Source organism: Streptomyces sp. NBC_00568 (genome assembly GCF_026341855.1).
Classification (GTDB): Bacteria; Actinomycetota; Actinomycetes; order Streptomycetales; family Streptomycetaceae; genus Streptomyces.
Genome location: NZ_JAPENW010000001.1, coordinates 114,472 through 171,275 on the forward strand (window position 1 = coordinate 114,472; position 56,804 = coordinate 171,275).

Consider the following 56,804-nt stretch of genomic DNA (forward strand, 5'->3'; position numbering starts at 1 on the left):
CCGGAAGAGGGCCGGTAGAGGACGAGCTCACCGAGGGCGCGTACGACGAAGAAGGCGAAGACGCCGCAGACGAGGTAGGCGAGGGCGAGCGCGGGGCCCGCGTCGTGGAGGCGGCCGCCGGCTCCGAGGAAGAGCCCGGTTCCGATCGCGCCGCCGATGGCGATCATGTTGACGTGGCGGGCCTTGAGGCCCTTGCTGTAACCGGCGTCGCCCGCGTCGGCGGGCGACTGGGCCGCACCGGTGCGGGAGGCGGCCCCGGCCGTGTCTACGGCGTCCTTGCTCACGGGTGGATCTACCTTCTGGTGCGCGCCCGGCGCACGGGGTGCGCGGGTGTCCGGATGTGCCTGGCCCGCGCCATCCCTGACGCGGCACGGACCAAGGCGCCGCCTTCCCGGGTGGATCACCTCGCATGCGGTGACACGCGTCACACGGCCGGACATCCGCCGTGGAGATCAGGGAGACCGGGGGCGGATCAGGGAGATCGGGGGGCGTACGTCATCCGGTCGGCCGGCGCCATCGCCGCGGTCACGGCGTGTACATCTCCTCGATGACGTCCGCGTGGCGCTCCCTGATCGCCCGGCGCCGCAGCTTGAGCGAGGGAGTCAGCTCACCGGTCTCCGGGCTCCACTCGCGGTCGAGCACGCGGTAGCGCTTGATCTGCTCCGGGCGGCTGAGACGGGCGTTGGCCCGGTCCACCGCTTCGGCGATCGCCTCCCGCAGGGCCGTCGGATCGAGGCGGGCCGCCTGCTCGGGGTCCGGGACGAGGAGCGCCACGAGGTACGGGTGTCCGTCCCCGTGCACGAACGCCTGGCCGACGAGGGGATGCTCCTTGAGCGTGTTCTCGACGAGGGCGGGCGAGATGTTCTTGCCCGCCGAGGTCACGATCATTTCCTTCTTGCGGTCGGTGAGCCAGAGGAAGCCGTCCTCGTCGAGCCGTCCGATGTCACCGGTGGCGAACCAGCCGTCGGCGTCCCGGACGTCCTCCAGCGAGCCGTCGGCCCGCAGATAGCCGTCGAAGACGGTCTCTCCCCGTACGAGGATCTCGCCGTCCCCGGCGATCCGGATCTCCAGTCCGTCCAGCGGCCTGCCGACCGAGCCGAGGCGGAAGGCGGCCGGGCTGTTGGCGGTGGCGACGCCGATGGTCTCCGTCAGCCCCCAGGCGTCCATGACCGCGAGGCCGAAGCCCGCCCAGAACCGCACGACGTCCTGCGGCATCGGTGCCGAGGCGCTCGCCGTCCACTCCAGGCGGTCGAATCCGGCGAGCGCGAGGATCGGGTCGAGCACCCGCTCCTTGGCCGTGGCGTACGCCTCCCGCAGTGCGGCGGACGGCTCCTCGCCGCGCTCGCGGCACGTCACGTGCGCGCGGGCCGTCTCCATCGCCGCCTCCACGGCCGTCCGCCGCTCCTTCGGCAGTCCGGCCAGCGCGGCCCGCACGGCGGACGCGAGCTTCTCCCACACGCGCGGGACACCGAAGAACTGCGCGGGGTGCAGCTCCCGGACGACGGCGGACACCTCCGAGGGGTCCGCGCACAGGTGGACGTGCGAGGCGCGGAACACGGGGAGGTAGATCCCGAGCATCCGCTCGGCGATGTGCGCGAAGGGCAGGTAGCAGATGTGCTCGACATGGGTGGGGAGTTCGACGAGGCGGTCGAGGGCCAGGACGTTCAGGACGACCTTGCGGTGGCTGATGCTCACACCCTTGGGCTCGCCGGTGGTGCCCGAGGTGTAGACGACGGTGAGCGGATCGGTGGGGCGGTTCTCGTGCCAGGCCTTCTCGAACGCCTCGGAGCGGGACGCGTCCGCGGCCGTCCGGACCGGTGCGGCCTCGGCGACGGTCCCCTGTCCGGACCCTGCGGACGCCGTGGGGCGCGGGCCGCGCAGCGAGTCGTACGTGCGGTGGGTGCCCGCCTCGGACGCCTCCGCGACCACCAGCCGCTCCAGAGGCACGCCGGCGTCCCCCAACAGGGGCTCCCAGCGCGGCAGTTCGCGCAGCCCCCCGACGATCGCGAGGCGGGCACGGCTGTGCCGGGCGATGTGCGCGACCTGTTCCGGGGCGGACGTGGAGTAGACGGTGACCGGCACGGCGCCCAGGTGGGTCAGCGCCAGGTCGCTCAGCCAGTGCTCGGGGCGGTTGCCCATCATCATGAGGACGTGGTCGCCCCGCTCGACGCCGAGACCGGCGTATCCGGCGGCGAGTCCGGCGACCTCACGGCGCACCTCGCCCCAGCTGAGGGTGGTCCAGCCGTCTTCCGTACGCCAGGACAGCGCCGGCAGATCGCCGTGGTCCTCGGCGTTGCGCAGCAGCAGGGCGGGGAGGGTGAGTTCGGCGGGCTCTCCCGGGAGTCTCAGGATCGTGGTCATGACCGCCTCCTGGCGCCGTCGGATCCGAGTGCCGCGCGGGCCGCGACCCGCGCGGCTCCTGGACGGACGCTTTCACAACACCGGTGAGACAGCAATACTGTTGCACCGCGCCGTCACCGGTGACCCAGGGCGCGCGGCACGATGCGAGAAGCGAGGACCTGCCCATGACGACGGACACCGAGGAGCCGACGCTCACGGTCGACGAGCTGGCCGCGCGCGCGGGCGTCACGGTCCGTACGGTCCGCTTCTACAGCGCCAGGGGCCTGCTGCCGCCGCCCGTGATCGGCCCCCGCCGCGTCGGCCACTACAGCCAGGAGCATCTGGCCCGGCTCGCGCTCATCGAGGAGTTGCAGCAACGGGGCATGACGCTGGCCGCGATCGAGCGTCATCTGACGCAGCTGCCGCCCGGTCTGAGCGCGCACGAGCTCGCCATCCACCGTGCCGTGGTGGCCTCCTGGGCGCCCGACGCGACGGAGGACGTGACCCGGGAGGAGCTGGAGCGGCGGGCCGGGCGGCCGCTCGGCGAAGCGGACCTGGAGCGGCTCGCCGCGATGGGTGTCATCGAGCGGACGGGGGACTCCGTCCGGCTGGACCCCGGGCTGCTGCGGCTCGGCGTGGAGCTCCTGGACGTACCGATCGCGCACGAGACGATCCTCGCCGCGCGGACCGTCCTGCTGGAGCACTCGAGGGCGGCGGCCCACGAACTGTCGGCCCTGTTGCGCGACGCGGTGGGGGAAGGGGAGTCCGTGGCCGCGGTGAAGTCCCTGTCGGCGCACATGCAGCCGCTGGTGGTGCAGGCGCTGCTCACCGCGTTCCAGCGCTCGCTGAAGGAGGAGCTGCGGGAGTGGCTGCGGGAGTCCTGAGTCCGGGCCCGCCGTCCTCGGCGGGGCGAGCACTCACAAGTAGGCTGATCCGCCTGCCACGTTGAGAGTCTGGCCGGTCAAAAAGCCGCTGCCCTCGTCGACCACGTAGAGCAGGGTGGAGACCAGGTCGCCCGGCCGCTGGGTCCGCGGGACTGCCTGCTGGGCGCGGACGTGCTCGAAGCCGCCGTCCGCGCCGACGGTCCGTTCGGCCGTGGCGGTACGCACCATGCTCGGCGCGATCGCGTTGACGGTGATGTCGTACGGTCCGAGCGCGGACGCCGACGCCCTGGTGAAGCCGATCAGTCCGGCCTTCGAGGAGACGTAGGCGGCCATCGTGGGCGGAGCCGTGAGGACGGCCGCCGACGCGATGTTCACGATCCGGCCCCAGCCGGCCTCCTTCAGATGCGGCAGGACGGCACGCGTCATCAGGAACGGCGCCTCCAGATTGACGCGCATGACCTTCCGCCACTCCTCGGGCGTGGTGTCCTCGAAGGCCGACTCCGGGTACACACCGGCGTTGTTGACGAGCACGTGCAGGGTGCCGAACCGGTCGATGACCTGCTCCAGCGCCGCCACGATCTGCGCCTCGTCGGTGACGTCCGCGATCAACTCCAGATAGTCCAGCACGCGTTTCGCCGTCTCGGGCTGCGGGACCAGGTCCATGCCCGCGACCCGGTAACCGCGCCCGGCGAGCGCGACGGCGAATTCCTGTCCGAGGCCCTGCGCCGCGCCGGTCACCAGAGCGGTACGTGTCTCCATGCGCCGAGTGTGAAGAGCCGCCGGGCACCCGGCAAGAGCGCGTTCCACTCGCCGGAACCGTCCTGGGGAAAGGCGCATTCCACTCGCCGGAACGGCCCTGTTGCCGCGGGCGTCCGCCGGGCCCACGCTGCGGGGCGACCCGCCCAGCGTCACCGTACGTACGGGAGCCGTGCCCGATGACCGAGACCGAGCATGCCGTGGACGACGCCGAGCGTGCCCGCGAACAGGGCGGCGGCAGGCGGCGGTTGGGGGCGTTCACCCGCCGGCTGGTCCGGGACGAGCTGGGTGTGCTCGTCGTCCTCGGGCTGCTGATCGCCGGAATCGGCATCCCGTACCCGGACTTCCTCACCGGCGACAATCTGCTCACCACCGCGCACAACTCCGTCTACATCTCGCTGATGGCGTGCGGGATGGTCTTCGCGCTCGCCATGCGGGAGGTCGACCTGTCGGTGGGCGGCACCTACGCCATGTGCCTGGTCGTCGGGGCGCTGCTGGTGCGCGACGGTACGCCGCCCTGGCTGGCGGTCCCCGTGATACTCGCCACCGGCATCGCCCTGGGTGTCTTCAACGCGCTGGTCACGACGCTGCTCGCGCTGCCCTCGTTCATCGTGACGCTCGGCACCCTGATGCTCTACCGAGGTGTCGGGCTCGCGCTCGCCGACGGCCGGCAGATCACCGATCTGCCGCTCGACGACTCGTTCTTCACGCTGGCGGGCGGTGACGCGGCGGGCGTTCCGTTCGCGCTGTGGGTGCTGCTCGCCGTGGTCGTCGTCCTGACGGTCGTGCTGACGCGGACGCGCTACGGGGCACGGGTGCGGGCGATCGGCTCCAATCCCGACGCGGCCGAGTTCAGCGGCATCCCGGTGGTCCGCACCCGTGTGCAGGCGCTCGCCCTGTCCGGACTGACCACGGCCTGCGCGGCGGCGCTCGCGCTCGCGTTCTACGGGGCCGGCGACCCGACGCTCGGCCAGGGCTACGAGTTGCAGGCCATCGCCGCGTGCATCATCGGCGGCACTCCGCTGGCGGGCGGGCGCGGTTCGGTGGTCGGCGCGGTCGCCGGGGCGATGATCCTCGCCGTGGTCGCCTCCGGGCTCGTCTTCTTCGAAGTACCCATCAACTGGACGTCGTTCGCGACCGGCGGCGTGATCCTCGTCGCGGTCGCGGCGGACAGCGCGCTGCGCAGGACCGGCCGCCGACGTCGCTGAAGTGCCCCCGGTCCGAAGACTCCCCCTTCGGACCTCAGAGCCCGTCCGGAGCCGCTTGGAGGCCGTGATGCATCCCCGATTGCGTATGTTGCTCGCCGTTCCCGCCGCGCTGGCCACGCTCGCCGCCACCGCGGGGTGTGTCGACGGCAGCGGCTCCGACGGCAAGAGCGGCGAACTCCACATGGGTATCGCCGTGGCCAACATCAGCCTCAATTTCGCCCACGAGATGGTCCTCGGCGCGGAGAGCGCCGCGAGCCACCGGGGGAACATCGACTTCAAGGCGGTCGGGCCTCCCAACACGGACGGGCCCGCCGAGGTGCAGCTCTTCCAGAACCTGACCGCCCGCGCCAAGGACGGCATCGTCCTGGAGAACCTCGACCCGCCGATCTTCACCCGGCCCGCCGCGCGCGCCGTCGACCAGGGCATCCCCGTCGTCGCCCTGGACACCTCGCCGACCGAGGGCAGCAAGGTCGGCTTCTACGTGGGCAACGACAACTACGCGCTGGGCGAGCTGATGGCGAAGGAGGCGCTCGAGCGGCTGGGCGGCGACCCGAAGGGACAGATCGTGATCGGCGTGCCCAACCCCGGGACGCCGGTCCTGGACAACCGGGCCGAAGGCATCGCCGACACCTTCGCGAAGGAGGCCCCGGACGTCGAGGTCCTGGGCCCTTTCCAGACGTACAGCGATCCCGGTCAGAACTACAGTTCCTGGTCGGCGCAGGTCAACGCGCACCCCGAGGCGCTCGCCTTCCTCGGCGTCGGCGACGCCGACAGCTACAACCTCGCGAAGATCAAGAAGGCGGAGCACGGCACGTGGCTCACCGCGGGCTTCGACGTCGACCCGAAGACCCTCGACGCGGTCAAGGACGGCTCGAACTTCGTCACCATCGACCCGCAGCACTTCCTCAAGGGCTATCTGTCCACGGCGATGCTGATCGATGCGGTCCGTGACCACGACGGCAAGCTTCCCGAGGGCTGGTTCCTGTCACCGGGCGGCGTGGTCGACACGTCCAACATCGACGAGATCATCACGCGTCAGAAGTCCGCGAAGGCCGCCTACGACTGGTACAAACCGACGATCGACAAACTGCTCGGTAACCAGAAGGCCCAGCTGAAGCCGCTGAAGGACGCGCGCTGACATGGGCGACGGCGAGCTGCTGGTGGCGTGCGACCTGGTCAAGTCCTACGGCGGGGTCAGGGCTCTGGACGGCGCGGGCATCACCCTGCGCGCCGGCGAGGTCCACGCGCTGGTCGGCGAGAACGGCGCCGGCAAATCGACGCTCGTGGGCATCCTGTCCGGCACGGTGGCGCCCGACGAGGGAACGGTACGAACGGCGGGGGCAGCCCGCTCCGGTGGAATCGCGGTGGTGTCCCAGGAGTTGAGCCTCTTTCCCGACCTCACGGTCCGCGAGAACCTCTACCCCCACCTTCCGCCCCGCCGCTTCGGCCTGCTCGACCGGGGAACCATGGACCGCGCGGCCCGGCCGGTTCTCGCCGAACTCGGCCTCGACGTCGACCCCGCCACGCCCCTCGCCGAACTCTCGCTGGCCGACCAGCAGTTGACCGAGATCGCGCGGGCCCTGCTGCGGCGGCCCCAGGTGCTGGTGCTCGACGAACCGACCTCCGCGCTGCCCGCTGCCGCGGTGGACCGCCTGGAACGGGTGCTGCGCGCTCTGACGGCACGGGGTATCGCCGTCCTGTACGTCACCCATTTCCTTGAGGAGGTGATGCGCTTCGCGCAGCGCGTCACGGTCCTGCGGGACGGACGCGTCGCGCTGGCCGGGGCGCGCCGCGCCGAGGTCGATGTCCCGGAGCTGGTGACGGCCATGCTCGGTGGCGCTCCGCCGGGGCCCGTACGCCGTTCGCGTGCCGTCGGCGGCGGGCCGCCGCCGGTGGTGCTGTCCGGGGTGAGCGTCCCGGGGCGGCTCACCGACGTGACCTTCACGGTGCGGGCGGGCGAGGTGGTGGGGGTGGCCGGCCTCCAGGGAGCGGGCCATCTCACCGCGCTGGAGGTGGTGTGCGGGCGTACGGCGATCTCGGCGGGGCGCGTCGATGTGGGCGGGCGGGGGCTGCCCCGGTCCCTGCGGGCGGCGGTGCGCGCGGGCGTGGCATTCGTGCCGAGCGACCGGAAGCGCTACGGGCTCATGTCCGAGCGCACGGTCTGGGAGAACGCCACCACGGTGAGCCGACTGGCTCTGGGGCGCGGCGTAATGCTTCCCTCGCGTGCCCGGCTGATCCGGAGCACGGAGGAGCTGACCGACCGGTTGCGGCTGCGCGGCGCCCCGGACGACATCGTGGCCCGGCTGTCCGGCGGCAACCAGCAGAAGGTCGTCTTCGCCAAGTGGCTCGCCACCGAGCCGCGGATCGTCGTCCTCGACGATCCGACCCGGGGCGTGGACATCGGCGTACGTGCCGAAATGCACCGGATCATCGGCGAGTTGGCCGCGTCGGGGGCGGTGGTGCTGACGGCGTCGACCGATCCGGCGGAACTGACCGAGCTGTGCGACCGGGTGCTGGTGTTCGTGCGGGGGCGGCTCGTGGGCGAGGTCCACGGGGAACGCCTCACGGAGCACACGCTGGCGGTGGCGATGCAGTCGGGGGTGACGCGGGCCGCGGAGGGGTGAGAGCCCTGAACGGTCGGTGTCCGGTCTGCCGGACGTGGAGTTGTGCGACTGCGGAGCGCGCCGCGCAAGGGCGGCACCCGAGGATGCGCTCTGCGCAGGTCCGTACAGCACTGAAGCAGCCGCAGAACAGCTACGTCCCGCTGCTCAAGGCAACGCAGACTTTCCGGATCCACTCGCCGACCATGGTGCCCGGCTTGCTCCAGACCGAGGGCTACGCAGCCGGGTTGCTGTCCTCGATCATGAGGTTCCGGGACATCCCCGACGACGTCGCGGACACCGGCCGCCCCGACCACGGGAACGACCACGAAGCAACCACCAGGGACATCACTTTGGGGCGCCTCCCCCGACCACGGCTTCCGACGCCGACCACAGCCCCCACCACAGCAGGTGAACGCCCTACCGAACCTCCCGATGTCCACAGCCAGAAGGAGGTTTCCGGGAGCCGTCGGCGGGTGGGGGCGCGCGGTCGGCGCACTTCGTAGCCTTCGGCTTCCCGTCGACGGAACGGCACGGACACCATGGGGTGGCCCTACCGGCGCCGCGGGACCAAGCACGGCTAGCGGGCTGTGAGCGGTTCGTACTGCCCGGTTGTCTCACTCCGTCCATATGGCAACGACGGAGGCACGAGAGTGGCACGCGAGGGGCCGCCGGCTCCTGGTAGGTGGGTCACCTTGCCGAGGTGTCAGGCGCTGTTGAGCAGCTCGTGCTTGGCGGTCCGGAAGTCCGCCAGGGCCTGCGGCACCTTGTCGAAGTAGTCGTTCCAGAAGCCGGGGCGTTGCCAGAGAGCAGGGGCCAGCCTCATATGGCCGTCCTGCAGGACGAGGGTCCAGCTGGGCGGCACCTGTGCGTCGATCGTCTCGAACATCTCCGGATCCCAGAGCGACCCGGGATCGTCGTCTTCATCGTCTTCGTCCAGGACGCGGATCATCCAGTAGTCGGGTCCAGTGATCATCTCCAGGACCGTGCAGACGCTGCCAACCCGGACGCCGGGATACTCCGGGACCGTCTCGCCGGTCTGCTGGTGAACGATCTTGATGCACCTCACTCGCATGGCGGCAGTCTCTCACTACGGAACTGGGCCGACGGTTTTCCCGGATGGGGCATCCACCGATCCCTGTGATCGGCCGCGTGGTGAGGAGCCATGAGTCTGACACGGAAGCTGGATCCGAAGCTCTAGATGGATCGGTCAGTAACGGTCATACAGGCCGCACTTCGGCTCTATGAGGGCGCTACAGGTCGGAGCTGGTTGCCTTGGTTGCTGTACTTCGCTGCTGTGCTTGAGCCGATCGCGAAAAGGGCCACAACAGCGACTGCATCGACGTAGGCGCTCACTGCTTCAGCGACCGGCGGCCACACCACCATGCCGTTTAAGCGGCTTGGGCGACGGGTGGATGGAGGGTGAAGAGCCTGCCGTCACGCAGGAGCGCCCATAGGACATCGACACGTCGGCGGGCGAGGGCGATGACGGCCTGGACGTGCATGCAGCCCTCGGCCCGCTTCTTCAAGTAGTAGTCACGGTTGGGGCCTCTCATGGACGGGATCTCGCTGCAGGTGCTGCTCACGGGCGGGGTGTACGACGCCGGGTACGCATGGGAGATGCCGGCGCGACTGATCCCGTAGGGTCGCGCCCGCTCCCTGAGAAAATCCTGTGCGGCCGTGAACTCTTCGCGGGGCAGCGGGGAACAACGGGTGACACGCTCGACCCCACCCGCTGACGGAGGACCCGTGACCGGACCACCGGCGCTCGACCCCGGCGACGAGCGCGACGGCCATGTCATCGCGCAGTCCCTGAAACATCCGGAGCTGTTCGCCCGGCTCTACGACCGGTACGCACCCGACATCCACCGGTACGCGGCCCGGCGCCTCGGCGACCACGCGGCGGACGACGTCACGGCCGACACGTTCCTGACCGCGTTCCGGGTACGTGCCCGCTACGACGCCTCGCGGGCCAGTGCCCGGCCCTGGCTGTACGGGATCGCCGCGCACCTCATCGGCAAGCAGCGCCGGAAGGAAGTACGCGGTCTGCGGGCGCTGGCCAGGACCGGCCAGGACCCCGTCGCGGCCGGCTGGGTCGAGGACACCGCGGACCTGGTCGCCGACCGCGCCCCGCTCGCGGACGCGCTCGCCGCGCTGTCCGCCGCCGACCGGCATGTGCTGCTGCTCGTGGCCTGGGCCGACCTGACCTACCAGGAGGTCGCCGAGGCGCTCGGCATACCCGTCGGGACCGTGCGGTCCCGACTCAACCGGGCCCGCCGCAAGGTACGGGCCGCGCTGGGTGCCGACCCGGCGTTTCTGGGCGAAGTGGCGGAGGCGGTCCGGCTGTGAACGTGGACGAGATGAAGGACGTACGCGAGTTCCGGGCCGGGGCGCCGAAGCCCGACCGGGCACGGCTCGCCGAGGGGCGGGACCGGCTGAGCAGCGCCGCGGGGCGTGGCCGGGGACGCAGGCTGCGGGCCGACTGGCGGCTCACAGCGGTCGGGGCCGCCGCCGCGCTCACCGCGGTGGCCGTGCTGGCCTCCGGCCTCGGAGGGGGCGGCCACAATGGTGCGGAGCGCACGGTGCCGGCTGCGACGCGGACGGTGCCGGGTTCGGTGAAGGAGGTGCTGGAGCGGGCCGCCTCCACGCTGGAGCGGGCCGATCCGCCGCCCACGCCGCACGCGGGCCAGTGGGTCTACGAGAAGAAGCTCTCGGCCCGTCCCGGAATGTGGCCCAAGAGCGCCGCCGCCCAGCCCGAGCCGGAGCCGGAACCCAAGGAGCGCTGGGTGCGGTACGCGGACCCGCGCTTCGAGAACGGCAAGGAGGGCGACGACCACTCCATGCGCGAACGGCTCCGCTTCCTCGACGAGCTGCCGGACGACCCGGCCGCCGTGCTGAAGAAGGTCCGCGCCTACTACCCGTCCGGGAAGGACGACCCCGAGCCGGGGGAACACGACATGGATGGGTTGCGTGTGCTGTTCGCGTCCCAGCCCGTCCCGCCGCAGGCGCTCGCCAAGCTGTACCGCGCGCTGGCCGCGGTCCCCGGCACCGAGGTCACCGACCATCTCGTACGGGACCTCGCGGGCCGGGACGCCATCGCGGTCGGGCACGACGTGAAGGGGCAGAAGATCCGCCGCGAGATCCTGATCGACCCGCACACATACCAGTACCTCGGTGACCGATGGATCGTCGTCAAGGACTACAAGGATTCGTTCCCGAGCGGCAGCGACACCCCTGAACGGCCCTGGAAGGCGGGCGACCTCATATTCCAGAACGCGCTCCTGGCCACGGGAATCGTCGACCACAAGGGCGACCGCCCCTGATATCCGGCGGGGGCGCCGAAGCTGTTCGCATGTACGACGAGATTGCGCGCGTGCTCGACGGCATCAAGGCTCCACCGTCGGCGGACGCTCCTCCCCTACCAGTCGTCGACAACGGATATCTCGCCACGACACCGCCCACGCCCTCAAAGGTCGCGACACCGACTTCGCCCAAGACCTGACGCTGGGAGGAATCCGGGAGAAGATCGTCCGGCCCTTGGTGACCGGCTCCGGCGAGGCGTTGACCGTGAGCTTGGAGTAGCGCTGCACGTGGAAGGTGCCGAGGTTCGTCCGCTTCGCCGGGTCGCCGTCCTTCTGCGCATGTGATTCCCAGGAAATGAGGCCTGCCACCCGGGCGGGTGTCCGGCGGGTGAACGAACTGTGTGGGATGGCCTCACGCCTTCGGTCGCCTGTTCCCATGCCCTTGGCGGCCCGAGTGCGGCCCGGGCGGATCCGTGGGGGAAGGGGAACGGTTCGGGGCGGGCCGCAGGGGGATTGAGGCTTGCGCGATGCCGGGGAGACAGGAGCGGAGCCCGGCCGAGTCCTTTCGTTCGGGCCCCGCTCCTGCCTCCGGGTGGACGTCGGGCCTCAGGCTGTCGTCGCCGTGTACTTGGAGGGGGTCCGGCGGGAAGTCGAACCCTCCAGACCGACCACCACGCCGGTGTAGAAGCGGTTCACCGCGTCGTCGACGCTGCGGATGAAGCCCGACTCCGCGTTCCCGCGCGTGCTTCCCATGCTCTTGAGGAGGGACAGCCGGAAGCCGGTGATCTGGGACGCGGGCTCCTTGGGCAGCATGTCGGCCGGCTCGGGGCGGAGGCGTTCGAGCGTTCCCCGGGGGCCGGCCGCTTCGCCTTCGACGAGGGTCTCGACGTGCAGGTCCGCCGGAGCCTCTGCCAGGCGCCGGACCAGTCGCTTCGCCCACGACAGGGGGTAGCCCTGCTCGGGTGCCGGGATCTCGATCGAGGTGCGAAGCTTGCCCGTACGGAGGTCCGCGCTGATCGCCAGGACGCCGGGCGTCCCCTCGATGCGCAGCTCCGAGTGCAGGCGCCCCTCGAGGCAGAGCTGATCCGCGAGACGGCCGCGGAGCGCCTTCGGATCGGCTCCGCGTCTGGTGCGCTGGACCGGCAGCACCTTCTGCCCCAGTTCGCCGCCCAGCCGCAGGCAGACCTGGCGGATGAGGCGTTCCCAGCTCTCGACGACCTCCAGCGCCCGCGAGTCGCCCTGGCACAGGGTCTCGTCGTCGATTCCGTTGCGTACCGGTACCCAGGCCGGACCCATGTTCTGGAAGCCGTGGCAGCCGGAGTTCTCGTGCCGCAAGTAGTGCAGCAGCTCCTGAAGGAGCCAGGCGTGCGCCGCGTTGCCGACACCTTCGTGTCTGATCAACAGCTGTGCCTGATGCGCCACTTCAGCCCACGACAGGTGCCACAGGGCCACCTTGTGCTTACGCCGCTTGTCGATCTTGACCTCGACGAGCGGGCTGCCCTCCAGCGCCACGTCGTTCGACAGGGTGATCACGGCCTCGTAGCCGCGGCGCGCGGCGATGTCCATGTACGCCTGGACCTGCTCGGCCTTGAGCGCGCTGCCGTTGGTCTTCGTCTCGATGAGGGCCGTCCACAGCTTGCCGGCCCGCTCGACCCGGATCACTCCGTCCGGGCGACGCGGGGTGTCGCCGTGCGGCAGGGTGACCTCGGTGAAGGTCTCCATGCGGCCGGCCGGTGCTCCGAAGGCGGCGGTGAGTCTCCGGCCGAACTCGGGGACCTGAGCCATCACGGACAGCAGTACCGAGGTCGCACGCGTCTCGCGCTCCCGGTCGCTCTTGAGCGCCGATGCCGGGAAGAGCCGCGCGTCCTTCCACGACTCGTTCTCGGCCAGCGTCTTCTTGGCGGCCTTGGGCAGGACAACCTTCTTCTTGGCCGTACGAGGCCTCGCCGCCGCCTTCCTCGGCTGCCCCTCGTCCTCAGGCTGGCGAGGGGAGGGGACCGCATCGAGAGTCTCCTGCGGCTGGGGTTCGCCCGCCGACGCCCCCGCCGGGGCCGATGGCGACGCCGTTGCCGGCTCTGCCGTCGTCGGGTCCGCCTGATCGTCGCCCTCGGTCTCGTCCAGCGCTTCCCCGGCCGCCGCGTCGTCGTCGATGTCGACCCCGAAGTCCGTTGCCAGACCGGCGAGACCCACGTCGTAACCCTGGCCGACTGCGCGGAACTTCCATTCCTCCGCACGCCGGTACAGCTCGCCGAAGATGATCGCGCTCACCGAGTCGGCGTCGTCGATGGCGAAGTTGAGGAGTTCCTCGCCTCCGCCGTCCGCCAACGCCAGTCTCACGCAGTCGAGTTCTCCGAAACGGGCGCCCTCGTAGCGGCTGGCGGCCAGGACGATCCGGTCGACTTCGGGGGAGACCGCAGTCAGGTCGAAGCTGATCCGGTCCTCGTTGCCGTCCGCCGTCGGTGTCTTGCCCAGAAGCTGCACGCTTCCGTCCGCGGCGACCGGGTTGTTGTAGAAGTAGAAGTCGGCGTCGCTGCGGACCTTGCCGTTCTCGTCCAGCAGGAGGACGGACACATCGGCGTCCCCTTCGCCGGTCGAGCTCCCCCAGCCCAGACTGACGATCACCGAATCGATGTTCTCGCTCAGAGCCGCGAGAGAGACATTCGACCCCTTGACCATGTCGCGCATAAAGCCCCCCAGAACGGTGCAACTTGCTGTGCTCGCACCTGCATCCGGCCGTCTGATGCCCCGGCGCTGCCCGGTGATCGGTGCGCGGGTGACTGTAGTGCCCATGAACCACATCTGCAGGAATCGCGCAGAATCCATGTGGGAATCGTGGACGGGTCCTTAAGGTGACCTCCAGCGGACGGACAGCCGAGGCACAAGCCGGGTTGGCCGGGGTCGGCGTCTCTCTGCGATCGACCTGATAGGGATGAGGCCAGAGGTCCAAGTCCCGCGGCCGGCCAGGGGAGTCAACTTGACGAGAGTGGTCTGTGGCTTGGCTCGGCGGTTGAGATCCAACCAACCTACGCACCTGTCCAGCCGCGTGTCAGACTGCCGTTCATGACTCATAACCGAAAGGGCCATGCCGCGTAGGCGCCCCTCAGGCCTCCGGGCCGACAGCAGGCGCTTTGCCGCGCATATCCGCTACTCGAAGATCAGTCAGCTTTCCGGTTCAGCTCAGGCACAGATCATTCGGTTGGAACGGACGCGACTCCAACCCGGCCTGGTCAAACAGGCTCTCTCTCGATGGACTGCCATCGCGCGGGCACCGAGCAACCAGCTACCTTCACCATTCAGCGACCGGTGCGGAGTCACCGACTGTTGCCCAGAGCCTGCGGACGAGCGAGATCTGCTGGAACTGGCAATCTGCGCCCTCCCCAAGAAGAGCTCCCGGGAGCTCCGCAGCATCGTGCACGCACTCGATCTCAAGATCCTAGAACGCCCCGACACCGGGTCCTACAGAAACCCACCGCATCGTTGGTGGCAGAGCGCCTTCTGACTGAGCCGTGCCCTCACGTGCCCGATCGCACGGGGAGCAAAGGGCGATCACGGTGTACCGACATGCCGACGGCCCCTGACCGAGTTACCTGGTCAGGGGCCGTTCATCTGCGGTGGGTGTGGGATTTGAACCCACGGTGACTCGCGCCATGACGGTTTTCAAGATTGTCCCCTGGGCTCACCGCGGCAGATCGAGGTGCGCGAGCAGGCGCAGCACACCGGCGAGGTGATCGAGATCGTGCCACAGGGCGATGACGTCCTCTGGGGCGCGCCGCACAAGCGACCCGATCTCAGCGACATCGTCGCTGACCTGTCCACAGTCAAGCTGCGCTGTCGGCATTTCGCTCATGTCGAACGCGGCTGCAAGGTCGAGGCTCCAGTAATAGTCCACGGGCAACTCGGAGAGGTCCACCTCATCACCGAACCGGCGTTCAGCCTGGTCCAGGAGTACGGAACAGGCTCGCCGAAGATCGGCCATCCTCAGTACGTGTTCGCTCTGCGTCATACACGCGATGATGCCGGAGCACGTCAGCGGCACTCCGTCGATCGCACACCGACCAACCTGCGTGCTGTACAGCAGTGAAGTACAGCAACCGGCACGACCGCAGTCCCACCGTCAGCGGCTCACGGTGACCGAGTAATCAGCCCAGCAGACCTCAACAACCGTCCCGCCCATAGTTCGCATCGAGAGGGTCAGGGACTTCGCAGACCAGCCAGCGGCAGCCCGTGGCTTGAGGCTGCGCCGACCTCACGTGGCCTCGGATGCCCACGCTTGCGTGATCAAGCCTCCTGCCTGCGGATTTGTCTGGCTGGGAGTTTGATCGTTGCTACTCTCCGGTAGATCGTTGCATCGATATGTCGATGCACCTCGAGTTGGGGGCAAGGTGCACAAGAAGCACAAGGTGGGACGGGCCGCGGCCGTGGCGGTGCTTGTGGCGGTGCCCGGCGGCCTGGTGTTGAAGAGCCAGGCCGCGGCGGCCGAGCGGAGATCGGAACAGAAGTCTCTCGAGCAGGCCGTCGAGGAGGTCTTCCAGCGGAGCGCGGATGCGCCTGATGCGTCCTGGCGGAAGTACGCCCCGCCTCGGGGCAAGGTCTGGAACCAGGCCGACGCCAGAGCCGACGTGACGGAGGTGGAGAAGAAGGGCGCGCAATTCACGGTAGACGTCACTGAGATCACCACTCCTTACCTGTCCGACAAGTACGGCGGTGGGCTGGCGGCGACCCCGCCTTATATGGGCGACCACCGGTTCGTCTTCGAGCGGGACGGGGACGACTGGCGTCTCGTCAAAGACCTGACAGAACAGCTGTTGAAGTAGCGCACCTGCCTGCGTGTCTGTCGGGATGTTCAGCCGCCGCTAGCGGTCCAATACCAAGCTGGCCTAACGCCGTCAGCGTCCCGTCCCTGTGTCACACCGCTGCCGGCCTTCAGAGGGCGGCTTCGCGAGGGGGTGGAGCGTGGGAGCGGCATTTGTTCTCTGGGGCGTAGCGGTGTGGCTTCAGCTCGTGGGCACGGTGGTCGGCGTGCGCGCGCTGGTACTCGGACGAGTTCCCGGCCGACGGCTACAACGCTACGTCGCACAGCCGAGGGTCTGGGGGGCCGGTGTGCTGTTGCTCGTCGCTTGCGTGTTCTCGTCCGTAACTGTCGCGGTCATCGGAGCGGGGCTCATCGCCCTCGGACACGTCAGGACACCGACGTTCGACTACTGATCATCGAGCGGCGATGGACGGCCCCGGGTGTGCCACTCCCGTGCAAGAACGGACGGGGACTCACGGGGAATCGAGGTTCGCCAGGGTACGTACCGCCCCACGCTGCCCAAGGCAGGGATTCCCAGGTCACGCCTGCGATCCCCCAACCTCGCTCCTAAAGCGGGTGTCGCAGGTTCGAATCCTGCCGGGGGCACACTGCTAAGGGCCAGTTCAGAGGCTTGATCCTCTGCAACTGGCCCTTTGCTGTGATCACGGCCGCGCCACACCCGTGCCACAAGGGTCGGCTAGGCCGCGTCTCTCTGATCAGGTCAGGCCCGGGGCGCCCAGCATCGCAGGCTGATCCGAAGGACACCGTCCCAGGCGGACCGAATGCGCGGGCAAGAGCGCCAAGCCGGCCGTTGACAGCCGAGTTTCGTAGGCAAACCGTTGTCGGCGCGTCGTTGCCCGGTGGGCCCGTCACCCGCATCCTGACGGTTCAGCACGATCACGACGAAGAGAATGAGGGTTCCCGCACATGCAGCAGATCCCCGACCTCGGAAAGAACCCGCTCGGCAAGCCGGATCCGTGGGCCAGGGTCCGAGGGCTCGCCTGGTGGCAGTTGGTCCTCTCGATCATGCCGATCCTCCTGCTGTCGGTCGGCGGGGCGATAGGCGGGGCCATCGGGGCGGCGGGCCTCTTCGCGAACCTCGCCCTCGCCCGCAAGCCGTTCGGGACGCCGGTCAAGCTCCTGGCGATGCTGGGCGTGGTACTCGCCTCTTATCTGGGGTACCTCCTCGTCGTGGGTCTCGCCTACAACCTGCTCAAGGGCTGACCCCCTCCGGCCGGGAATCCTGATCTCGGCGGCCTGGGCGACAGGCCCGGGGTAACTCGCCCCGTCCCGTGTCCTTCGGATCAGGGCCCGGGGCGTCCGGCCACACCCAGCAAGTACCGGGGCCCGGAGTCCGCAGGTCAGACGCCAATTTGCTCGTCGACTCGTTCGTTCTCTGGTGCGGCCAACTCGACACCTCGTACGCGCCGTAGCCGGCGAGCCAGGGAAAACAGTGACGCACCTGCGATGCCACACGGCTTGAGGAGACGTCGGCCGCGCCGGAAGGGCACCGTAAACGGGCGTACCCGCGCTTGACGGCAGCCGAGTCGGCATCCTTGGCTGCTCACCACAGGGAGATGCACGGCGACATTGCCGGATTCCATACGAGGTCTATGAGGGGCAGCAGACAGAAGCGCGCCACCGTCAGGGACCAGCCGAGCCGTCGCAGCCATACGTAGCCACGCGAGAGCAGGACCAGGCTGAGCACGACGGAAGCCGTCAACCCGATGCTGAGCCACAGCATTGACGGGACGTCCGCCAAGAACACATAGGCATCATCGCGCCAGGTCCAAAGGCTCCTGGCCACGAGCAAGGTCAGAATCGCCTCCAGGCCGACGAACCAGAACCCACGGGTGGTGAGCCGGAAGATTTCACGCAGCCTTGCTATCGATGACACCATTACCACTCCGGCTTGATTCGGTGGATCCAGGAATTCGACTTCGGTTCGAGCTTTCCCTGGGTGGAGACTCGTCCGCGTACGCGGTGACGGCTGAGAGCGGCATGAACTCGTCGCCGACGGAAAAGGGTGGACCGCATCTCGAAACTGGTGGTTTCGTCCGCGGTGCCGGCGCTCACGTCCGTCACGATGACGTTTGCGGTCTCACTGGTGGCGCGCAGCGCCACCGTGCTGTCATCGGTGGATGGACGCACTTCGCGCCTTCGGTTGGTGCCGTGTATTCCGGCTCCCCTTTGTGTGCCCCGGGGCGATTCCCCGGGTAGAGCGCAAGTTCTATCAGTGATCTTGTAGGAGCTGATGGTCGACTTCCCTGCACTCAGGGCGATTGGTGCTAGTTCAGGCGGAAATGAGAACAGTCCATGCGGGGAATGCGTGGCCAGAAAGTGATCACGGCAGGCCTGCTGGAGTGCGCCTGAAAAGCCTGTCGGCGGGCATGTCGCTGACAGCGGGGCTGCGACGTACTTTGCTGAGGCACCAAGTGCGCCGGCGCAGACGAAGCCCATAGTGTGCCGCCCATGGTGACTGCGACCGTCCGCGAGTGGGACGACGAGGAAGGGTGGGGCGTGCTCGACTCCCCCGAGACCCCCGGCGGCTGCTTCGGCCACTACTCCGACATCCAAATGGCCGGCTTCCACACGCTGTCGCCAGGACAACAGGTGGACCTCACATGGGAAGCCCCTGGCTTCAAGCAGGACGGGTACGACTACCGCGCGGTGGACATCGTGCCTCTGCCCGCCTGACATCCACGCTTGACATCAACGGCGGCGCACGACCACGGTCTCCATCGGTCCTCTACGCCACCACACCCTTTACCGCAGCATGTAATAGCACCCCATCGATCGAACTCCTAAAGGGGTGTCGCAGATTCGAATCCTGCCCCCATGGCACTGGGCAGCTTGGCCATCGGACTGATCATCGTGTGCTGGGCCGCCTGGTACAGGGTTCGACGGGCCAGGCGATCACAGGAGGCGCCGGATCGCCCGACCGGCCCCGTGAGCGCCGACTGGGCCCCAGGCTGTGCCTCCCCGATCATGAGCTGATCCAGGTGATGATGGCTGCGAAGGTGACCGCTGCTTGGAGGGGTGAGCGAGGTGTGGCCAGCCGTCAGATGCTGTGATTGCCGGTTGCGAGTTCGGGTTGTGGGCTTTGCCGCAGGAGGCGGTCGCCGATCGCGTGGACGACGGCGAGGCCGATGACGAGGATGGCGATGCCTGCGAGGATTTCGAAGCTGCGGTGCTCGGCTTCGACGGCGACCTGGCCGGGGGAGGCGAGGGCCAGGACGAGGGCGAAGGTGTAGAGGCCGTACATGAGCCAGTACTTGTCGGCCTGGGTGAGGGCGGCGATGAACGCGGCGGTGGCGATGGCCGAGGTGACCCAGACGGACGGGGCGAGGATCGCCACGGGCAGGGCGGCGGCGGCGCCGGCGGCGGTGCCGATGGTCTTGCCCCGGATCCGGTCGCGTTTTCCTGTGACGATGTACAGCGCGAGGATGATGATCGGCTCCGGCACCCAGTAAGGCTCGGTCCACCCGAGCGCGACCCCGAGTGCGGCCCCGGCACCGAGGGCGGCGCCGAACACGAGCGCCACCACGGCGGCCACCCCGACGGGCAGGCGGTCGCCTTCGACGACGGCGGCGGTGCCGAAGCGGTGGGCGATCACGATGCCGTAGCCCACACCGAGGGCGGCCATGATGCTGGAGATCAGCGCGTCGGTGCCGGACGGCGTCGGTGCCGCGAATGTGGCAGCGAGGGCGAGCGTCAGCAGCGGCGGGAGCCAGCCGAAGCCGATCCCGGCCCCCACGACGACGCCGATCACCGCGAGGAGCGCCACCCACCACCAGTCGTAGGCGGTGAACGAGCCCAGGCCGACCGCGACCCCCGCCGCGGGGGCGAGGTACAGCATGCGACGGGTTCCGCCGAGCTTCGCCCCGACGACGCCGAGGAGCAGTCCGAGGAACACGGCCCGGGCACCCAGTTGCCCGGCAACGATCCCGGCCACCGCGACCGGCAGCACGATCGCCACCACGACAGCGCCGAGAATGTGCAGCCACCTGCGGGCGCCCGACTGCTTGGCCGGGCCCGCCGCCGCGTCCGGCTTACCGCCGTTCGGAACGTCCCCGTGCTCAGCCTCGCCCACCGCACGACCCTTCTCGCGTCCGGGGCCGGGGCCGGTTCACTCGCCTGCCCGGCTCAGCGGTCACCCTACGCAACCGGGCATCCCAGGCTGGCGAACGCCACTGATGCATCCGGGTGCTGGCGGGTCGCGCGCGGCGCGGTCGCAGGTCGGCCGCATCCGCATACGCGATCTTCCAAAACTGGTTGCTGTACAGCAGCGAAGTACAGCAACCGGCATGACGGCAGCCGACCGGCACCAGCGCTTGGCGACCGGTTCACCAGCCCCGCAGACCTAAACGACCGTCGCGCCCATAGTTCGGGACGAAGAGGTCGTGGGTTCAAATGCCGCCCCCGACAAGGGGTGCCCAAAGCTGGGTCCTGGCCGGGGCGCTCAAGTTCCGAGCTCGAGAGGTGCCGTCCTCAAGTGCAGGCGCCGTGGGAGGTTGAGGTGGCAGGTCAGCGAAGTGCGTTGACCGCATAGAGGGTGCCGAGTCCGGCCGCCAGTGTGCCAAGGAGTAGGCGGAGCAGGTTCTCGGGTAGGCGCGGCTGGATGCGGGCTCCGAGGTAGCCGCCGATGAGACCGCCCAGGCCGCAGGTCAGGCCGAGGAACCAGTCGGGGGCGATGCTGCCGCTGCGGGTCAGCGACAGCAGGGCGAAGGTGGAGGCGCCGACCAGCGAAGTCGCGAAGGTGGAGGCGAGCGCGGCGGGGGCGACTTGGGAGACGGGGACGCCGCGGCCGACGAGGACGGGGCCGAGGATCGAGCCGCCACCGATGCCGTAGATGCCGCCCACAACCCCGACCGCAAGGGCCAGGCCGGTGACTGTCCTTGGGGCAGGCTCAGGACGTCGGGTCTCCGTGGGCTCAGGATGCAGGGTCCGGAAGATGAGCCAGGTGCCAAGGGGCAGCATCAGAGCGGCGACCAGGAGGCGGAAGACACTCGGACCCGGAAGCGCGAATACGCGGATGACCGCTCCGAGGACAACGCCGGGCAGGGTGCCCAGCAGCAGCCGGCGCACGAGCGGTCCCCGCAGGGCGCCGTCGCGTCGGTAGCGGAGCAGGGCGCCGGGCCCCGCCACCACGTTGTAGAGCAGATTCGTGGGCGTGACGGACGGGTTCGGCACGGCGAACACGCTGAGCTGCACCGGCAGCAGGAACACCGCCCCGGACACTCCAACCGGCGCAGTCACCACAGCGATCAGCATCCCGACCGCGAGCCCGACCGTGCCCAGCTCCCACTCCACCTGATGGCCCGCCTCGCCTAGCCGTCCCCACTCGCTCCGATGCGACAGACTAGATCGCCCCGGTACACCAGGAACGGCGCCAGGACCGCGCCCCGATCAGTGGTTACGCGGGGCGTACATGATCACGGCCATTCCGGCGAGGCAGACCAAGGCGCCGATGACGTCCCAGCGGTCGGGGCGGTATCCGTCGGCGATCATGCCCCAGTCGATCGATCCGGCGACGAACATCCCACCGTAGGCGACCAGGATGCGGCCGAAGTTGTCATCGCTCTGCCAGGTGGCCACGACCTCAGGGCCGAGAGCGATGACGCCCGCGCCGACCCAGATCCAGCCCTTGTGCTCGCGGATGCCCTGCCACACCAGCCAGGCCCCACGACCAAGCGCTCTGCCTGCACGCGATGCGGCCCGTCAGGCGGACAGTGCGCGGGTCAGGGCCCGCGCCGCGGCGCAGACCCGTGCGCCGACGCGGTCCATGTCCAGACGGCGGGTGCCGCCGGTGACCGAGAGGGCGGCGATCGGACGCGGCCCCGCGGGGCCCTGTTCGTAGACGGGGGCCGCGACGGCCGAGACCCCGATCTCGGCCTCCTCCAGGTTGACGCCGTAGCCACGGGCCCGGGTCGCGGCGAGGTCCCGGGCGAGCTGACCCGGCAGCACGAGGGTGCGCGGGGTCAGCCGGGGCAGGGTCCGGTGCGGTGGCCGGGGGCCGTGGGCGAGGAAGATCTTGCCGGTGGCCGTGCAGTGCGCGGGCAGCCGGCCGCCGGTTCGCGAGACGATCGGGGTGGCGCGGCGGCCGGTGATCTTCTCCAGGAAGAGGGTGTCGGGCCCGTCGGGCACGGCGAGGTGCACGTTCTCGTGGGTCTCCTCGTGCAGATCGCCGAGGTAGGGCAGGGCGGCATCACGCAACTCCCGTGCGGTCGGCGCCGATTGCCCGAGCACGAAGAGGGCGAGCCCGATGCGGTAGCGGCCCTCGGAGGTGCGCTCGACGAGTTCCAGCCGGACCAGCTCGCCGAGCAGCCGGTGCGCGCTCGGCTTGGGCAGCCCGGTGCGCAGCGCCAGTTCGGCAAGGCTCAGCGCCTCCTCGGACTCCCCGCAGGCACGCAGCAGCGCCGCACCACGCGCGAGCACCGACTTCGGGACCGCTCCGTCCGTCATGGACCGATGGTCGGGCGCCCCGGGCCGGATGACAAGGTGCGGGTCGCCTCGAGCCGCCGACCGTCACCGAAGCGGTACGCCGATCGGCGGCGAACCAACAACTGACCATGTCCAGCAGGTGAGTTCACGCCGCGATCCGTGATCGGAGCAGAACGTCCCGGTCGGCCACCCCCCAGCGGCGCGTCCCCGTCTCCACCCGGGCGGCGCGTCCCCTTCACTCATCGCGCGGCGCGTCCCCGTCGGCCACCCCAGAGGCGCGTCCCGGTCGCTCATCTCGCGGCGCGCCCTCGACGGCCACCCCGGCGGTGCGGGCCGGTGGGTTACCGGAGCGGCACGTCGAGCAGCATCGGGCGCGTCAGCTCCCCCGTTCCCGCGACGATCTCCCGCACATGGTCGGCGCTTTCGGCCCGTACGGCGTCGATCCCGAAGAACCCGGCCGCCTGGGTGAAGTCGAGGGCGCCGAGCTCCGTCCCGGGGCAGGGGCCCTGTCCGCCCATCGCCTCATAGGTGTCCTGAAGGGTGCGGTAGGCGCCGTTGCTCATGACCACGAACAGCACCGGTACGGCGGATCGTGCGGCGCTCCACAGTCCCTGCAGGCCGAACAGGGCGCAGCCGTCCCCGAGGACGGCGACCACGGGCCGCCCCGGCTCGGCGAGTGCCCGGCCGACGGCGGCCCCGATCCCCCAGCCGAGCCCCCCGCCGACGGTGTGGGTGTAGCTGCCGGGACGGTCCAGACGTACCAGCCGGCGCAGCAACAGGCCGACGGTGATGGCCTCTTCGACGACCGCGGCACCGGGTGGCAGCCCGTCCGCCACGGCGTGGGCGGCGGCCCAGGGCGCGAGCGGCGCCGGGGAGTACGCGGCGCGGGCGGCGGCCTCCGTGCGGTCCCGTTCGGCCGTGTGCCGCTCACCGGCGCGCAGCACTCCGGCCTTGGCCCTGTGCGCGGGCACGCGGTCGCGCAGCTGGTCGGCGAGGCGGTCGAGGGAGGGGGCGAGGGCGCCGACCAGCCCGAGGTCGGCGGTGAAGTTGCGGCCGATCTCGTCCGGGTCCGAGTCGAGCTGGACGACGGTGATGCCGGGCGGCAGCGCGGGGCCCGGGGTGTAGTGGTGCGGGGTGAACGCGTGCGCCCCGGCGATCAGGACGGTGTCGTACGGCGTGAGAGCCTCGCGAATGGCTTCGTGGCGCGGGGGCAGCATGCCCGCGTACAGCGGGTGGGTGGTCGGGAAGTCGAGGCAGTCGGCCATCGGCTGGTGGTGGACGGGGGCGCCGCAGGTCTCGGCGACGCGCACGAGGGCCCGTACCGCGTCGTCGCGGCCCACGCCGTCGCCGGCCACGATGGCAGGACGGGCGGCCCGGCCGAGCAGCACCGCGGCGCGGTCGAGGCCGGCGGCCGGACCCGCACGGGGTGTCGGTGTGCGGGGCGGGACCTCGACCTCGGTGTCCTCGGCGAGCAGATCCATCGGCACGGACAGGAACACCGGCCCGGCGGGCGGCCGTACCGCGAGAGCGAAGGCCCGGCGCACGGCGAGCGGGAGGTCACGGGCGTGCTGGACGTCGACGGCCGCCTTGACGGCGGGGCGGGCCAGAGCGACGAGATCGCCCGACAGCATCGGGTCCTGCTGGAGATGGCGGCGGTCCTGCTGGCCCGCCATCACCACCAACGGGGTGCGGGAGCGGCGGGCGTTGAGCAGACCGATGAGCCCGTTGGCGAGCCCGGCGGCGATGTGCAGGCTGACGAAGGCGGGGCGCCGGGTCGCGCGGGCGTATCCGTCGGCCATGGAGACGACGGCGCCCTCGTGGATGCCGAGCACGTACGCGGGGGCGTCGGCGGTCTCCGCGAGGGCGGCCAGGAAGGGGAGTTCGGTGGTGCCGGGGTTGCCGAAGACGCGGTCCACGCCCTCGCCGCGCAGGATGTCCAGCAGAGCGAGGGCGGGACGGCGACCCATGAGGGCTCCTCGGCGGGGGGACGGGTACCGGTTCGCCGGTCAGCGTCCGGTGCCCGCCCCCGTGGAGCAAGTCCCCCATACCACTCAGCGACACGTCACCCCCGTGCGTGGGCCCGGGCGTGACGCGCCCCGGTCAGGACGCGTCGGTGAACCGCTCGCCCTTCTCCGCCTTCTCGACGAGCAGCGCCGGCGGGAGGAAGCGGTCCCCGTAGCGCTCGGCGAGTTCCCGCGCGCGGGCCACGAACGCGGCCGGTCCGGTGCCGGTCGTGCCCTCGTAGCCGTTGATGTACTGCAGGACACCGCCGGTCCAGCCGGGGAAGCCGATCCCGAAGATGGAGCCGATGTTGGCGTCGGCGACGGAGGTCAGGACGCCTTCCTCCAGGAGCCGGACGGTGTCCAGCGCCTCGGAGAAGAGCATGCGCTCCTTCATGTCCTCGAACGGGATCTCGTGCCCCGCCGTACCGAAGTGCTCGCGCAGCCCCGGCCACAGCTTGCCGCGCCTGCCGTCCTCGCCGTACTCGTAGAAGCCCGCGCCGCCGCTGCGACCGGGGCGCCCGAACTCGTCGACCATGCGGTCGATGACGGCCTCGGCGGGGTGGGTCTCCCAGGTGCCGCCCGCCTCCTCGACGGCCTGCTTGGACTCCTTGCGGATCTTGCGCGGCAGGGTGAGCGTGAGCTCGTCCATGAGGGAGAGGACCTTGGCCGGGTAGCCGGCCTGGGCGGCGGCCTGCTCGACGGATGCGGGCTCGATGCCCTCGCCGACCATCGCGACGCCTTCGTTGATGAAGTGGCCGATGACGCGGGAGGTGAAGAAGCCGCGCGAGTCGTTGACGACGATCGGGGTCTTCTTGATCTGCCGCACGAGGTCGAAGGCGCGGGCGAGCGCCTCGTCGCCGGTGCGCTCGCCCTTGATGATCTCGACGAGCGGCATCTTGTCGACGGGCGAGAAGAAGTGCAGCCCGATGAAGTCGTCCTGCCGTTCGACGCCCTCGGCGAGCGCGGTGATGGGCAGGGTCGAGGTGTTGGAGCAGAGCAGGGCGTCGGGCTCGACGATGTTCTGGATCTCCTGGAACACCTTGTGCTTGAGCGCGGTGTCCTCGAAGACGGCCTCGATGACGGCGTCGCAGCCCGCGAGGTCGTTCGGGTCGGCGGTGGGCGTGATGCGGGCGAGCAACTCGTCGGCCTTCTCCTGGGTCGTACGTCCCCGGGAGACCGCCTTGGCGCAGAGCTTCTCGGAGTACGCCTTGCCCTTGGCCGCGGCCTCCGCGGTCACGTCCTTCAGGACGACGTCGATGCCCGCGCGGGCGCAGGAGTAGGCGATGCCCGCGCCCATCATCCCGGCGCCGAGAACCGCGGCCCTGCGGACCGGGCGCGGCTCGATGCCCTTGGGGCGGTTGGCGCCGGAGTTCACGGCCTGGAGGTCGAAGAAGAACGCCTGGATCATGTTCTTCGAGGTCTGGCCCGCGGCCAGCTCGACGAAGTAGCGGGCCTCGATGACCTGGGCCGTCTCGAAGTCGACCTGCGAGCCCTCGACGGCGGCCGCGAGGATGTTGCGCGGGGCCGGGTAGGGCGCGCCGTTGGTCTGCTTGCGCAGGTTGGCCGGGAAGGCGGGCAGGTTGGCCGCGAACTTCGGGTTGGCCGGGGTGCCGCCCGGGATGCGGTAGCCCGGCTTGTCCCAGGGCTGCTGGGACTCGGGGTTGGCGTCGATGAACGCGCGGGCCTTGGCGAGCAGTTCCTCGGGGGTGGCGGCCACCTCGTGGACGAGGCCGTTCTCCTGGGCGCGCGTCGCGTTGTACTGCGTGCCCTGGAGGAGGACCTTCAGCAGGGCGTCGGCGATGCCCAGCAGCCGTACGGTGCGGACGACTCCGCCGCCTCCGGGGAGCAGACCGAGCGTGACCTCGGGGCAGCCGATCTTGGTGCCGGAGGTGTCGAGGGCGACCCGGTGGTGGCAGGCGAGGGCGAGCTCGAAGCCGCCGCCCAGGGCCGCGCCGTTGATCGCGGCGACGACCGGCTTGCCCAGGGTCTCGATGCGGCGCAGGTTGCGCTTGATGGCGAGGCCGCCGTCGAAGAGGTCTTGGGCGGTCTCGGGGGTGACCCGGATGAGGTCGCGCAGGTCGCCGCCCGCGAAGAAGGTCTTCTTGGCGGAGGTGAAGATGACGCCCCGGACCGAGTCCTTCTCGGCTTCCAGGCGGTCGGTGATCGCGGCGAGGGAGGCGCGGAACGCCTGGTTCATGGTGTTCGCGGACTGGTTGGGGTCGTCGAGGACGAGGGTGACGACGCCGGTCTCGTCCTGTTCCCAGCGGATGGTGGTGGGCTCAGTGCTCATCAGGGGATGCTCCGTAGATCCTTGATCCGTTGGGAAGGTCAGACGCGCTCGACGATCGTGGCGATGCCCATGCCGCCGCCCACGCAGAGGGTGGCGAGGCCGTACCGCTTGTCCTGGCGCTCCAGTTCGTCGACGAGGGTGCCGAGGATCATCGCGCCGGTGGCGCCGAGGGGGTGGCCGAGCGCGATGGCGCCGCCGTTGACGTTGACCTTGTCCAGCGACAGGCCCATGTCCTTCACGAAGCGCAGCACGACGGCCGCGAAGGCCTCGTTGATCTCGACGAGGTCGATGTCGTCGATGGTCAGGCCGGCCTTGGCGAGCGCCTTGCGCGTCGCGGGCGCGGGCCCGGTGAGCATGATGGTGGGCTCGGAGCCGGAGACGGCGGCGGAGACGATCCGCGCGCGCGGGGTGAGGCCGTAGCGCTCGCCGACCTCGCGGGAGCCGATGGCGACGAGCGAGGCGCCGTCGACGATGCCCGAGGAGTTGCCCGCGTGGTGCACGTGGTCGATCTGCTCGACCCAGTGGTACTTCTGCAGCGCCACGGCGTCGAAACCGCCCAGCTCGCCGATGTCGGCGAACGACGGCTTCAGCCTGGCGAGCGAGTCGGCGGTCGTACCCGGACGCAGGAACTCGTCGTGGTCGAGGACCGTGAGACCGCTGCGGTCCTTGACGGGGACGACGGACTTCTCGAAGCGGCCGTCCTTCACGGCCGCGGCGGCACGCTCCTGGGAGAGGGCCGCGTACTCGTCGACGTCACGGCGGGAGAAGCCCTCGATGGTGGCGATGAGGTCGGCGCCGATGCCCTGCGGCACGAAGTTGGTGGCGAGGTTGGTCATCGGGTCGGCGAACCACGCGCCGCCGTCCGAGGCCATCGGCACCCGCGACATCGACTCGACGCCGCCCGCGAGCACCAGGTCCTCCCAGCCCGAACGGATCTTCATCGCGGCCAGGTTGACGGCTTCCAGGCCCGAGGCACAGAAGCGGTTCTCCTGGACGCCGGCCACCGTGTCGGGCAGTCCGGCGGCGATCGCGGAGATACGGGCGATGTCGGAGCCCTGGTCGCCGACCGGGCCCACGACACCGAGGACGATGTCGTCGATGGCGGCCGGGTCGAGGCCCGGGAAGCGCCGCTGCACCTCGTGGATGAGCCCGACGACCAGGTCGATGGGCTTGGTGCCGTGCAGGGCGCCGTTCTGCTTGCCGCGACCGCGCGGGGTGCGGATCGCGTCGTACACGTACGCTTCGGTGCTCACTGGTAAGCCTTTCGGGGAGGGTTAGCCGAGCAGCGAACGGCCGATGATCTCCTTCATGATCTCGGTCGTCCCGCCGTAGATGGTCTGGATGCGTCCGTCGGTGAAGGCCCGGGCGACCCGGTACTCCGTCATGTAGCCGTAGCCGCCGTGCAGTTGGAGGCAGCGGTCCGCCACCCGCTTCTGCAGTTCGGTGGCCCACCACTTGGCCATCGAGGCGTGCACCGCGTCGAGTTGGCCGTCGGAGTGGTCGACGATGCAGCGGTCGAGGAAGGTGCGGGTGACGGCGCACTCGGTGGCCATCTCGGCTATCTCGAAGCGGATGTGCTGGAGTTTCGCGAGCGGCCGCCCGAACGCCTCGCGCTCCTTCACGTACTGGGTGGTGATCTCCAGCAGGTGTTCGGCGGCGGCGATCCCGGCGACGGCGATGCCCATGCGCTCCTGCGCGAGGTTCGTCATGAGGTGCACGAACGCGCCGTTCAGCTCGCCGAGCAGGTTCTCCTTGGGCACGCGCACGTCGTTGAAGAACAACTCGGCGGTGTCCTGCGACTTCTGGCCGATCTTGTCGAGGTTGCGGCCGCGCTCGAAGCCTTCCGTGCCCCGCTCGACGACGAGCAGCGACAGCCCGCGCGCACCGCCTTCGGGGGTGGTCTTCGCGACCACGATCACCAGGTCGGCGAGGATGCCGTTGGAGATGAAGGTCTTGGAGCCGTTGAGCAGGAAGTGGTCGCCCTTGTCCTCGGCGTGCGTCGTGATGCCCTGGAGGTCGGATCCGGCGCCGGGTTCGGTCATGGCGATCGCGGTGATGATCGAGCCGTCGCAGAAGCCGGGCAGCCACCGTCGCTTCTGCTCCTCGGTGGCGAGGTCCGTCAGATACGGCCCGATGATGTCGTTGTGCAGCCCGAGGGCGAGACCGGCCGCTCCCGCGCGCGTGAACTCCTCGGCGAGTACGGCGCTGTAGCGGAAGTCCGCGTTCCCGCCGCCTCCGTACTCCTCGGGCACGGCGAGTCCGAGCAGGCCCTGCTTCCCGGCCGCCCGCCAGGCGTCGCGGGAGACGATGCCGTCCTTCTCCCACTGCTCGTAGTGGGGCAGCACCTCCTTGGCGAGGAAGGTGCGCACGGTCTCGCGGAACGCGTCGTGCTCGGCGGTGAAGATCTGCCGCTTCATGCGGGAAACGCCTTCCTGGAGTTCAGACGGGGGGACACCGGCTAGAGCCAGCCCTTGACGGTTTCGACGAGCCGGGCCGGTTCCGGGCCGACGGGCGTCACGTTCAGCATCGTCACCCCGGCCTCCCGGAAGGCGGCGACGCGCTCGCGGACGTAACTCTCGGGGCCGCACAGCGACATGAGCTCGCAGAACTCGTCCGGCACGGCCGCCTCGGCCTCGGCCTTGCGGCCGGACAGGTAGAGCTCCTGGATGAGGCGGGCTTCCTTCTCGTAGCCGTACGCCACCGCGAGGTCGTTGTAGAAGTTCTTGCCCGGGGCGCCCATGCCGCCGACGTAGAGGGCGATCCTGGGGCGTGCGAGGTCGCGTACGGCCGCCGCGTCCTCACCGATCGCGAGCAGTCCGCCCGCGACGGTCTTGAGCGGTCCGAGGGCCGGGTCCCGGCGGGCGGCGCCCTCGGCCAGTGCCGCGCCCCACACCTGGTGGGCCTTCTCGGGGATGAACAGCGTGGGGAGCCAGCCGTCCGCGACCTCGGCGGTCATCCGCACGTTGGCGGGCCCCAACGAGGCGACGTACAGCGGGACTTCGGGACGTACGGGCTTGGTGAGGATCTTCAGGGGCTTGCCGAGGCCGCCGGGGCGGGGCATGTCGGTGATGCCGTGGTGGTCGATGACCTCGCGGCGCAGGATGCGGCGGGTGAGCTCGATGGTCTCGCGGGTCCGGCCGAGCGGCCTGTCGTACGCCTTCCCGTGCCAGCCCTCGACGACCTGCGGGCCGGAGGCGCCGAGCCCGATGATGGCGCGGCCCCCGGAGATCGCGTCGAGCCCGGCGGCGGTCTGCGCGATGAGCGCCGGGGTGCGCGAGTAGACGTTCAGGATCGCGGCGCCGATCTTCACGCGCTCGGTGCGGGCGGCCAGGTAGCCCATGATCGTGGGCGAGTCGAAGCCGTAGGCCTCGGCGACCCAGACGGCGTCCAGGCCGGCGGACTCCAGGTCCGCGACCTCGTCGGCGGCCTTTCGCGCGTCGCCCGCGTAGTCGAGCGGGAGGGAGAGCTCCATCAGTCGCCGTCCTTCGTCAGTCGGGGAACGTCCCAGTCACGGGCCACTTCCGCGGTGTCGGCGCCCGGCAGGGCGGGGCCGCCGCGGACCGAGGTGGGGGTGGTCGAGAAGCGCGGCGCGGGGGCCGGCTGGGTGATGCCGCCGTGGTCGACGAAGGTGCCGCGGGCGGCGAGGTGCGGGTGGCCGGGCGCCTCGCGCAGCGACAGGACCGGCGCCACGCAGGCGTCGGAGCCCTCGAAGACGGCGGTCCACTCGTCCCTCGTACGGGTCCGGAAGCGGGCGGCGACCGTCTCGCGCAGTTCCTCCCAGCGGGCCATGTCCTTGCGGGCGGGGCCGAGTTCCGGGATGCCGAGCAGGTCGACGAACTCGTCGTAGAACCGCTGCTCCAGCGGGCCCACCGCCATGTGCCGGCCGTCGGCCGTCTCGTAGGTCCCGTAGTAGGGGCAGCCGCCGTCGAGGAGGTTGGCGTGGCGCCGGTCCTGCCAGCCGCCCGCGGCCATCATGCCGTGGATCATCGCGGAGAGGTGCGCGGTGCCGTCGACGATGGCCGCGTCCACGACCTGCCCGGCGCCGGTCGCGCGCGCGTGGTGGAGCGCGGCGAGGACGCCGACGACGAGATAGAGCGAGCCGCCCGCGTAGTCGCCGAGGAGGTTCGCGGGGACCGCGGGCGGCTGGTCCGGCTTGCCGATCATGCCGAGGGTGCCGGTGAGCGCGATGTAGGCGATGTCGTGCCCGGCGCGGTGGGCGAGCGGACCTTCCTGGCCCCACCCGGTCATCCGGCCGTAGACGAGCCTCGGGTTGCGGGCGTGACACGCGTCCGGGCCCACACCGAGGCGCTCGGCGACTCCGGGGCGGTAACCCTCGATCAGGATGTCGGCTCGTTCGGCGAGGTCGAGGACGCGGGCAGCGCCGTCCTCGGCCTTGAGGTCGATGATCACGGACCGCTTGTTGCGGTTGGTGACGTCGTGGGCCGGATCGACCCCGAGCCCGGGGCCGCCGGGCCGGTCCACCCGGACGACATCCGCTCCGAGGTCGGCGAGCAGCATGGCGGCGAACGGGCCGGGGCCGATGCCCGCCAGCTCGATCACGCGCACCCCGGTGAGGGGGCCGTTCCCCGGCGTTCCTGCCTCTGCCATCAAGCCCCCAGGACTGTGACACTACTGATGTGACATCAGCGATGTTAAGAACGTGTTCCACTCCGGGCAAGCCCCTGACGAGCAAGCGCTTAGTTTAATTTCCGGTGCCGGACCATGACCAAACCGGTCCGTACCAGGCCAGGGGACCGGAACCGGACCGTGGAGACGGATTGCCCGCCTGCCGCGCCCGACCCGGGCGAAGCGGGTCGGCGGCCGACCGGGCGCACCCCGAGCGGACCCGCGGGATCAGCGCTGGTCCAGCTCCGCGATCAGCTTCTTGGGGGCTATGACCCGGTAGCTCTCCTCGACCCAGTCGCACAGCAGCTCCGCCGCGGGAGCCCCTTGCTCCTCCAGGGGTACGCGCACCCAGCCGGCCTTGCCCAGGCCGTATCCGGCGGGCTCGGCACCGGGTGCGGTGAGCGCGTGGGCGTGCGCCGCCTCGTCCTTGAGCTTCACCGTGAGGCCCATCGGGTAGCTGCCGTCGTCGGTGCCGAGGAAGACGAAGACCTTCTTGTTGACCTTCGCGACGGTCTCCCCCCAGGGGAACTCCTCCGCGGCGCCGGGCAGGCCGAGCGCGAACTCGCGCACCTTCTGCCACTTTTTCAGGGCGTTTTTCGACACGGCCACGGCTACCTCCGGCCTGTTCCGGCGACCTCGTCGTCCGACTGCTCGTACCTCACGCTAGCCTCAGCCACCGACAACGGCGCTTCGCGCCCGACGTGGCGAGCACCGCACGATCGAGCGCAGCCCACAGTGCGGAGGGTGTCATGAGCAGGCTGAACGGGACGGACCGCCCGTACGACATCGTGCTCTTCGGAGCCACGGGGTTCGTCGGGGAGCTCACCGCGGAGTACCTCGCCGCGCACGCGCCCGAAGGGCTGCGGTGGGCGATCGCAGGGCGCAGCACGGAGAAGCTGGAACGGCTGCGGGAGCGGCTCGGCGGCGCCCCCGGTGTGCTGCGGGCGGACGTGACCGACCCGGACTCGGTACGCGAGCTCGCCGGGCAGGCGCGCGTGGTGGCCACCACGGTGGGGCCGTACATCACCTACGGCGAGGATCTGGTGGCCGCCTGCGCGGATGCCGGGACCGACTACGTGGACCTCACCGGCGAGCCCGAGTTCGTGGACCTGATGTACGTCCGGCACGACGCCCGCGCGCGGGAGACGGGCGCGCGGCTCGTGCACGCCTGCGGCTTCGACTCGATTCCGCACGACCTGGGCGCCTACTTCACCGTGCGGCAGCTCCCTGAGGGCGTGCCGCTGAAGGTGGACGGGTTCGTGCGCTCCCAGGCGATGTTCTCGGGCGGCACCTTCGCCTCCGCGCTGAACCAGTTCGCGCGCGGCCGGCACCTGCTCGCCGCGGCGCGGGAGCGCAGGCACCACGAGCCGCGCCTGATGGGGCGCCGTGTCGAGGCCCCGCTGGGCGCGCCTCGGTTCGCCAAGGAGGTCGGGGCGTGGGCCCTGCCGCTGCCCACGATCGACGCCCAGGTGGTGCAGCGCTCAGCGCGCGCCCTGGAGCGCTACGGGCCGGACTTCCGCTACCGCCACTACGCGGCCGTCGAACGGCTGCCCATCGCCCTCGGCGGGGTCGCCGGGGTGAGCGCGATCTTCGCGGCCGCCCAGCTGCCGCCCGCGCGCCGCTGGTTGTCCGGCCGGATCAAGCCGGGCGAGGGCCCGAGCGCCGAACTGCGGGCGAAGAGCTGGTTCTCGGTGCGCTTCGTGGGCGAGGGCGGCGGTCGGCGCGTGTACACCGAGGTCGCGGGCGGCGACCCCGGCTACGGCGAGACCGCCAAGATGCTCGCGGAGTCCGCGCTGTCCCTCGCTCTCGACGAGCTGCCGAAGACGTCGGGGCAGGTCACAACGGCGGTGGCGATGGGCGACGCGCTGATGGAACGGCTCGTCGCGGCCGGGATCACCTTCCGGGTGGCGGCGGTCCGGTAGGGGCGGGGCCAGAGCCGGGGCCCGGCCCGGGGATCCTGAGGGGTCCGGCAAGGGGGCTCCGGCGGCGTACGGTAAGGGGATCCGGCGGGGTACGACGCGTTCGTGAGGGTCTCGCGGGCCTCACGACGCCCAGCCGATCACCGTGTAGACCATCCCGCCGATCCAGGCGAGTCCGGCCGACATGGCGAGGACCAGTGCGGCCACAACGGCGCGCTCGACGGGCCGGTTGGGGTGGGCGGCGGGCTTCGGGGCACGGTGCGTCGTCATGTGGATCAGCTTGCCGATCATGACGGCTTCACACATCCGCACGCGTACTCAGAACATGTACTCAGACCGACCCGGCCGACGTGTGGAAGACATCGACGGCCGGCGGGTGAGGGACGCCGGGCGGGCCAACGGTCCGTAGACGCCAGGCCGTTGCCGCCAGGCCGATGCCGTCAGGCCGTTGCCTCCTGGAGGGCCCGCCTGCACAGGGAGTCGGCGTGCCGGGTGGATTCCGGCAGGCGGTACTTCGGGGCGAGGGCGAGCGTGTGCGCGCAGGCGTTGTCGAGGTCCACGCGATGGCCGACGGACACGAACACGGGCTTGATCCCGTCCTGGGTACGCAGCGCGCGCCCCACCTCGTCGGTGCCGGCGAGCAGCGGTGAGACGCTGCCGCGCCGGACGCCCGGCTCCTCGTAGGTGAAGGTGAAGGGGTTCTTGGCGACCCCGATCGTGGGGAGCCCGGTGAGGACGCCGAGGTGACTGGCGAGGCCGAAGCGGCGCGGGTGGGCGAGGCCGTACCCGTCGCACACGACCAGGCCGGGCGGGCAGGGCAGGGCGTCCAGCGCGGCCAGGACGGTCGGGATCTCGCGGAAGGCGAGCAGTCCGGGGACGTACGGGAAGGAGACCCGGCCGACGGCGGTGGCCTCCGCCACGACGTCGAGGCTCGCCGCGTCGAGGACGACGGCCGCCGCGACCACCACGTCCCGCTCGTCGTCGTAGGCGACGTCGACGCCGGTCACCCGGCCGGTGCCGGGCGGCGGGCCCGGCTCGTCGAGCACCACCCGCCCGCGCAACTCGTCCTGCACGGCGCGGGCTTGTTCCTCGGTGGCGGGCCAGCCCGCGGGAATCCTCACGGTGGTCATGATGGGAACGAGCCTAATGGGCACAGGACCGGGCGGTGGGCCAGGGTTCTGCAGCTGCTGCCGCTGGGCGCCCGGCACGGTCGGCACGCGGCTGAGCACGGGTCCTGGCAGCGGGACTCGCTCCCGCCGACTACTCGGGATCGGTAGGCTCGCGATCATGTTCGTACTGGAGCTGAGCTACACCGCGCCGATCGAAGCCGTCGACGCCGTCCTGGAGGCCCATGTCGCCTGGCTCGAGGAGCAGTACGCGGCCGGATTCTTCCTCGCCTCGGGGCCCAAGAACCCCCGCGACGGCGGTGTGATCCTGGCCGTCGCGGACGACCGGGCACGGATCGAGGAGATCGCCGCGGGCGATCCGTTCGTCACGGCGGGCGTGTGCGCCTATCGCGTCACCGAGTTCGTCGCGACGAAGACCGCGCCCGGCCTCGAGCGGTACCGCGAGCCGCTCGGCTGAACCTCCCGCTCACGCGCGGTCGAACTCCCGCGGAAGCTGACCCTGTTCATATAGTTCATGCAGTTCATGTCCGAGCGGGCCTGCCTCAGTGCGTCCCCGCGGCCTGACCCGCGACCGAACCGCCGTACGAGTCAAGGCGGTTGGCCCTGCCGGGCGATTCCTATACTGACCGAATGATCACTGTTCCGCTCAGCGCGCTCGAAGTGGCCATGGTCCAGAACGGCTCCGAAGCCGCCGACACGTTACGCGACACCACCGCGTTCGCCCGGCGCCTCGACGACCTCGGATACCAGCGTCTCTGGTACGCCGAGCACCACCATTCGCCGGCCATCGGAGCGTTCCCGCCCGTCGTGCTGACCGCGCACGCGGCCGCGTCGACGTCCTCCATCCGGGTCGGCTCCGGAGGTGTTCTCGCTCCGAACCACGCCCCGATCATGCTGGCCGAGCAGTTCGGCACGCTGTCCGCCCTGCACGGTGGCCGGATCGACCTGGGCATCGGCCGGGGCCCGGGTACCTTCGACGAGTCCACTGCGCGGGCCCTGCGCCGCGGCGCAGGGCCGACCACCGACGACGAGTACCGCGGCGATGTCTCGTCGACGCTGCGCCACTTGGTGGAAGAGGTCGCGCTCGACCCGCTCCCGGAACCGTGGCTGCTGGCTTCGAGCACGGCCGGTGCCGCGCTCGCCGGGGAACTCGGACTGCCGGTCGCCGTCGCCCATCACATTCGTCCGGACAACACCCTTGCCGCGCTGGACCGTTACCGCGCGCGCTTCTCCCCCTCCCGCTGGTGCGCGAGCCCGCGCGTGCTCGTCTGTGTGGAGACCGTGTGCGCCGAGACGGAGAAGGAGGCGTCCTGGCTCGCCGGCCCGATGGACGTCGTCAAGGCCGGACTCCTCCAGGGGCGAGGCGACATCCCCTTCCCCACGCCCGCGGAAGCGGCGGCTCACCCGTTCTCCGCGGAGGAGGTCCGGGCTCTGAAGAGCTTCCGCGCCCAGCAGGCGCACGGTACGCCCGAGAGGGTCGCGCGGCATCTGACGGACCTGGTGGACCTGACCGGCGCGGACGAACTCATGCTGGTGACACCCGTGTACGCGCTGGCCGACCGGCTGAGGTCGTACGAACTGGTCGAGCGGCACGTCGTGACGCCCACAGCGCCGCCCGGGAACACGGCTCTCCGCGACTGATCACTGCCCTCCGGTCGCGGAAGCCGTGCCACGGCGCGGCCCGGCTCAGCGTTCCAGCCGGGCGACCCGTCCCTTCTCCCCGGAGGCCCAGCAGCCCAGGTCCGGGGTGCAGTCCACGGTGTCGTACGAGCCGGTGTCGAGGGTGCGCCAGGTGCGGCCGCCGTCGGTCGTCAGGTCGGTGCCGGTGGGGCCGACCGCGAGAGCGGCGGTGCGGCTGTGCGGAAGCCAGGTGACGCCCGAGCGGTAGGCGGGCGGGGGCCGGTCCGCGGTGGTCCAGGTGCGGCCACCGTCCGGGGTGACCGCCGCGGCCTTCGGCGAGGCCTGGTCGGCGCGGTAGTCGCCGCCGACCGCGAGGCCGTGGACCCGGTCGCGGAACGCGAGGGCGAAGACACCGCGCGCCGGATCACCGGCGGGGACCGGGGTGTCGGTGGCGGTCCAGGTCAGCCCGCGGTCCGAGGAGTGCAGCACGCGCGCGCGAGCGCCCCCTCCCGTGGCCAGCCACACATCGCGGGGCCCCGAACCGACCAGACACTGCCCGCTCGCGGCGAAGCCGGCCTCGCCGTCCTGCGCGGCGGGCATTCCGGCGCTGGGCAGCACCTTCCAGGAACGGCCGCCGTCGCTGGTCGACAGGATGCGGAACCTGCCGTCCACCGGGTCGCTCATCGCCAGGCCGTGGCGCCGGTCCAGGAAGGTCAGGCAGTCGTAGAACGCCTTGGCGTCGGTGTTGCGGAAGGACTCCGTCCAGGTGGCACCGCCGTCCTCGGTCCTGAAGACGCGGGACGCCTCGCCCTCGCCGATGGCCAGAACCACGGCCCGCCGCGCGTCGAACGCCTCGATGTCGCGGAACTCCAGGTCCGCCGCCCCGGGCGGCGACACGTTCCGCCAGAGCCCGCCGCCGTCCGTGGTGCGCAGCACGGTGCCCTTCGAGCCGGCCACCCACGCGGTGTCCCGGCTGACGGCGGACAGGCCGCGGAACCGTACGTCCGTACCGCTGTCCTTGAGCGCCCAGTGCGGGGTTCCCGCCCCCTCGTGCGCGGGCGCGGGCACCGCCGCCGCGGGCACCGCCACCGCGAGCGCCGCGCCGAGCGCTGCCGCGCCCAGTCCCACGGTGACCGTCCGGCTCGTACGTCTCGTCTTCCCCAAGCCCCTCATGGCGGGCGAAGCTAGTCCACTCCCCCGATGTCGTCCAGATGGCCTCCCGCGGGAACCTTCGGGGCCCGCCCGGGTGTCCTCTCGGGTGTCCGGCGAGCGCGGGACGGAAAGGGATCATCACGGTCGGGGAAAGTTGATCTCCCCAGTGCATGACCTCGGTGACAGAGGTCACTGTCCTTACAGGTGCACGCGCCGGGTCATTTCTCCGTCTCTTCAATTGACCGGCCTCATCCGCCCGGAGTTCGTTCAGCCGTCAACAAGGGAGCCAGGCGTTGTCCACCGTCATCGAGCAGCCCGTAGAGGCACGCCTCGTCGCCGCCGCGCCGCGGATGCCGAGCATTCCCGCAACGCTCCACTACGACCGGACCGACCCGTTCGCCGTCCGCATGACCTTCCCCGCCCCCGCCACGCTCGAGGGCGTGGAGGTCTGCTGGACCTTCGCCCGCGAGCTGCTGGTGTCCGGCCTCGAGGACTCGGTCGGGTACGGCGACGTGCGGGTGCGGCCGTACGGCTACGACCGCACCGTGCTGGAGTTCCACGCGCCCGAGGGCACCGCCGTGGTGCATATCCGCTCGGGCGAGGTGCGGAACTTCCTGCGGCTCACCACCGACCTGGTGCCGATCGGCCTGGAGCACCTCCAGGTGGATCTGGACCACGACCTGGCGGAGCTCATGCGGGGCACCTGCTGAGCTGCGCGGGCTCCTTCAACGGGCGCGGCTCATCAGGGCGTTGAGCCCGGCGTAGTCCAGCCCGTCCGTCAGCGTCCCGTAGGTCCCCGTGTCCAGCAGCTCCCGCGCGGCACGCCGGACCAGGGCGTGCGCCGCCTGCGCGATGCCCGAACCCGCGCTGACCCGGGCCACCCCGAGGGCCGCCAGCTCACCGACGGACGGCGCTCCGGGACCCACCAGGATGTTCACCGGGCCGTCGACGCCCTCGACGAGCGCCTTCACGATCACCGGATCGACGGCTCCGGGGACGAAGACGCCGTCGGCTCCGGCCGCGAGGAAGGCGGCAGCCCTCTCCAGGGTCTCCTCCACCCCGCCCGCGCCGCGCAGATAGGTGTCGATGCGGGCATTGACGAACAGCGGCACGCCCGCCGCGTCGGCGGCCGCGCGGGCCGCCGCGATGCGCTCCGCCTGCTCACCGACCGGGCGCAGCGGCCCGGCTCCCTCCGTGTGGAGCGCGTCCTCGATGTTCACGCCCACGGCGCCCGCCGCGAGTACGGCGCGGACCGTGTCCCCGACGCCCTGGGCGTCGGGCGCGTATCCGCTCTCGATGTCCGCGCTGACCGGCACCCCGACCGCGGCGGCGATCCGCGCGACGGCCGCGAGCGCGCTCTCCCTGTCCAGCCGGTCCCCGTCCGCCGTGCCCAGATCCCAGGCCAGCCCCGCGCTGGTCGTCGCCACCGCGGCCGCGCCGGCCTCTTCGACGATCCGGGCGCTGGCCGTGTCCCAGGCGTTCGGCAGTACGAGGGGGCGGCCGGGCACATGCAGGGCGCGGAAGGCGAGGGCGGTTTCGCGGAGCTGCTCGGTGTTCGTCATGGGGACGAGCCAAGCACGGGCGGCGCGGCGGGGGCTGGCGGGAATCCGACGTGAACGTGGCGGACGCGCCCCCGTACGGGAACCCCGGCCCCGAGGCGCGCGCGTCGACCCCGCGCCCGTTCGCTGAGGATGACGGAAGCCGTGCCCGCCGCCTCGCGTTCCGGGGACAGAGGGGGTCCGCCCCGCCCATGCGGTGCGGGGTCGCGGAAGCCCTGCCCGGCACCCCACGCGCACAGGACGAGGGACCCGCCCACACCCGTCGAGCCGAACGTACCCGTGGCCGCCGCCCCGCGTTCCGGGGAGCGCGGGGGTCCGCCCCGCCCATTCGGTGCGGGGTCGCGGAAGCCGTGCCCGGCACCCCGCGCGCACGGGGCGAGGGGGCCCGCCCACGCCCGTCGAGCCGAACGTGCCCGTGGCCGCCGCCCCGCGTTCCGGGGACAGTGGGGGTCGGCTCCCGGAACGTTCAGCTCCCGGTGGTCGAGGCCGTGGCCGATGCCGTCGTCGCCGCCACGATCACCGCCGTACGGACCTCCTGGATGACCTTCTTCAGGGCCGGAGCCGCCGCGCCGCCGCGTTCGGTGAGTTCGTCGATGCGGGCCTTGTGGAGCTTGCGCTCCTTGGGGGACGCGAGAGTGCGGAGCTCGGCCGCGGTGGCGAGGGCCACGAGGGCGGCGTCGCGGTCGGAGACCTCGGCGACGGGCAGCGGTCCTTCCAGCACCTGTCGGGCCTCCGCGCGCAGCGCCTCCACGGCGGGCACCCGGTCGAGCTCGTACTCCACGGAGGGGAAGAGTCCGAGGACCCGCTTCCGCTCCGCCCTCAGGTATCCCCCGGCGGCGAGCTGGGCGCGTACGGCGTCCAGGGTGACCCGGGCCCGCAGCGTGACCCAGGGCTTCCACTTGCGGGGCCGGGACTCCGCGACGAGTTCCAGGAGCCCGTCGAGGACGAGGTCCCCCGTCCGGAAGTCGGGGTCCACGGGGGTGACGATGCCGTCGTCGTCGAGGAGCAGCCCGCGCTGGGCCAGCTCGGTGAGGGCACCGGCGCGCACCAGGTGATGCAGGTGGGTGGAGCCGGTGATCTTCAGTTTCGTGGTGTCCCAGGCCAGGAGGTAGAGCCGGGCGGGCAGCGAGAGCGAGCCGTTCGGCACGGGATCTCCTTGGTTCGTCGGGGGCGCGTTAATCCTTTGACAGCCCACCGGGCTGTCCCTACGGTGTATAGCGGTTCTGTTGCCGTCGAATGGAGAAGGACGTTGCTCGTCTGAGGTCTGAGACACCGCGTCACACAGCCGGTTCTGTCCGGCCCACGTGTGCGCAGCGTGCGACCTCGGCGTTCGAGCCGTCCTTCGGTGCGGGCCTTCTTCTCGCTCTCCTCCGAACTGGATCGTCGTCGCCTCGCGGTGTCCCGTACGCGTACCCCCGACCGAATCCAGCAACCGCGAGGCCTCCATGTCAACGTTCCCCACCTCAGTCTCCTGCACCTCCCTGTCCTTCTCCTGGCCGGACGGCACCGAGGTCTTCGACGACCTCCAGATCGCCTTCGGACCCGGCACGACCGGGCTCGTCGGCGCCAACGGATCAGGGAAATCGACCCTGTTGAAGCTGATCGCCGGAGACCTCACCCCCGCCGACGGCACCGTCCGGGTCGCGGGCGAGGTCGGCCATCTGCCGCAGAACGTCACGCTCGACACCGCCCTTCGGGTCGACGAGGCGCTCGGCATCGCCGCCACCCGCGCCGCCCTGCACGCGATCGAGGCGGGCGACGCGGCGGAGGAGCACTTCGACGTAGTCGGGGACGACTGGGACGTCGAGGAGCGGGCCCGCGCGACTCTCGGCGAACTCGGCCTCGGACACATCGAGTTGGACCGCACGATCGGCGAGGTGTCCGGCGGCGAGTCGGTGCTCCTGCGGCTGGCCGCGCTCCTGCTGCGACGGCCCGACGTCCTGCTCCTCGACGAACCCACCAACAACCTCGACCTGTACGCGCGACAGCGGCTGTACGCGGCCGTGGAGGCCTGGTCCGGGGTCATGATCGTGGTCAGTCACGACCGCGAACTGCTGGACCTGGTCGACCAGATCGCCGATCTGCGTTCCGGTGAGGTCACCTGGTACGGCGGGAACTTCTCCGCGTACGAGGAGGCGCTCGCCGGCGAGCAGGAGGCGGCGGAGCGCATGGTGCGCGTCGCCGAGTCCGATCTGAAGAAACAGAAGCGCGAACTGGTCGACGCCCAGGTCAAACTGGCCCGGCGCAAGCGCTACGGCCAGAAGATGTTCGAGCAGAAGCGTGAGCCGAAGATCGTCATGGGTGCGCGCAAGCGGGCGGCCCAGGAGTCCGCGGGCAAGCACCGCATCATGCACGAGGAGAGGCTGAGCGAGGCGAAGGAGCGTCTCGACGAGGCGGTGGAGGCCGTACGGGACGACGACGAGATCCGGGTCGACCTGCCGTACACGGCCGTGCCGCCGGGGCGCACGGTCCTCACCCTCGACCGGCTGGAGCTGAGGTACGGCGCACGGGTGGACGGCCTGTTCGATCTGCGCGGGCCCGAGCGGATCGCGCTGATCGGGCGCAACGGAGCGGGCAAGACGACGCTCCTCCGAACGATCGCCGGGGAACTGGACGCCGTGTCCGGTGAGGCACGCGCCCATGTGCCGCTGCGCTTCCTGCCCCAGCGGCTCGACGTTCTCGACGACGAGCTGACCGTCGCCGAGAACGTGGCCCGGTACGCGCCGGCCGCCACCAACAACCGGATCCGGGCGCGGCTGGCCCGCTTCCTCTTCAAGGGTGCGAAGGCCGACCAGCGGGCGGAGACGCTCTCCGGCGGCGAACGCTTCCGTGCGGCGCTCGCCGCCCTGATGCTGGCCGACCCCGCGCCGCAGCTCCTGATGCTCGACGAGCCGACGAACAACCTCGACATGGCGAGCGTCCGTCAGCTCACCACGGCCCTGGAGTCGTACGAGGGGGCTCTGATCGTCGCGAGTCACGACATGCCGTTCCTGGAGTCGATCGGCATCACGCGACGACTGCTGCTGGAAGGAGGAGAACTGAAAGAAATCGCCGCGGAAACTGTCGGGTATCCCTCCTAGTGCGGGAGGCGGGGGCGGCCTAGCGTCGGGGGTGGGTGGCGCCCGACGTCAGGCCGGGGGGCTTTTGCGCGCGCGAACCGCGCTGCATGATGTTGCGCCGACACCCCCTGCCGATTCGGAGACCCACCCGTGCCCAGCCAGAAAGCGCTCGTACGCAGGCCCAGCCCCCGCCTCGCCGAGGGGCTGGTGACGCACGTGGAGCGGGCGGAGGTGGACGTCGACCTCGCGGTCGAGCAGTGGGAGGCGTACGCCGAGGCGCTGCGCACGCACGGCTGGGAGACCGTGGAGGTGGACCCGGCGGAGGACTGCCCGGACTCGGTTTTCGTCGAGGACGCCGTCGTCGTCTTCCGCAATGTCGCCCTGATCGCCCGCCCGGGCGCCGAGTCCCGGCGGGCCGAGACCGCGGGGGTCGAGGAGGCCGTGGCACGCCTCGGCTGTTCGGTGAACTGGATCTGGGATCCGGGCACCCTCGACGGGGGCGACATCCTGAAGGTGGGCGACACGATCTATGTGGGCCGCGGCGGCCGCACGAACGCGGCCGGGGTCCAGCAGCTGCGGGCGGTCTTCGAACCGCTCGGGGCGCGGGTCGTCGCGGTCCCCGTCAGCAAGGTGCTGCATCTGAAGTCGGCGGTCACCGCGCTGCCCGACGGGACGGTGATCGGGCACGAGCCGCTGGTGGACACCCCCTCGCTCTTCCCGCGCTTCCTGTCGGTACCGGAGGAGTCCGGGGCGCACGTGGTTCTCCTGGGCGGCGGCAGGCTGCTGATCGCGGCCAGCGCCCCCAAGACCGCGGAGCTGCTCGCGGATCTCGGCCACGAACCGGTGCCGGTGGACATCAGCGAGTTCGAGAAGCTCGAAGGCTGTGTGACATGTCTCTCGGTCCGACTTCGGGAGCTGTACGCCTGAACGAGTGATCGAGACATCCGTCCGGCCCCGCGACCTCGCCGTCCGGGCGCCTCCGGCGTGGGCCGGGGACGTCCGGGACCGCCCTGGAAACACCGCTGATCAGCGGTGTTTACCGGGACCTTAACCTACGGTGTCGTAACCTACGGAGACGTAGCCTACGATGCCGTAGGTTAGCTTTCCGCTCGCTGTCCCCGTCCCTCCCTGGAGCACCCGTGACGATCACTTCTCCTCACCTCGGCAGCCCGTCAGCCGCCTGGACCGACGCTCGCCTGCTGTACGCGTTGGAGGAAGTGGTCGAGACGGAGCTGAACCGCCATCTGAAGGTGGCCAAGGACTGGATGCCGCACGAGTACGTGCCCTTCAGCGACGCCCGCAACTTCCCGGGGATCTTCGAGGACGGCGAGGCCTGGGACAAGGAGCAGTCCAAGGTCACCGAGATCGGCCGGATCGCGCTGGTCGTCAACCTCCTCACCGAGGACAACCTCCCGAGCTACCACCACGAGATCGCCTCCCTCTTCGGCCGTGACGGCGCCTGGGGCACCTGGGTGCACCGCTGGACGGCGGAGGAGGGCCGGCACGGCATCGTGATGCGCGACTACCTGCTCGCCTCGCGCGCGGTGGACCCGGACAAGCTCGAGGCGTTCCGTATGCAGCACATGAGCGAGGGCTTCGAGTCGGACAACCGCCACTCGATGCTGCACTCGGTCGCGTACGTCGCGTTCCAGGAGCTGGCGACCCGCATCTCGCACCGCAACACCGGTCACCAGTCGGGCGACCCGGTGTGCGACCGGATGCTGGCGCGCATCGCGACCGACGAGAACCTGCACATGGTCTTCTACCGCAACCTCCTGAAGGCCGCGTTCGAGCTCGCCCCCGACCTGACCATGCAGGCCGTCCGTGACGTCGTCGTCAACTTCCGGATGCCCGGTCACGGCATGCCCGGCTTCGAGCGCATGGCCGCGCAGATGGCCATCGGCGAGGTCTACAACATGCGCATCCACCACGACGACGTGCTCCAGCCGGTGCTGCGCCACCTCAAGGTCCTGGAGATGGACGGTCTCGGCCCCGAGGGCCTCGAGGCCCAGGAGGAGCTCGGCTTCTTCATGGGCGGCCTGGACTCGGAGGCCTCGAAGTTCGACGAGAAGCTCGCCGCCCGCAAGGCCCGCATGGCGGCCCGCGCGAGCGCGTAGCCCCTCCCGCGACCGCGCGGCTCCTGCCCTCCCCGGGCACACGGCTCGGTCGCCGCGACCGCCGCCCCGCGCCGACACGCGGCTCCGTACTCGGCCCCCGGCTCACACCACCCCGCCTCACGCGGGGGCGTGACCGGGGGCTCGCGCGTGTCCGGACGGGCGCGCAGGCAGGGCGCAGCCGTTCACTCCTGGGCCGTCAGCCGGTTCAGCGCGGCGTCCCTGACGTCGGGTACCGGGTGGCGGCGCAAGGCTCTCAGGCGGTCCCTCCAGGGGGCGGCCCAGCCCGTACGGGTGCCGATCGCGGCCGTCACGGCCACGGCGAGAAGCCCCTCGGCGTGGCCGCCGTGGGCCGCGAGGCGCCGTACGGCGTCCAGCAGCGCGTCGGGGTCGTCCGCCCGGGACCGCAGCCGGGCCTCCAGGTCTTCGGCCGTCCGGACGGCGAGGGCCGGACGACTGGTGGTCAGGGCCCCGAGCCGCTCCAGCCGCCGCGGGTCCGCGTCCAGGTCCAGATGGGTCACGGCGAGCGCGGCGGCCTGCGGCACGAAGGCGTCGTAGCCGGCGAGCAGCTCCACGGCGGCCAGGGCGGCGGGGCGGGCCGCCGCCGGGTCCGTGGCGGCGCTCAGGCCGAGACAGGCGACGAGGTGGGCGAGCCGCTGCCGGGCGGGCCGGTCCCGCCGCTCCTCCGCGTCGGCGCGGGCCGAGGCACCGGCTTCCGTCACGGCCAGGACCTCTGCTCCGGCTCGTGCCCCGGCCCCGGCCCCAGCTCCAGCCCCAGCCCCTGCTCCAGCGCCAGCTCCATCCGCTCCGGCCCCGGATCTATCCCCTCCGGCCGCTGCACCAGCCTCCGCGTCCGCCTCCGCGAGCGTTCTCAGGGCCCGCTCGAACCCGTCGACGCCACCCGGCGAGCCCGCCGCCACGGTGACCAGCCCCTGGGCCGCCGCGCGCCAGCCCGTGCGGTCCGTGAGGTCCGTGGTGGCCGCGGCGAGGACCGTGGGGGCCTCCGGCGACCACGGAGCCCAGCGGGCGAGGGCGGCGAACGCGAGGGCCGCGGTCTCGGGGTCGTCAGTGGCGGTCACCTCCCGGACCAGTCGGGCGTAGCGCTCGCGATGCGGCTCGGGCAGATCGAGCGCGGTGACCCGAAGGACCCCTGCGCGCAGCACCGGCTCGGCGCCCGCGGCATCGCGCAGCACGTCCCAGACCGGTTCCTCGTCGAGCAGACCGCTCGTGAAGGCCACGACGGCGGCCCGTACGTCCACGTGGGCGCCCGGGGCGGCGTACGCCTCGGTCAGCAGCTCGGCCGCTCGTGCTTGCGGGAGCCGGACGGCGGCGAGCCGGGCGGCCTCCTTGCGGCTGGTCACCTTGGTGTCCGGCGCGAAGAGCACCGCGCGCAAGGGCCCGGCCAGACGCGACGGCGCGGCATACCGGGATGCCCGCGTGGCCGCGTGCACGGCGACCCGCGCCCGGTCGTCGCCCGCGCGGGCCAGCAGCTCGGGCAGCGCGTCGGCGGGCCGGTCGGTGCGGGCGAGCGCGGCCAGGGCCGCTTCGGCGAGCACCACGTCCGGGGCCTTCGTCCAGCGTCGTACGAGCTCCGTGCCGCGGCCCGGGACCAGTGCGGCCTGCGCGAGGGCCGCGGCCCGCTGGTGCAGCGGCGATCCGGCGTCCTCGACCTCCCCGGTCAACTGCCGTATCGCGGACCGCTGTTGGCGCGGCACCCATCGGCGTACATCGCGGTCCACCGGTACGGTCCAGGGGGTGCCCCTGGTCAGGAAGCGCCCGTACGGCGGGGCTTCGGCGAGCAACGGATCGAGCAGGTCGGTGCGGCGCCGGGTGACCACGTGGAGGACGGGCCACAGTGCGGCCGCCGAGGGTTCCAGGGCGAGGATGCGGGACACCCGCTCGTCCCGGGTCGCGGGCGGCTCCAGCCAGAGATCGACGGCCGTCCGCACCGTGGTGTCGTCGCCGTACCTGATCGCCTGCCAGAGCAGTTCCTGGAGTTCCGGCATGCCGGCGGCGCGGCGCCCCACCGCCCGGGCCACGGCGAAGGCGAGGCTGTAGTCGGCCTTCTCCGCGCCCGCCTCGATCCACGGCCGCAGAGCCTCGTACACCTGGTGTTCCTGGCCCCGGCGCAGCTTGGCGTCCAGGCGGCCGAGGTCCGCGCCGCCGGTGCTGCCGGATATCCGGACCAGGGTGCGCAGGGCCCAGTTCACCAGCTCCCTCGATCCGCCCGCCGCGTGCTCGCGCAGGACGGACAGGGCGAGCACACTGAGGTGCCGACGGGTGGCGGGCGAGGAGTCGCGGGCCTCGACCGCGTCCGCGGTGATCCGGTCGAGGCAGGGTTCGGCGTCCTCGGTGAACAGCGCGGGCCGCACCCCGGACAGCGCTCCGAGCGCGGCCGAGCGCACCGGGTCCTGTTCGTTGCGCAGCCGCCCCATGTCCCGCAGTACGGAGGTGACTGCGTCGCTGTCCCCGGAGCGGGCGGCGTTGCGGATGAGCAACGGCCAGGCCTGCGCGCGGTCTTCGGCGGCGGGGCGCCGGGTGGCCGCGTCCAGGCGGTCCCGCACTTCGGCGACGGGCAGGAAGGACTCCGCGAGCAGCGGGGAGTGCCAGGCGGCGCCGCGTTCACGCGCGTCGGCTGCCATCCGGCGGGCTTCCTCGGCGACGCAGCTTCTGGGCAGCGCCTCGAGGACGAGTGCGTCGACAGTGCCGCGACCGGCACCGCGGCCCTCCTGGACGGCCCGGTAGAAGGCGTGACGCCGCGCGGGCGGCAGGGCTCGCAGGAGCGGCGCGAGGTCGCCGGACTCGGCCAGGGACCGTCCGTACGAGGTGAGTTCGGGCGCGCCCGAGCGGGCGAGTCTGCGCAGGACGTCAGGCCCCGGTGCCCTGCCGCGGCGGGCGGCGGTCTCGGCCGGGGCGAGCAGCAGCCGGAGCAGACAGCTCGCGTCGGCGGTCGCGAACCGCGCCAGGTGGACCCGCAGTTGATGGGGAAGCGTGGCGGGGCCGAGGCGTTCCAGCAGGTCGAGTACGCGGATCGGGTCCGCCGCGACGGCGGCGGACACCCCCGCCGCGTACCGGCTCCACCAGGTGGCGCGCAGCGCCTCGGGCAGCGCGGCCAACTCCGCTTCGGCGACGTCCAGAAGGAGGCCGGAATGCCGCCCGGCGAGCGTCTTCCAGCCGGTGACGGCATGGAAGAGTGCGGGCAGCAGCCGACCGGCCGTCCGCACGGTGCAGCCGGGCAGCAGTCGCGCCGCCTCCGCGTCGCCCCACCGGCTCCGCAGCCCGTCCACCAGCCGGTCGGCGAGCGCGGTGCGCCGACCCGAGACGATCGCGCGCAGCAACTCCCGGCGGACCGCTTCCGGTGCGTCGTCGAGCGCCGACTCATAGGCGGAGTCGGGCACATGGAGGCTCTCGGCGACCCGCAGGGCATGTCCGCGCACGAAGGCGTCCGGGTCGGCGATGCGGCCCGCGATCCACTCGGCGTCGCGTCCGACGGACGCCGCGACGATGCCGATCCCCCGCTCGTGGGGGCCGCGCGCGTCGAGTTCCTCGAGCACCGGGCGCGGCTCGTCCATCTCCCTCACACGCAGAACGAGTTCGCGCATGCGCTGCGGGTAGGGCAGCGGATCGAGAGCGTTGAGCAGGCTGTCGACGATCTGCTGCGGGGTCCGGTTCATGCGGGGATTGTGCCTGCCGGCGGTGGTACGGCGAACCGGTTTACCGGTTGCGGGCGACGACGCTCGCGCCATCACCCACCCGAAAGGAACGGAACGGGCGTCATTCCATGGCGCGTCGGAGGCCCAGGCGCTCCTTCTCGGAGAGGCCGCCCCACACTCCGAAGCGTTCGTCATTGCTCAGCGCGTAGTCGAGGCACGCTGAACGCATCTCGCACATCCCGCAGATGCGCTTCGCCTCGCGCACCGAGCTGCCCGGCTCGGGAAAGAAGAAGTCCGCCCCCGTCTGCGCGCACAACGCCTGCTGCTGCCAGGCGATGTCGGACGGAGTGATCGTTTCCAAGTGCATGGTCAGGATCGTGCCTCGCGGCGAAAAACGTTCGATCAACGCGGGATCAACGCCGTGTTCCGAGGCCTCCGGCCGCCCCGATGATGGACCGCGGAAGCGTCCGGGACACGGCGGCGCGCGGGGCGGAGCGCGAACAATACGAATCCCTCCGGACACCGAGAGTGATGGAGTCCGCCGCCTCGTACGGGCTGCGCGTCCCGGCGGCGATTGTCAGTGGGCGGTGGAAGACTCGGCATCAAAGGCAACGAGATCACCCAAAGGAGGGCAATGATGCTCACCACCCGTTTCGTCAACGGCGCCCCGAACTGGCTGGATGTCGGCACAGCCGACATCGAGGGCGCCATCTCCTTCTACGGAGGCCTCTTCGGCTGGCAGTTCCAGTCGGCGGGGCCCGACGCCGGCGGCTACGGCTTCTTCCAGGTCGGCGGGAAGACCGTGGCCGGCGGCATGCAGGTCACCGCCGAACAGGGTCCGCCGTCCTGGAACGTGTACTTCCAGACCGCGGACGCCGAAGCCACGGCCAAGGCGGTCGAGCAGGCCAAGGGCACCGTGCTGATGCCGCCCATGGACGTGATGGGCGAAGGCCACATGGCCATGCTCGCCGACAAGGCGGGTGTCATGTTCGGCATCTGGCAGCCGGGCCGGACGAAGGGCCTGGGCATGGCCGGGGACCCGGGCTCGCTGTGCTGGGTCGAGCTCTACACCCCGGACATCGCGGCGGCCGCGGCGTTCTACAACTCGGTCTTCGGCTGGAACACCTCGGCGGTTCCGTTCCCCGGCGGCACCTACACCTGTATCAACCCCGCGGAGACCGAGGTGGAGGACATGTTCGGCGGAGTCGTGCCGCTCGCCGACGACCCGGTCGAGGCGAAGACCGGTGCGTACTGGCTTCCGTACATCGAGGTCCCCGACACGGACGCCGTGGTCTCCAAGGCCCAGGAGCTCGGCGGCACGGTCCGTATGCCCGCGACGGACATGGAGGGCGTCGGCCGCATGGCCAAGCTCGCGGACCCGTACGGGGCCCGCTTCGCGGTGATCAAGAGCGCACCGCAGCAGAGCTGACGTCCCCGGTCGGCGGGATCCGGGCACACGGGGTCCCGCCGATCGCCGTCGCCGCGGGTCGACTCACCGGTTCGCCGGGCACCTTGGCCCCGCGGGAGTGGGCGAGGACCGGGAGGGGGGCGACAACCGGGAGAGGGCGAGAACCGGGAGGGGGCGGGCCCGACGCCCTCGCGCCGTGCCCGGTCGGAGACCTACGCGGAGGCCCGCTTCACGACCGTCGTCGGCAGGACCACGCCGGAGGGTTCGGCCACCGGGCTTTCCGCCGCCGCCCCGCCCTCCAGTCCACGGATCAGCAATCGGGCCATCAACCGGCCCATCTCCTCTATGTCCTGACGGACCGTCGTCAGCGGCGGATCGGTCTGCTCGGCGATCGGCAGCATGTCGTCGAAACCGATCACGGCGACGTCCTCGGGCACCCGGCGCCCCTGCTCACGCAGCACGCGCAGCACGCCGAGGGCCGACAGGTCGTTCGCCACGAACACCGCGTCCACGTCGGGGCGGCGCTCCAGCAGTTCGCGCATCGCCCGTTCGCCGCCCGCGGGTGTGAAGTCCCCCTGCGCGACGAGCCCCGGATCGGCGTCGGCCATGACATCCCGGAAGCCGTCCAGCCGGTCGACCGCGGACGTCTGGTCGAGGGCACCGGTGATGTGGGCGATGCGGGTCCGCCCGAGACCGAGGAGGTAGCGAACGGCCTGGCGGGCCCCGCCCCGGTTGTCGCAGTCGACGTACACCGCCTCACGGACGCCGTCGCCCCAGCCGGGCCGCCCGCCGAACACGGTCGGCACACCGGCGCCGTGGATCAGGCCGGGCAGCGGGTCGTCGAGGTGCAGCGAGAAGACGAGCGCGCCGTCGACGTGGCCGCCGGCGAGATAGCGGGCGACGCGCGCGTGGTCGTCGCGGCCCTCCGTGAGCAGCAGCACGAGCTGTGAGTCGTGCGCCGTCAGTTCCTTGCTGATGCCCCGGAGTTGGAGTGCGAAGAAGGGGTCGGCGAAGACTCTGGTCTCCGGCTCGGCGATCACGACGGCGACCGCGTCGTGGCGCCGGGTGACAAGGCTGCGGGCGGCCTGGTTCGGCACGTAGCCGAGTTCTTCGACGGCCCGGCGCACCCGCTCGACCAGCGGCTCGCGGACCCCGTCCCCACCGTTCACGACCCGCGACACGGTGGCGCGGGAGACCCCGGCCCGCGCGGCCACGGCCTCCAACGTCGGGCGCGACGCTGTCTCGGTCACCTCAGGGCACCTCCTCGGCGGATGCGGATCAGGATAGCCGCGCGGCCGCTCGCTCCGTGAGATCGCTCCCCGATCAACGAAATCGGCTCGAACCCGAGCCCAGGATCTCGAACCGAGCCCAGGAAACGGGTGGAGGTGGGTCTGTTTGTCCGGGTCCGCGGGGCGGCCCGCACTTCAGCGACTCAGCCCGCGCACGCACGCGTCGGCCACCTGCCGGGCATCGGCCTGACCTCGGGACGACGGCCAACACCCAATCCCAGCAACCCAATCCCAACACCCAACGCCCAACACCCCACGGCTCTAAGAGCACCTAACAGAAAGCCTGGTCGTAGCCATATCCTCTTCCTGGCTGAGTCGGCAGTGCTGCGGGAGGCGCCCTGACCCGAGCTGTACGAGGCCGTACTGGCCGTCCGCCGCGCGGACGCGGAGCTGTTCGCGATGTTCACCGAGGCGGACGTCATCGAGGCCGTCCGCCGGCGGTATCGACTGGCTATTCCTCGGGCTCCCAGGCGATCAAATGCTCGAACACCTGCTGGTCGCCCTCGATCTTCAGGTCGCTCAGCGTGAGGCGGCCCCAGACGAAGAGGAGCAGCTGCTCGGCCGTGCCCGTGGCCGAAGCGGAGGCGGGCGCGGCGTCGTCCGTGAGGGGTGCGGGCCAGGCGCCGGTGCCGTCCAACGCGAGGAGCCAGGAGCGGCCCTCGGTGGCGTGGTAGTGGATGGTGGCGGCCTCGTGCGGCCAGGCCGCCGGGGTGGAGTTGCAGGTGTCGAGGAACTCGGCCACGCCGTCGATCGCGACGTCCGCCGGCATCGGCTGCACGGCGCCTGCGGCGAGCTGGGCGTCGTAGGTGTGCACCAGCACCTCGTGCACCCGCCGCCGGGCAACGCCCCAGGCATTCGCCGGCGACACGCCGGCGCCCCACCACGTCCAGCACTCGCGCTCCGGGCCGGCCTCGCGCAGCGCGCTCAGCAGCAGCTCGTTCGACTCGGCGTACCAGGCCAGCAGCGCCTCGAGCTCGCGCGGCGCCTCCGCGGCATCCTTGGCCGGCGGAGCCTCGGCCGGGCCCGCGGCGACGATCGCGGCCCACCAGCGCTGGCCCGTACACAAGTGCTGCACCAGATCGAACACCGTCCACTCGGGGCAGGACGGCACCGGCGCGTCAAGGCTGGGCGCGGCGGCAACCGCACTCCGGAACGCGGCCGACCGCTCGTCGATCAGTCGCAGCAGGGCGGAAAACTCAAGACTCTCTGTCACATCGCTTACCTATCACCCCAGCTCAGCCGACCGCACCCTATTTTCCAGGCCGTCAGCTGCGGGAGTTGGAGCACCTATTGGAGAGCCTGGTCGTAGCCATATCCCCTTCCTGGCCGGCTCGTTGAACGAGTTACGGGGAAGGGGAACGGTCCTCCGTGGATGGTGCCGGATGACCTGTGGGGGCGGATCGAGCCGTCGCTGCCGTTCAGGCAGCGGCGTTCGCGCCATCCCGGCCGGCTGCCACTGGACGACCGTGGCTGCCTGCAGGGCATCCTGTTCGTGCTGCACACCGGGATCCAGTGGGAGTGGCTGCCGCAGGAGCTCGGCTTCGGGTCCGGGATGACGTGCCGGCGCCGGCTGCGGGACTGGCACGAGGCCGGGGTGGGGGACCGGCCGCACCAGGTGATGCTGACCGAGCTGCACCGTGCCGGGAAGCCGGACTGGTCCCGGGCGGTGATCGACGGCTCCCACCACCAGGCCCGTCGGGGCGGTCCAAAACCGGGCCGAGCCCGGTCGACCGTGCCCGGCCCGGCTCGAAGCACCACGTCATCACCGACGCAGGCGGCACCCCGCTCGCCATCGCCCTGACCGGTGGCAACCGCCATGACATCACCCAGCTGGTGCCCCTGCTCGACGCGATCCCGCGGATCCGCGGAGTGACCGGTCGCCCCCGTCACCGGCCGCGGCAGTTGTTCGCCGACCGGGGCTACGACTTCGACAAGTACCGTCGGCTCCTGTGGAAGCGCGGCATCAAGCCGGTCATCGCCCGACGCTGAGTTCCGCACGGCTCCGGCCTGGGCTCGGTCCGCTGGGTAGTCGAGCGGACGAACGCGTGGATCCACGGCTTCCGACGGCTACGGATCCGCTGGGAGATCCGCGACGACATCCACGAGGCGTTCCTGAAGCTCGCCTGCTGTGTGATCACCTACAGGCGAGTCCAGGCAGGTGTTAGCTCCTCCAAGGCTCTACGGCTCTACGGCTCTACGGGCGATCAGGCGCTCGGCGGCTCGGCGTCCTCGTGCTTGGCCCGGCTCGGCTGTACCCGCTTGGGCTCGCCCGGCATCTTCGGGTACTCGGGCGGATAGGGGAGGTCGCCGAGGCCGTGGTCGTGCTCGTCACGGCTGGCGAGTTCCAGCAGGGCCTCGAGGGAGAAGGCGTGGTCGTCCATGTCGGCGTGCACATCGCCGAGTTCGGCGAAGCGCCCCGGCATGGTCGCCAGGTCGAAGTCCCGGGGCCTCGCGTCCTCCACCTCGTCCCAGCGCAGCGGCGCGGAGACGGGGGCGTGCGGGCGGGGACGTACGGAGTAGGCGGAGGCGATGGTGCGGTCGCGCGCGGTCTGGTTGTAGTCCACGAAGATCTTCTCGCCCCTCTCCTCCTTCCACCACGCGGTGGTGACCCGATCGGGCATACGGCGTTCGAGCTCGCGCCCGACGGCGATGGCGGCCCGGCGGACCTGCGTGAAGGTCCAGCGCGGCTGGATCGGCACGAACACGTGCAGCCCGCGGCCCCCGGAGGTCTTGGGCCAGCCGCGCAGATCGCCGTACTCGTGGAGGACCTCGCGGAGTTCGTGGGCTGCGCGCACCGCGTCGGCGTAGTCGGTGCCGGGCTGCGGGTCGAGGTCGATGCGCAGTTCGTCGGGGCGGTCGACGTCGTCGCGGCGGACCGGCCACGGGTGGAACGTGAGCGTGCCGAACTGCGCGGCCCACAGCACGGCGGCGGGCTCGGTGGGGCACATCTCGTCGGCGCTGCGGCCACTGGGGAAGGTGATGTGGGCGGTCGGGATCCAGTCGGGCATGTTCTTGGGCGCCCGCTTCTGGAAGAAGGACTCTCCGGTCACCCCGTCCGGGTAGCGCTCCAGGGTGGTGGGGCGGTTGCGCAGGGCGCGCAGGATGCCCTCGCCGACGGCGAGGTAGTACTGGGCGAGGTCCAGCTTCGTGAAGCCGCGCTCCGGGAAGAAGATCTTGTCCGGGCTGGACAGACGTACGCTCCTGCCGGCCGCTTCGAGTTCCACCGCATCGCCCATGCGAGCCACGGTAGGCGCAGCACGCATGCCGCGCACACCGGGCGGATGCCCGCGCCGCCGCGCAGAATCGGAGCATGGACCTGCCGGTGATGCCACCCGTGAAGCCGATGCTCGCCAAGTCCGTGGCGAAGATCCCGCCGGACATGCACTACGAGGCGAAGTGGGACGGCTTCCGGGCGATCGTGTTCCGGGACGGCGAGGAGCTGGAGATCGGCAGCCGCACCGGCAAGCCGCTGACCAGGTATTTTCCCGAGCTCGTCGAGGCGTTGCGGGAGCGGCTGCCGGAGCGCTGCGTGATGGACGGGGAGATCGTGATCGCCAGGGAGGGGCGGCTCGACTTCGACGCGCTCACAGAACGGATCCACCCGGCGGACTCACGGGTGCGGATGCTGGCCGAGCGGACCCCCGCCTCTTTCGTCGCCTTCGACCTGCTGGCGCTGGCCGACGCATCACTGCTCGACGTTCCGCTGAGCGACCGGCGCGCCCTGCTGGTGATGGCCCTTTCGGGGGTGACGGCGCCGGTGCACGTGGCGCCGGCGACCACGGACCGCGAGGTCGCGCAGCGGTGGTTCGAGCAGTACGAGGGGGCGGGGCTCGACGGCGTGATCGCGAAGCCGCTCACGCTGCCGTATCTGCGCGACGAGCGGGCCATGTACAAGATCAAGCACGAGCGGACGGCGGATGTGGTGGTCGCCGGGTACCGCTTCCACAAGAGCGGGCCGGTCGTCGGGTCGCTGCTGCTCGGTCTGTACGACGACAAGGGCACGCTCCAGCACGTGGGCGTGAGCGCCGCGTTCACGATGAAGCGGCGGGCCGAGCTGGTGGAGGAGCTGGAGCCGTTGCGGCTGGAGGACGCCGCGGAGCATCCGTGGGCGGCCTGGGCGCAGGAGTCGGCGCACGAGACGGCTCGGTTGCCGGGAGCGCCCAGCCGGTGGTCGGCGAAGAAGGACCTGTCCTGGGTGCCGATCAGGCCCGAGCGGGTGGCCGAGGTGGCGTACGACCACATGGAGAACGGCGTACGGTTCCGCCACACCGCCCGTTTCCGCCGATGGCGCCCCGACCGCACCGCCGAGAGCTGCACCTACGGGCAGCTGGACGAGCCGGTCGGCTACGACCTCGCGGAGATCCTCGGACCGCAGGACTGACGCGCGGGACGCGGAACGAGCACCTCCGTGGTTCCGTTTCCCTCAGCCCGGCACCTCCCGCTGAGCCGATCAGCTCAGTCGACGCGCGCAATCAGAAACGATCGGGTATGGCCACCGATGAACTGATGAGCGGACAATCGATGGCACGGGACAGGTGGCACGGTGGGCATGCGAGAGATGGTGCGGATGCGGCGCGGCGCTTGGGCGGCGGCGCTGCTGGCCGTCACGGTGACGGGCTCCCTGATGACGGGCTGCACCGCGGGGGACGGATCGGTCGACGACGGCCGGGCTCAGTCGCCGAGCCGGAGCGACAGGCCGGACCCGAGCGAGAGCGGGGGGCCGGACGCCGGCTCGGTGCTCGCGGTGAAGATCGACAATGTGCCCGCCGCCCGCCCCCAGACGGGGCTCGACGCGGCGGACGTGGTGTACGCGGAGCAGGTCGAGGGCGGCCTGAGCCGGCTGATGGCCGTCTTCGCGAGCACATACCCGAAGGCCGTCGGGCCCGTGCGCAGCGCCCGCGAGTCGGATCTGGAACTGCTGAGACAGTTCGACGAGCCGACGCTCGCCTTCTCCGGGGCCCAGCGCAAGCTGCTGCCACTGATCGACGACGCTCCGCTCGATCCCCAGCTGCCGGGGAAGGTGTCCGGCGCCTGGTACCGCGGCGCGGGCAAGGCCGCGCCGCACAATCTGTATCTGCGCCCGCAGCGGCTGGTGGGCTCCGCGCCGGGCGACGCCGCGCTGACCACGGGCTTCCGCTTCGGTGCGGCGCCCTCGGGAGGCACCCCCGAGACCTCCCGCACCGTGCGCTTCCCGTCGGCCCGCTTCACCTTCACCTGGTCCGCCGAGCGGAAGCGCTGGCTGGTGGCCATGGACGGCACGCCGACGGTGACGACCGAGGGCGCCTCGGTGGCTCCGGCGACGGTGGTCGTCCAGTACGTGAAGGTGCGCAAGTCCAAGTACCACGACGTCCTCGGCAACAACTCGCCGTACACGGAGTCGGTGGGCTCGGGCACCGCGCAGGTGCTGCGCGACGGCCGCTCCTTCGAGGCGAAGTGGACGCGGTCCGGAGCGGACGACGGCACGCGGTTCACGACGCCGGACGGCGCGCCGATGAATTTCGCCCGGGGCCAGGTGTGGGTGGTCTTCGCCAAGGCCTGAGAACCCCCTGCCCCCGGCCGCCGCTAGCGCTGCGCGCCGAGGGGGTCCGCGGCGTTGCGGAGCCCCTCGGCGGCGTCCGAGACCCGCTGGATGAGGTCGAAGAAGAGGGTCTGCTCCTCGGCGGAGAGCGGGGCCAGGAAGACCTGGTTCATGCGCGCGGTACGGACGGTCAGTCTGCGGTGGGTGCGCAGTCCGTCGTCCGTGAGGCGGAGCAGGAAGCGCCGTCCGTCCTGGGGATCGCGCACCTTGTCCAGCAGAGCACGGCGCCCGAGCCGGCTGATGACCTCGGCGATGGTGGACCGGTCGAGCCCGACCCGCTCCCCCACCGTGCGCTGGTCGAGGCCGGGCTCGGCGACGAGCGCGTTCAGGACCGCGAACTGGGGCGAGGTGATCTCCTCGGAGACCATCGTGTTCCACAGCAGGTAGTGCGCCTGCTGCAGTCGCCGGGCCAGGTGCCCGGGGTGGGTGGAGAGGTCCACCGCGGCCATGTGCGCTCCTCGGGTCCGGTACGCGCGTGCGTCCGCGTCGCACCAGGGTGATATTCGTTGGTGCACTGAACGATACCTGCCCGCGTTGCGATTGTCCCGGTGCCCGGGATCCTCCCCGATCGGTTCTCCATCAGGGGTATTGACGGGCAGGAGTCCGGGTGGCAGCGTGTTGAGAAACCTCGAGGAATTAATCAGTGCCCTGATTAATTTGGGCACTGGACACGCGGGAGAGATGAGGCTTCACGGATGGACAAGGTGGTCGCCACGGCACTGGAGGCGGTGGCCGATGTACCGGACGGCGCGACACTGGCGGTCGGCGGATTCGGCCTCGGCGGCGTCCCGAACGTGCTGATCGAGGCCCTTCACGCACGCGGCGTCCAGGGGCTCGGGGTGGTCTCCAACAACTGCGGGGCCATGGACTCGGGGCTCGCGATCCTGCTCGCCGCCGGGCGGATCGCCCGTGTCACCGGCTCGTACATCGGCGCGAACAAGGAGTTCGCCCGGCAGTACCTGGCCGGCGAGCTGGAGGTCGAGATGATCCCGCAGGGCACGCTGGCCGAGCGGCTGCGCGCGGGCGGTGCCGGGATTCCCGCCTTCTACACGCCCGCCGGAGTCGGCACGCTGGTCGCCGA

Annotated in this window: 49 protein-coding genes and 4 pseudogenes (2 of these 53 only partly in view); 23 read left to right on the forward strand and 30 right to left on the reverse strand. The window is 71.1% G+C overall.

The window, feature by feature from the left end:
• On the reverse strand, positions 1-284 hold the start of the coding sequence (locus tag OOK38_RS00505; protein ID WP_266764074.1) for an amino acid permease. The gene continues 1,183 nt to the left of window position 1, outside the view; only the first 284 of its 1,467 coding nucleotides appear in the window; it begins with the start codon at positions 282-284; the stop codon falls past the left edge of the window.
• Between the two features lie 241 nt (positions 285-525).
• On the reverse strand, positions 526-2,361 hold the full coding sequence (locus tag OOK38_RS00510) for a long-chain fatty acid--CoA ligase (RefSeq protein ID WP_266764073.1): 1,836 nt from the start codon (positions 2,359-2,361) through the stop codon (positions 526-528).
• A 164-nt stretch (positions 2,362-2,525) separates the two neighbouring features.
• Between OOK38_RS00510 and OOK38_RS00515 the strand changes: the two genes are divergently transcribed.
• The gene (locus OOK38_RS00515) at positions 2,526-3,224 is read left to right on the forward strand and encodes a MerR family transcriptional regulator (RefSeq protein ID WP_266764072.1); all 699 of its coding nucleotides are present in this window, start codon (positions 2,526-2,528) and stop codon (positions 3,222-3,224) included.
• A 33-nt stretch (positions 3,225-3,257) separates the two neighbouring features.
• Here OOK38_RS00515 and OOK38_RS00520 read toward each other — a convergent pair whose 3' ends face one another.
• Positions 3,258-3,983, reverse strand: a complete 726-nt coding sequence (locus OOK38_RS00520) for an SDR family NAD(P)-dependent oxidoreductase (RefSeq protein WP_266764071.1) — start codon at positions 3,981-3,983, stop codon at positions 3,258-3,260.
• A gap of 176 nt (positions 3,984-4,159) precedes the next feature.
• On the opposite strand from OOK38_RS00520, the gene OOK38_RS00525 reads away from it, so the two are divergent.
• From OOK38_RS00525 to OOK38_RS00535, 3 genes are all read left to right on the forward strand, one after another.
• Positions 4,160-5,188, forward strand: coding sequence for an ABC transporter permease (locus OOK38_RS00525; protein ID WP_266764070.1), 1,029 nt, complete (start codon positions 4,160-4,162; stop codon positions 5,186-5,188).
• 67 nt (positions 5,189-5,255) lie between these two features.
• A complete protein-coding gene (locus OOK38_RS00530) occupies positions 5,256-6,326 on the forward strand; it encodes a sugar ABC transporter substrate-binding protein (RefSeq protein WP_266764069.1) in 1,071 nt (356 codons plus the stop codon).
• A gap of 1 nt (position 6,327) precedes the next feature.
• On the forward strand, positions 6,328-7,812 hold the full coding sequence (locus tag OOK38_RS00535) for a sugar ABC transporter ATP-binding protein (protein WP_266764068.1): 1,485 nt from the start codon (positions 6,328-6,330) through the stop codon (positions 7,810-7,812).
• Positions 7,813-8,494: 682 nt separating this feature from the next.
• Here OOK38_RS00535 and OOK38_RS00540 read toward each other — a convergent pair.
• Both OOK38_RS00540 and OOK38_RS00545 read right to left on the reverse strand, forming a co-directional pair.
• Positions 8,495-8,863 (reverse strand): hypothetical protein, encoded by a 369-nt coding sequence (locus tag OOK38_RS00540; protein ID WP_266848011.1) that lies wholly within the window; start codon positions 8,861-8,863, stop codon positions 8,495-8,497.
• A 316-nt stretch (positions 8,864-9,179) separates the two neighbouring features.
• Positions 9,180-9,335 (reverse strand): annotated as a pseudogene (locus OOK38_RS00545) (IS110 family transposase); the annotation flags it as partial.
• Between the two features lie 4 nt (positions 9,336-9,339).
• Between OOK38_RS00545 and OOK38_RS00550 the strand changes: the two are divergent.
• The 4 genes and pseudogenes from OOK38_RS00550 to OOK38_RS00565 all read left to right on the forward strand — a co-directional run.
• Positions 9,340-9,432 (forward strand): annotated as a pseudogene (locus OOK38_RS00550) (TetR family transcriptional regulator); the annotation flags it as partial.
• Positions 9,433-9,537: 105 nt separating this feature from the next.
• Entirely contained in the window at positions 9,538-10,137 is a 600-nt protein-coding gene (locus tag OOK38_RS00555) for an RNA polymerase sigma factor (protein ID WP_266764066.1), read from the forward strand.
• A complete protein-coding gene (locus tag OOK38_RS00560) occupies positions 10,134-11,111 on the forward strand; it encodes a CU044_5270 family protein (protein ID WP_266764065.1) in 978 nt (325 codons plus the stop codon). Before OOK38_RS00555 ends, OOK38_RS00560 begins: the two co-directional genes overlap by 4 nt.
• Positions 11,112-11,140: 29 nt before the next feature.
• Positions 11,141-11,290, forward strand: coding sequence for a hypothetical protein (locus tag OOK38_RS00565; protein WP_266766044.1), 150 nt, complete (start codon positions 11,141-11,143; stop codon positions 11,288-11,290).
• A 406-nt stretch (positions 11,291-11,696) separates the two neighbouring features.
• On the opposite strand, the gene OOK38_RS00570 is transcribed toward OOK38_RS00565, so the two are convergent.
• Together OOK38_RS00570 and OOK38_RS00575 are read right to left on the reverse strand one after the other, a co-directional pair.
• Entirely contained in the window at positions 11,697-13,775 is a 2,079-nt protein-coding gene (locus OOK38_RS00570; RefSeq protein ID WP_266764064.1) for a TerD family protein, read from the reverse strand.
• A 991-nt stretch (positions 13,776-14,766) separates the two neighbouring features.
• Positions 14,767-15,093 (reverse strand): hypothetical protein, encoded by a 327-nt coding sequence (locus OOK38_RS00575; RefSeq protein WP_266764063.1) that lies wholly within the window; start codon positions 15,091-15,093, stop codon positions 14,767-14,769.
• Between the two features lie 379 nt (positions 15,094-15,472).
• Between OOK38_RS00575 and OOK38_RS00580 the strand changes: the two genes are divergently transcribed.
• Entirely contained in the window at positions 15,473-15,904 is a 432-nt protein-coding gene (locus OOK38_RS00580) for a hypothetical protein (protein WP_266764062.1), read from the forward strand.
• A 905-nt stretch (positions 15,905-16,809) separates the two neighbouring features.
• Entirely contained in the window at positions 16,810-17,106 is a 297-nt protein-coding gene (locus tag OOK38_RS00585) for a hypothetical protein (protein ID WP_266764061.1), read from the forward strand.
• Positions 17,107-17,446: 340 nt separating this feature from the next.
• On the opposite strand, the gene OOK38_RS00590 is transcribed toward OOK38_RS00585, so the two are convergent.
• On the reverse strand, positions 17,447-17,782 hold the full coding sequence (locus tag OOK38_RS00590) for a hypothetical protein (RefSeq protein ID WP_266764060.1): 336 nt from the start codon (positions 17,780-17,782) through the stop codon (positions 17,447-17,449).
• Between the two features lie 572 nt (positions 17,783-18,354).
• Between OOK38_RS00590 and OOK38_RS00595 the strand changes: the two genes are divergently transcribed.
• A complete protein-coding gene (locus tag OOK38_RS00595; RefSeq protein ID WP_266764059.1) occupies positions 18,355-18,579 on the forward strand; it encodes a cold-shock protein in 225 nt (74 codons plus the stop codon).
• A 364-nt stretch (positions 18,580-18,943) separates the two neighbouring features.
• On the opposite strand, the gene OOK38_RS00600 is transcribed toward OOK38_RS00595, so the two are convergent.
• From OOK38_RS00600 to OOK38_RS00650, 11 genes and pseudogenes are all read right to left on the reverse strand, one after another.
• Positions 18,944-19,975 carry an FUSC family protein gene (locus OOK38_RS00600; RefSeq protein ID WP_266764058.1) on the reverse strand — a complete coding sequence of 344 codons (1,032 nt, stop codon included), beginning with the start codon at positions 19,973-19,975 and terminating at the stop codon, positions 18,944-18,946.
• A gap of 434 nt (positions 19,976-20,409) precedes the next feature.
• On the reverse strand, positions 20,410-21,195 hold the full coding sequence (locus OOK38_RS00605) for a sulfite exporter TauE/SafE family protein (protein WP_266764057.1): 786 nt from the start codon (positions 21,193-21,195) through the stop codon (positions 20,410-20,412).
• Between the two features lie 96 nt (positions 21,196-21,291).
• Positions 21,292-21,567: pseudogene (locus OOK38_RS00610) on the reverse strand (YnfA family protein); the annotation flags it as partial.
• 36 nt (positions 21,568-21,603) lie between these two features.
• Positions 21,604-22,347 carry an IclR family transcriptional regulator gene (locus OOK38_RS00615; RefSeq protein ID WP_266764056.1) on the reverse strand — a complete coding sequence of 248 codons (744 nt, stop codon included), beginning with the start codon at positions 22,345-22,347 and terminating at the stop codon, positions 21,604-21,606.
• Positions 22,348-22,667: 320 nt separating this feature from the next.
• Positions 22,668-24,293: a thiamine pyrophosphate-binding protein gene (locus OOK38_RS00620; protein WP_266764055.1), complete on the reverse strand. Its 1,626-nt coding sequence runs from the start codon at positions 24,291-24,293 to the stop codon at positions 22,668-22,670.
• A 133-nt stretch (positions 24,294-24,426) separates the two neighbouring features.
• Positions 24,427-26,619, reverse strand: coding sequence for a 3-hydroxyacyl-CoA dehydrogenase NAD-binding domain-containing protein (locus OOK38_RS00625; RefSeq protein ID WP_266764054.1), 2,193 nt, complete (start codon positions 26,617-26,619; stop codon positions 24,427-24,429).
• Between the two features lie 38 nt (positions 26,620-26,657).
• Positions 26,658-27,872, reverse strand: coding sequence for an acetyl-CoA C-acetyltransferase (locus OOK38_RS00630; RefSeq protein ID WP_266764053.1), 1,215 nt, complete (start codon positions 27,870-27,872; stop codon positions 26,658-26,660).
• Between the two features lie 21 nt (positions 27,873-27,893).
• Positions 27,894-29,036: an acyl-CoA dehydrogenase family protein gene (locus tag OOK38_RS00635; RefSeq protein ID WP_266764052.1), complete on the reverse strand. Its 1,143-nt coding sequence runs from the start codon at positions 29,034-29,036 to the stop codon at positions 27,894-27,896.
• Between the two features lie 41 nt (positions 29,037-29,077).
• Positions 29,078-30,091, reverse strand: a complete 1,014-nt coding sequence (locus tag OOK38_RS00640; protein ID WP_266764051.1) for an LLM class F420-dependent oxidoreductase — start codon at positions 30,089-30,091, stop codon at positions 29,078-29,080.
• Positions 30,091-31,227 (reverse strand): CaiB/BaiF CoA-transferase family protein, encoded by a 1,137-nt coding sequence (locus tag OOK38_RS00645; RefSeq protein WP_266764050.1) that lies wholly within the window; start codon positions 31,225-31,227, stop codon positions 30,091-30,093. Before OOK38_RS00645 ends, OOK38_RS00640 begins: the two co-directional genes overlap by 1 nt.
• Positions 31,228-31,473: 246 nt before the next feature.
• Positions 31,474-31,854: an MmcQ/YjbR family DNA-binding protein gene (locus OOK38_RS00650; protein WP_266764049.1), complete on the reverse strand. Its 381-nt coding sequence runs from the start codon at positions 31,852-31,854 to the stop codon at positions 31,474-31,476.
• A gap of 140 nt (positions 31,855-31,994) precedes the next feature.
• Here OOK38_RS00650 and OOK38_RS00655 point away from each other — a divergent pair, with 140 nt between their 5' ends.
• The gene (locus OOK38_RS00655; RefSeq protein ID WP_266764048.1) at positions 31,995-33,167 is read left to right on the forward strand and encodes a trans-acting enoyl reductase family protein; all 1,173 of its coding nucleotides are present in this window, start codon (positions 31,995-31,997) and stop codon (positions 33,165-33,167) included.
• A 120-nt stretch (positions 33,168-33,287) separates the two neighbouring features.
• Here OOK38_RS00655 and mmpA read toward each other — a convergent pair whose 3' ends face one another.
• Positions 33,288-33,434, reverse strand: a complete 147-nt coding sequence (gene mmpA / locus OOK38_RS00660) for a morphogenic membrane protein MmpA (RefSeq protein ID WP_368080845.1) — start codon at positions 33,432-33,434, stop codon at positions 33,288-33,290.
• 170 nt (positions 33,435-33,604) lie between these two features.
• Positions 33,605-34,294, reverse strand: a complete 690-nt coding sequence (locus OOK38_RS00665; protein ID WP_266764046.1) for an endonuclease V — start codon at positions 34,292-34,294, stop codon at positions 33,605-33,607.
• Positions 34,295-34,451: 157 nt separating this feature from the next.
• Between OOK38_RS00665 and OOK38_RS00670 the strand changes: the two genes are divergently transcribed.
• Both OOK38_RS00670 and OOK38_RS00675 read left to right on the forward strand, forming a co-directional pair.
• Positions 34,452-34,748 (forward strand): YciI family protein, encoded by a 297-nt coding sequence (locus OOK38_RS00670; RefSeq protein ID WP_266764045.1) that lies wholly within the window; start codon positions 34,452-34,454, stop codon positions 34,746-34,748.
• A 173-nt stretch (positions 34,749-34,921) separates the two neighbouring features.
• Positions 34,922-35,932, forward strand: coding sequence for an LLM class flavin-dependent oxidoreductase (locus tag OOK38_RS00675; protein WP_266764044.1), 1,011 nt, complete (start codon positions 34,922-34,924; stop codon positions 35,930-35,932).
• 45 nt (positions 35,933-35,977) lie between these two features.
• On the opposite strand, the gene OOK38_RS00680 is transcribed toward OOK38_RS00675, so the two are convergent.
• On the reverse strand, positions 35,978-37,084 hold the full coding sequence (locus tag OOK38_RS00680; RefSeq protein ID WP_266848012.1) for an oxidoreductase: 1,107 nt from the start codon (positions 37,082-37,084) through the stop codon (positions 35,978-35,980).
• A gap of 272 nt (positions 37,085-37,356) precedes the next feature.
• Between OOK38_RS00680 and OOK38_RS00685 the strand changes: the two genes are divergently transcribed.
• The gene (locus tag OOK38_RS00685; protein ID WP_266764042.1) at positions 37,357-37,773 is read left to right on the forward strand and encodes an SsgA family sporulation/cell division regulator; all 417 of its coding nucleotides are present in this window, start codon (positions 37,357-37,359) and stop codon (positions 37,771-37,773) included.
• 15 nt (positions 37,774-37,788) lie between these two features.
• Here OOK38_RS00685 and OOK38_RS00690 read toward each other — a convergent pair whose 3' ends face one another.
• Positions 37,789-38,625: an isocitrate lyase/phosphoenolpyruvate mutase family protein gene (locus tag OOK38_RS00690; protein WP_266764041.1), complete on the reverse strand. Its 837-nt coding sequence runs from the start codon at positions 38,623-38,625 to the stop codon at positions 37,789-37,791.
• A gap of 463 nt (positions 38,626-39,088) precedes the next feature.
• Positions 39,089-39,769 carry a GPP34 family phosphoprotein gene (locus tag OOK38_RS00695; protein WP_266764040.1) on the reverse strand — a complete coding sequence of 227 codons (681 nt, stop codon included), beginning with the start codon at positions 39,767-39,769 and terminating at the stop codon, positions 39,089-39,091.
• A gap of 298 nt (positions 39,770-40,067) precedes the next feature.
• On the opposite strand from OOK38_RS00695, the gene OOK38_RS00700 reads away from it, so the two are divergent.
• The 3 genes from OOK38_RS00700 to OOK38_RS00710 all read left to right on the forward strand — a co-directional run bounded on the left by OOK38_RS00700 (position 40,068) and on the right by OOK38_RS00710 (position 43,798).
• Entirely contained in the window at positions 40,068-41,702 is a 1,635-nt protein-coding gene (locus OOK38_RS00700) for an ABC-F family ATP-binding cassette domain-containing protein (RefSeq protein WP_266764039.1), read from the forward strand.
• Positions 41,703-41,831: 129 nt separating this feature from the next.
• Positions 41,832-42,608 carry a dimethylargininase gene (ddaH, locus tag OOK38_RS00705; protein ID WP_266764038.1) on the forward strand — a complete coding sequence of 259 codons (777 nt, stop codon included), beginning with the start codon at positions 41,832-41,834 and terminating at the stop codon, positions 42,606-42,608.
• A gap of 212 nt (positions 42,609-42,820) precedes the next feature.
• Positions 42,821-43,798, forward strand: coding sequence for an acyl-ACP desaturase (locus tag OOK38_RS00710; RefSeq protein WP_266764037.1), 978 nt, complete (start codon positions 42,821-42,823; stop codon positions 43,796-43,798).
• A gap of 182 nt (positions 43,799-43,980) precedes the next feature.
• Here the strand turns inward: OOK38_RS00710 and OOK38_RS00715 are convergent, their stop codons facing one another.
• Positions 43,981-47,469, reverse strand: coding sequence for a hypothetical protein (locus tag OOK38_RS00715; RefSeq protein WP_266764036.1), 3,489 nt, complete (start codon positions 47,467-47,469; stop codon positions 43,981-43,983).
• A 100-nt stretch (positions 47,470-47,569) separates the two neighbouring features.
• Complete coding sequence (locus OOK38_RS00720; RefSeq protein ID WP_266764035.1) at positions 47,570-47,815, reverse strand: WhiB family transcriptional regulator; 246 nt, start codon at positions 47,813-47,815, stop codon at positions 47,570-47,572.
• Between the two features lie 270 nt (positions 47,816-48,085).
• Between OOK38_RS00720 and OOK38_RS00725 the strand changes: the two genes are divergently transcribed.
• Entirely contained in the window at positions 48,086-48,877 is a 792-nt protein-coding gene (locus OOK38_RS00725) for a VOC family protein (protein WP_266765945.1), read from the forward strand.
• Between the two features lie 191 nt (positions 48,878-49,068).
• On the opposite strand, the gene OOK38_RS00730 is transcribed toward OOK38_RS00725, so the two are convergent.
• Together OOK38_RS00730 and OOK38_RS00735 are read right to left on the reverse strand one after the other, a co-directional pair.
• Complete coding sequence (locus tag OOK38_RS00730) at positions 49,069-50,106, reverse strand: LacI family DNA-binding transcriptional regulator (protein WP_266764034.1); 1,038 nt, start codon at positions 50,104-50,106, stop codon at positions 49,069-49,071.
• A gap of 490 nt (positions 50,107-50,596) precedes the next feature.
• On the reverse strand, positions 50,597-51,358 hold the full coding sequence (locus OOK38_RS00735) for a maleylpyruvate isomerase family mycothiol-dependent enzyme (protein ID WP_266764032.1): 762 nt from the start codon (positions 51,356-51,358) through the stop codon (positions 50,597-50,599).
• A gap of 159 nt (positions 51,359-51,517) precedes the next feature.
• Between OOK38_RS00735 and OOK38_RS00740 the strand changes: the two are divergent.
• Positions 51,518-52,281, forward strand: a pseudogene (locus OOK38_RS00740) (IS5 family transposase); the annotation flags it as partial.
• 68 nt (positions 52,282-52,349) lie between these two features.
• On the opposite strand, the gene ligD reads toward OOK38_RS00740, so the two are convergent.
• Positions 52,350-53,381 carry a non-homologous end-joining DNA ligase gene (gene ligD / locus OOK38_RS00745; RefSeq protein WP_266764031.1) on the reverse strand — a complete coding sequence of 344 codons (1,032 nt, stop codon included), beginning with the start codon at positions 53,379-53,381 and terminating at the stop codon, positions 52,350-52,352.
• Between the two features lie 74 nt (positions 53,382-53,455).
• Between ligD and OOK38_RS00750 the strand changes: the two genes are divergently transcribed.
• Both OOK38_RS00750 and OOK38_RS00755 read left to right on the forward strand, forming a co-directional pair.
• Positions 53,456-54,526, forward strand: a complete 1,071-nt coding sequence (locus OOK38_RS00750) for an ATP-dependent DNA ligase (RefSeq protein ID WP_266764030.1) — start codon at positions 53,456-53,458, stop codon at positions 54,524-54,526.
• A gap of 177 nt (positions 54,527-54,703) precedes the next feature.
• Positions 54,704-55,684: a DUF3048 domain-containing protein gene (locus OOK38_RS00755; protein ID WP_266765944.1), complete on the forward strand. Its 981-nt coding sequence runs from the start codon at positions 54,704-54,706 to the stop codon at positions 55,682-55,684.
• A 23-nt stretch (positions 55,685-55,707) separates the two neighbouring features.
• Here OOK38_RS00755 and OOK38_RS00760 read toward each other — a convergent pair whose 3' ends face one another.
• Positions 55,708-56,172 carry a MarR family winged helix-turn-helix transcriptional regulator gene (locus OOK38_RS00760; RefSeq protein ID WP_266764029.1) on the reverse strand — a complete coding sequence of 155 codons (465 nt, stop codon included), beginning with the start codon at positions 56,170-56,172 and terminating at the stop codon, positions 55,708-55,710.
• 246 nt (positions 56,173-56,418) lie between these two features.
• On the opposite strand from OOK38_RS00760, the gene OOK38_RS00765 reads away from it, so the two are divergent.
• Positions 56,419-56,804: the beginning of a CoA transferase subunit A gene (locus OOK38_RS00765; protein WP_266764028.1), read on the forward strand. It continues 397 nt past the right edge of the window; only the first 386 of its 783 coding nucleotides appear in the window; it begins with the start codon at positions 56,419-56,421; its stop codon lies off the right edge, out of view.

Coding starts and splice junctions, on each gene's coding strand:
- OOK38_RS00565 (WP_266766044.1), top strand. CDS start 11,141: ATGTACGACGAGATTGCGCGCGTGCTCGACGGCATCAAGGCTCCACCG.
- OOK38_RS00715 (WP_266764036.1), bottom strand. CDS start 47,469: ATGAACCGGACCCCGCAGCAGATCGTCGACAGCCTGCTCAACGCTCTC.
- OOK38_RS00635 (WP_266764052.1), bottom strand. CDS start 29,036: ATGAAGCGGCAGATCTTCACCGCCGAGCACGACGCGTTCCGCGAGACC.
- OOK38_RS00620 (WP_266764055.1), bottom strand. CDS start 24,293: ATGGGTCGCCGTCCCGCCCTCGCTCTGCTGGACATCCTGCGCGGCGAG.
- OOK38_RS00680 (WP_266848012.1), bottom strand. CDS start 37,084: ATGAGGGGCTTGGGGAAGACGAGACGTACGAGCCGGACGGTCACCGTG.
- OOK38_RS00540 (WP_266848011.1), bottom strand. CDS start 8,863: ATGCGAGTGAGGTGCATCAAGATCGTTCACCAGCAGACCGGCGAGACG.
- OOK38_RS00520 (WP_266764071.1), bottom strand. CDS start 3,983: ATGGAGACACGTACCGCTCTGGTGACCGGCGCGGCGCAGGGCCTCGGA.
- OOK38_RS00720 (WP_266764035.1), bottom strand. CDS start 47,815: ATGCACTTGGAAACGATCACTCCGTCCGACATCGCCTGGCAGCAGCAG.
- mmpA (WP_368080845.1), bottom strand. CDS start 33,434: ATGACGACGCACCGTGCCCCGAAGCCCGCCGCCCACCCCAACCGGCCC.
- OOK38_RS00615 (WP_266764056.1), bottom strand. CDS start 22,347: ATGACGGACGGAGCGGTCCCGAAGTCGGTGCTCGCGCGTGGTGCGGCG.
- OOK38_RS00645 (WP_266764050.1), bottom strand. CDS start 31,227: ATGGCAGAGGCAGGAACGCCGGGGAACGGCCCCCTCACCGGGGTGCGC.
- OOK38_RS00760 (WP_266764029.1), bottom strand. CDS start 56,172: ATGGCCGCGGTGGACCTCTCCACCCACCCCGGGCACCTGGCCCGGCGA.
- OOK38_RS00585 (WP_266764061.1), top strand. CDS start 16,810: ATGCAGCAGATCCCCGACCTCGGAAAGAACCCGCTCGGCAAGCCGGAT.
- OOK38_RS00665 (WP_266764046.1), bottom strand. CDS start 34,294: ATGACCACCGTGAGGATTCCCGCGGGCTGGCCCGCCACCGAGGAACAA.
- OOK38_RS00530 (WP_266764069.1), top strand. CDS start 5,256: ATGCATCCCCGATTGCGTATGTTGCTCGCCGTTCCCGCCGCGCTGGCC.
- OOK38_RS00570 (WP_266764064.1), bottom strand. CDS start 13,775: ATGCGCGACATGGTCAAGGGGTCGAATGTCTCTCTCGCGGCTCTGAGC.
- OOK38_RS00525 (WP_266764070.1), top strand. CDS start 4,160: ATGACCGAGACCGAGCATGCCGTGGACGACGCCGAGCGTGCCCGCGAA.
- OOK38_RS00725 (WP_266765945.1), top strand. CDS start 48,086: ATGCTCACCACCCGTTTCGTCAACGGCGCCCCGAACTGGCTGGATGTC.
- OOK38_RS00750 (WP_266764030.1), top strand. CDS start 53,456: ATGGACCTGCCGGTGATGCCACCCGTGAAGCCGATGCTCGCCAAGTCC.
- OOK38_RS00510 (WP_266764073.1), bottom strand. CDS start 2,361: ATGACCACGATCCTGAGACTCCCGGGAGAGCCCGCCGAACTCACCCTC.
- OOK38_RS00640 (WP_266764051.1), bottom strand. CDS start 30,091: ATGGAGCTCTCCCTCCCGCTCGACTACGCGGGCGACGCGCGAAAGGCC.
- OOK38_RS00625 (WP_266764054.1), bottom strand. CDS start 26,619: ATGAGCACTGAGCCCACCACCATCCGCTGGGAACAGGACGAGACCGGC.
- OOK38_RS00755 (WP_266765944.1), top strand. CDS start 54,704: ATGGTGCGGATGCGGCGCGGCGCTTGGGCGGCGGCGCTGCTGGCCGTC.
- OOK38_RS00670 (WP_266764045.1), top strand. CDS start 34,452: ATGTTCGTACTGGAGCTGAGCTACACCGCGCCGATCGAAGCCGTCGAC.
- ligD (WP_266764031.1), bottom strand. CDS start 53,381: ATGGGCGATGCGGTGGAACTCGAAGCGGCCGGCAGGAGCGTACGTCTG.
- OOK38_RS00590 (WP_266764060.1), bottom strand. CDS start 17,782: ATGGTGTCATCGATAGCAAGGCTGCGTGAAATCTTCCGGCTCACCACC.
- OOK38_RS00690 (WP_266764041.1), bottom strand. CDS start 38,625: ATGACGAACACCGAGCAGCTCCGCGAAACCGCCCTCGCCTTCCGCGCC.
- OOK38_RS00515 (WP_266764072.1), top strand. CDS start 2,526: ATGACGACGGACACCGAGGAGCCGACGCTCACGGTCGACGAGCTGGCC.
- OOK38_RS00700 (WP_266764039.1), top strand. CDS start 40,068: ATGTCAACGTTCCCCACCTCAGTCTCCTGCACCTCCCTGTCCTTCTCC.
- OOK38_RS00655 (WP_266764048.1), top strand. CDS start 31,995: ATGAGCAGGCTGAACGGGACGGACCGCCCGTACGACATCGTGCTCTTC.
- OOK38_RS00675 (WP_266764044.1), top strand. CDS start 34,922: ATGATCACTGTTCCGCTCAGCGCGCTCGAAGTGGCCATGGTCCAGAAC.
- OOK38_RS00575 (WP_266764063.1), bottom strand. CDS start 15,093: ATGACGCAGAGCGAACACGTACTGAGGATGGCCGATCTTCGGCGAGCC.
- OOK38_RS00595 (WP_266764059.1), top strand. CDS start 18,355: ATGGTGACTGCGACCGTCCGCGAGTGGGACGACGAGGAAGGGTGGGGC.
- OOK38_RS00535 (WP_266764068.1), top strand. CDS start 6,328: ATGGGCGACGGCGAGCTGCTGGTGGCGTGCGACCTGGTCAAGTCCTAC.